This is a genomic window from Vagococcus humatus (assembly GCF_003950325.1).
In the GTDB taxonomy this organism is placed as follows: domain Bacteria; phylum Bacillota; class Bacilli; order Lactobacillales; family Vagococcaceae; genus Vagococcus_C; species Vagococcus_C humatus.
The window spans coordinates 57,672-115,342 of the sequence record NZ_PXZH01000005.1 but is presented as its reverse complement, the minus strand read 5'-3'; the positions used below and the strand labels follow the sequence as shown (position 1 = coordinate 115,342).

General features: G+C 34.5%; 45 protein-coding genes (2 of these 45 cut by a window edge). 37 read left to right on the top strand and 8 right to left on the bottom strand.

Features of this window, described 5'->3' with window-relative positions; translation table 11 throughout:
- The 31 genes from C7P63_RS08715 to C7P63_RS08565 all read left to right on the top strand — a co-directional run.
- Positions 1–327, top strand: the 3' end of a protein-coding gene (locus tag C7P63_RS08715) for a phosphate acyltransferase (RefSeq protein ID WP_125943771.1). 549 nt of this gene lie to the left of the window's left edge; the window shows 327 of its 876 coding nt (coding positions 550–876); the start codon falls outside the window, past its left edge; its stop codon occupies positions 325–327.
- Entirely contained in the window at positions 305–1,372 is a 1,068-nt protein-coding gene (gene buk, locus C7P63_RS08710; RefSeq protein WP_207853022.1) for a butyrate kinase, read from the top strand. Before C7P63_RS08715 ends, buk begins: the two co-directional genes overlap by 23 nt.
- A 12-nt stretch (positions 1,373–1,384) precedes the next feature.
- Positions 1,385–2,797 (top strand): dihydrolipoyl dehydrogenase, encoded by a 1,413-nt coding sequence (gene lpdA, locus C7P63_RS08705; RefSeq protein ID WP_125943769.1) that lies wholly within the window; start codon positions 1,385–1,387, stop codon positions 2,795–2,797.
- Positions 2,798–2,814: 17 nt separating this feature from the next.
- Positions 2,815–3,816 (top strand): thiamine pyrophosphate-dependent dehydrogenase E1 component subunit alpha, encoded by a 1,002-nt coding sequence (locus tag C7P63_RS08700; protein WP_125943768.1) that lies wholly within the window; start codon positions 2,815–2,817, stop codon positions 3,814–3,816.
- Positions 3,817–3,818: 2 nt separating this feature from the next.
- Positions 3,819–4,808, top strand: a complete 990-nt coding sequence (locus tag C7P63_RS08695; RefSeq protein WP_125943767.1) for an alpha-ketoacid dehydrogenase subunit beta — start codon at positions 3,819–3,821, stop codon at positions 4,806–4,808.
- A gap of 22 nt (positions 4,809–4,830) precedes the next feature.
- Positions 4,831–6,102: a dihydrolipoamide acetyltransferase family protein gene (locus tag C7P63_RS08690; protein ID WP_125943766.1), complete on the top strand. Its 1,272-nt coding sequence runs from the start codon at positions 4,831–4,833 to the stop codon at positions 6,100–6,102.
- 63 nt (positions 6,103–6,165) lie between these two features.
- Positions 6,166–7,215 carry a PTS sugar transporter subunit IIC gene (locus tag C7P63_RS08685; RefSeq protein ID WP_125943765.1) on the top strand — a complete coding sequence of 350 codons (1,050 nt, stop codon included), beginning with the start codon at positions 6,166–6,168 and terminating at the stop codon, positions 7,213–7,215.
- A 34-nt stretch (positions 7,216–7,249) separates the two neighbouring features.
- Positions 7,250–8,182, top strand: coding sequence for a ketopantoate reductase family protein (locus tag C7P63_RS08680; protein ID WP_125943764.1), 933 nt, complete (start codon positions 7,250–7,252; stop codon positions 8,180–8,182).
- Positions 8,183–8,350: 168 nt separating this feature from the next.
- Positions 8,351–9,811 (top strand): L-aspartate oxidase, encoded by a 1,461-nt coding sequence (gene nadB, locus C7P63_RS08675; protein ID WP_243640826.1) that lies wholly within the window; start codon positions 8,351–8,353, stop codon positions 9,809–9,811.
- A 5-nt stretch (positions 9,812–9,816) separates the two neighbouring features.
- Positions 9,817–10,671 carry a carboxylating nicotinate-nucleotide diphosphorylase gene (gene nadC, locus C7P63_RS08670; RefSeq protein ID WP_125943763.1) on the top strand — a complete coding sequence of 285 codons (855 nt, stop codon included), beginning with the start codon at positions 9,817–9,819 and terminating at the stop codon, positions 10,669–10,671.
- Positions 10,664–11,758, top strand: a complete 1,095-nt coding sequence (gene nadA, locus C7P63_RS08665; protein ID WP_125943762.1) for a quinolinate synthase NadA — start codon at positions 10,664–10,666, stop codon at positions 11,756–11,758. The genes nadC and nadA overlap by 8 nt, the downstream gene beginning before the upstream one ends.
- A 55-nt stretch (positions 11,759–11,813) precedes the next feature.
- Positions 11,814–12,662, top strand: a complete 849-nt coding sequence (locus tag C7P63_RS08660) for an aldo/keto reductase (protein ID WP_125943761.1) — start codon at positions 11,814–11,816, stop codon at positions 12,660–12,662.
- A gap of 253 nt (positions 12,663–12,915) precedes the next feature.
- Positions 12,916–14,208: a PTS sugar transporter subunit IIC gene (locus C7P63_RS08655; protein WP_125943760.1), complete on the top strand. Its 1,293-nt coding sequence runs from the start codon at positions 12,916–12,918 to the stop codon at positions 14,206–14,208.
- 32 nt (positions 14,209–14,240) lie between these two features.
- A complete protein-coding gene (locus C7P63_RS08650; RefSeq protein WP_125943759.1) occupies positions 14,241–14,990 on the top strand; it encodes a MurR/RpiR family transcriptional regulator in 750 nt (249 codons plus the stop codon).
- On the top strand, positions 14,983–16,146 hold the full coding sequence (locus tag C7P63_RS08645; RefSeq protein ID WP_125943758.1) for a MalY/PatB family protein: 1,164 nt from the start codon (positions 14,983–14,985) through the stop codon (positions 16,144–16,146). The genes C7P63_RS08650 and C7P63_RS08645 overlap by 8 nt, the downstream gene beginning before the upstream one ends.
- Positions 16,147–16,404: 258 nt before the next feature.
- Positions 16,405–17,511, top strand: coding sequence for a baeRF6 domain-containing protein (locus C7P63_RS08640; RefSeq protein WP_125943757.1), 1,107 nt, complete (start codon positions 16,405–16,407; stop codon positions 17,509–17,511).
- Between the two features lie 130 nt (positions 17,512–17,641).
- Positions 17,642–18,610, top strand: coding sequence for a LacI family DNA-binding transcriptional regulator (locus C7P63_RS08635; RefSeq protein ID WP_125943756.1), 969 nt, complete (start codon positions 17,642–17,644; stop codon positions 18,608–18,610).
- 106 nt (positions 18,611–18,716) lie between these two features.
- Positions 18,717–20,396 (top strand): alpha-glucosidase, encoded by a 1,680-nt coding sequence (locus C7P63_RS08630; protein WP_125943755.1) that lies wholly within the window; start codon positions 18,717–18,719, stop codon positions 20,394–20,396.
- Between the two features lie 18 nt (positions 20,397–20,414).
- The gene (locus C7P63_RS08625; RefSeq protein WP_125943754.1) at positions 20,415–22,220 is read left to right on the top strand and encodes a glycoside hydrolase family 13 protein; all 1,806 of its coding nucleotides are present in this window, start codon (positions 20,415–20,417) and stop codon (positions 22,218–22,220) included.
- A 76-nt stretch (positions 22,221–22,296) separates the two neighbouring features.
- Positions 22,297–23,595: an ABC transporter substrate-binding protein gene (locus tag C7P63_RS08620; protein ID WP_125943753.1), complete on the top strand. Its 1,299-nt coding sequence runs from the start codon at positions 22,297–22,299 to the stop codon at positions 23,593–23,595.
- A 68-nt stretch (positions 23,596–23,663) separates the two neighbouring features.
- Entirely contained in the window at positions 23,664–24,524 is an 861-nt protein-coding gene (locus C7P63_RS08615) for a carbohydrate ABC transporter permease (RefSeq protein ID WP_125943752.1), read from the top strand.
- Positions 24,524–25,342, top strand: coding sequence for a carbohydrate ABC transporter permease (locus C7P63_RS08610; protein ID WP_125943751.1), 819 nt, complete (start codon positions 24,524–24,526; stop codon positions 25,340–25,342). Before C7P63_RS08615 ends, C7P63_RS08610 begins: the two co-directional genes overlap by 1 nt.
- 18 nt (positions 25,343–25,360) lie before the next feature.
- Positions 25,361–27,634, top strand: coding sequence for a glycoside hydrolase family 65 protein (locus C7P63_RS08605; RefSeq protein ID WP_125943750.1), 2,274 nt, complete (start codon positions 25,361–25,363; stop codon positions 27,632–27,634).
- A 63-nt stretch (positions 27,635–27,697) separates the two neighbouring features.
- Positions 27,698–29,329 carry a glycoside hydrolase family 13 protein gene (locus C7P63_RS08600; RefSeq protein WP_125943749.1) on the top strand — a complete coding sequence of 544 codons (1,632 nt, stop codon included), beginning with the start codon at positions 27,698–27,700 and terminating at the stop codon, positions 29,327–29,329.
- 178 nt (positions 29,330–29,507) lie between these two features.
- Positions 29,508–31,397, top strand: a complete 1,890-nt coding sequence (locus C7P63_RS08595; RefSeq protein WP_125943748.1) for a beta-N-acetylhexosaminidase — start codon at positions 29,508–29,510, stop codon at positions 31,395–31,397.
- A 500-nt stretch (positions 31,398–31,897) separates the two neighbouring features.
- A complete protein-coding gene (locus tag C7P63_RS08590; protein WP_207853020.1) occupies positions 31,898–32,830 on the top strand; it encodes an ABC transporter permease in 933 nt (310 codons plus the stop codon).
- Between the two features lie 15 nt (positions 32,831–32,845).
- Entirely contained in the window at positions 32,846–33,766 is a 921-nt protein-coding gene (locus tag C7P63_RS08585) for a carbohydrate ABC transporter permease (protein WP_125943747.1), read from the top strand.
- Between the two features lie 50 nt (positions 33,767–33,816).
- Entirely contained in the window at positions 33,817–35,292 is a 1,476-nt protein-coding gene (locus C7P63_RS08580) for an ABC transporter substrate-binding protein (protein ID WP_125943746.1), read from the top strand.
- A gap of 89 nt (positions 35,293–35,381) precedes the next feature.
- Positions 35,382–35,987 carry a DUF624 domain-containing protein gene (locus tag C7P63_RS08575; RefSeq protein ID WP_125943745.1) on the top strand — a complete coding sequence of 202 codons (606 nt, stop codon included), beginning with the start codon at positions 35,382–35,384 and terminating at the stop codon, positions 35,985–35,987.
- 71 nt (positions 35,988–36,058) lie between these two features.
- Positions 36,059–37,471, top strand: a complete 1,413-nt coding sequence (locus C7P63_RS08570) for a response regulator transcription factor (RefSeq protein ID WP_125943744.1) — start codon at positions 36,059–36,061, stop codon at positions 37,469–37,471.
- A gap of 32 nt (positions 37,472–37,503) precedes the next feature.
- Positions 37,504–38,373, top strand: a complete 870-nt coding sequence (locus C7P63_RS08565) for an ROK family protein (protein ID WP_125943743.1) — start codon at positions 37,504–37,506, stop codon at positions 38,371–38,373.
- A gap of 38 nt (positions 38,374–38,411) precedes the next feature.
- On the opposite strand, the gene C7P63_RS08560 is transcribed toward C7P63_RS08565, so the two are convergent.
- Both C7P63_RS08560 and C7P63_RS08555 read right to left on the bottom strand, forming a co-directional pair.
- Positions 38,412–41,120: an alpha-mannosidase gene (locus tag C7P63_RS08560; protein WP_125943742.1), complete on the bottom strand. Its 2,709-nt coding sequence runs from the start codon at positions 41,118–41,120 to the stop codon at positions 38,412–38,414.
- 20 nt (positions 41,121–41,140) lie between these two features.
- Positions 41,141–42,442: a glycoside hydrolase family 125 protein gene (locus tag C7P63_RS08555; RefSeq protein ID WP_125943741.1), complete on the bottom strand. Its 1,302-nt coding sequence runs from the start codon at positions 42,440–42,442 to the stop codon at positions 41,141–41,143.
- Positions 42,443–42,618: 176 nt separating this feature from the next.
- Here C7P63_RS08555 and C7P63_RS08550 point away from each other — a divergent pair, with 176 nt between their 5' ends.
- The 3 genes from C7P63_RS08550 (at position 42,619) to C7P63_RS08540 (ending at position 47,109) form a co-directional block, all read left to right on the top strand.
- Positions 42,619–43,698 carry a GntR family transcriptional regulator gene (locus tag C7P63_RS08550; RefSeq protein WP_125943740.1) on the top strand — a complete coding sequence of 360 codons (1,080 nt, stop codon included), beginning with the start codon at positions 42,619–42,621 and terminating at the stop codon, positions 43,696–43,698.
- 2 nt (positions 43,699–43,700) lie between these two features.
- Entirely contained in the window at positions 43,701–45,341 is a 1,641-nt protein-coding gene (locus C7P63_RS08545; protein ID WP_125943739.1) for a protein O-GlcNAcase, read from the top strand.
- Positions 45,342–45,423: 82 nt separating this feature from the next.
- Complete coding sequence (locus C7P63_RS08540; protein WP_125943738.1) at positions 45,424–47,109, top strand: sensor histidine kinase; 1,686 nt, start codon at positions 45,424–45,426, stop codon at positions 47,107–47,109.
- A gap of 50 nt (positions 47,110–47,159) precedes the next feature.
- Here C7P63_RS08540 and lplA read toward each other — a convergent pair whose 3' ends face one another.
- From lplA to C7P63_RS08510, 6 genes are all read right to left on the bottom strand, one after another.
- Complete coding sequence (lplA, locus tag C7P63_RS08535; protein WP_125943737.1) at positions 47,160–48,149, bottom strand: lipoate--protein ligase; 990 nt, start codon at positions 48,147–48,149, stop codon at positions 47,160–47,162.
- The gene (gene lipA / locus C7P63_RS08530) at positions 48,146–49,000 is read right to left on the bottom strand and encodes a lipoyl synthase (RefSeq protein ID WP_125943736.1); all 855 of its coding nucleotides are present in this window, start codon (positions 48,998–49,000) and stop codon (positions 48,146–48,148) included. Before lipA ends, lplA begins: the two co-directional genes overlap by 4 nt.
- Entirely contained in the window at positions 48,997–49,242 is a 246-nt protein-coding gene (locus C7P63_RS08525; protein WP_125943735.1) for a biotin/lipoyl-containing protein, read from the bottom strand. The genes lipA and C7P63_RS08525 overlap by 4 nt, the downstream gene beginning before the upstream one ends.
- Before the next feature lie 219 nt (positions 49,243–49,461).
- Positions 49,462–51,657, bottom strand: a complete 2,196-nt coding sequence (locus C7P63_RS08520; protein ID WP_125943734.1) for a GH92 family glycosyl hydrolase — start codon at positions 51,655–51,657, stop codon at positions 49,462–49,464.
- Positions 51,658–51,838: 181 nt separating this feature from the next.
- Positions 51,839–52,324, bottom strand: a complete 486-nt coding sequence (locus tag C7P63_RS08515; RefSeq protein ID WP_125943733.1) for a hypothetical protein — start codon at positions 52,322–52,324, stop codon at positions 51,839–51,841.
- A 12-nt stretch (positions 52,325–52,336) separates the two neighbouring features.
- Entirely contained in the window at positions 52,337–54,220 is a 1,884-nt protein-coding gene (locus C7P63_RS08510; RefSeq protein ID WP_125943732.1) for a beta-N-acetylhexosaminidase, read from the bottom strand.
- 169 nt (positions 54,221–54,389) lie between these two features.
- Here C7P63_RS08510 and C7P63_RS08505 point away from each other — a divergent pair, with 169 nt between their 5' ends.
- The 3 genes from C7P63_RS08505 to C7P63_RS08495 form a co-directional block, all read left to right on the top strand.
- Positions 54,390–55,748: an alpha-L-fucosidase gene (locus C7P63_RS08505; protein ID WP_125943731.1), complete on the top strand. Its 1,359-nt coding sequence runs from the start codon at positions 54,390–54,392 to the stop codon at positions 55,746–55,748.
- Positions 55,749–55,854: 106 nt separating this feature from the next.
- Positions 55,855–56,829 carry an ABC transporter permease gene (locus C7P63_RS08500; protein ID WP_125943730.1) on the top strand — a complete coding sequence of 325 codons (975 nt, stop codon included), beginning with the start codon at positions 55,855–55,857 and terminating at the stop codon, positions 56,827–56,829.
- A gap of 14 nt (positions 56,830–56,843) precedes the next feature.
- Positions 56,844–57,671, top strand: the 5' portion of a protein-coding gene (locus C7P63_RS08495) for a carbohydrate ABC transporter permease (RefSeq protein ID WP_125943729.1). It continues 87 nt past the right edge of the window; the window shows 828 of its 915 coding nt (coding positions 1–828); its start codon is at positions 56,844–56,846; its stop codon lies off the right edge, out of view.

Sequence of the window (57,671 nt, the reverse complement as noted above, 5' to 3'; positions counted from 1 at the left end):
CATCCAGAAGAAGTCGGAGAAGGAATTGTTTACGGCCCATTATCTCTAGACTTAGCCTTATCTAAAGCAAGTGTTCATGATAAACGATTTAAAGGACCGATTGCCGGTGATGCAGATATTTTAGTAGTTCCTTCAATTGATGTGGGAAATGTTTTATATAAATCTTTGGCTTTATTTTCTCATGTTCAAATGGGAGGGATTGTTGTTGGAGCAAGAGTGCCTATTGTTTTATCTTCTAGAGGAGATTCTGTGGCAAACAAAGTAAGTTCTATTCAGCTAGCTTTAGAGTATGGAGGTGGTTTTCATGGCGCAAGTCTTAGTGATTAACCCTGGATCAACTACAACGAAACTAGCAGTCTTCAGAAATAATGAGAAAATAGCATCAGAAAATGTGACACATTCAGCAACTATATTAAATGATATCCATACGTTAGTTAGTCAAATTGATTTTCGGTTAAAAATTTTAACAGGTTTTTTAGAAAAAAATGATGTAGATGCTAAAGAATTGGATGCAGTAGCAGCTATTGGAGGACTATTAAAACCAATTGAAGGAGGAGTTTATCAAATCAATGATGCCATGGTTCATGATTTATCATCTGGTAAATATGGTAAGCATGCTTCTAATTTAGGTGGACTAATGGCATATGAATTAGCTAAAAATTATGATATTCCAGCCTTTATTGCAGATCCTTCTGTCACAGATGAATTAACTCAAGTAGCACGTTTTTCTGGAAAAAAGGAAATAGAAAGAAGAAGTACTTTTCATGCATTAAATCAAAAAGCAGTAGCTAGACGGATTTTAAATCAAAAGGGAAGAGTTTATGAACAGTCTAATGTGATTGTAGCTCACATGGGAGGCGGAATTACTGTTGGTGCCCATCATTTAGGTAAAGTGATTGACGTGACTAATGGTTTAGACGGAGAAGGTGCTTTTACACCAGGTCGTTCTGGTAGTTTGCCTTTACTTCCTTTTGCTCATTATATCCAGAGCCATCAATTAACAGAAAATGAAGTGATGGAAGAAATCGTTGGAAAAGCGGGTTTTGTTTCTTATTTAGGCACATCAGATGCCCAGGAAATAGAGAAAAGAATAACAGCTGGGGATGAAGAAGCTAAGTTGTGCTATGATGCAATGATTTATCAAATTGCAAAAGAAATCGGTAGTCAAGCTGTGGTCTTAAAGGGACAGGTAGAGGTTATTATACTTACAGGTGGACTAGCTCACAGTGATTATTTAGTTGAACATATTAAACCATTGATTTCTTTTTTAGGTGACATTGAGGTTTATCCAGGTGAAATTGAAATGGAAGCATTAAATGACTATGCCCAAGCTGCATTAAAAGATTCAGGGATTATCAGGTTGTACGAATAAGGAGGTTTTTAAATGAGTAACAATAACTTTGATCTAGCAGTAATTGGTGGTGGAATTGGTGGATATTCTACAGCGATTTATGCTGCTAAAAAAGGCCTTAAAGTAGCTTTAATTGAACAAAGTGAGCTAGGTGGGACTTGTTTGAATAAAGGCTGTATCCCAACTAAAGCTTTACTTAAAAGTTCAGAAAACTATCAGTTAATAAAGAACGCTAGTGATTGGGGAGTGGAAGGTACGGGAGAGGTTCAACTGAATTATCTGACTGTCCATAATCAAATGGAACAAGTAGTTAATCAGTTAAGAAGTGGGGTCACTTTTTTGATGAAAAAAAATCAAATTAGTGTATTTAACGGCACTGGACGGATTCAAGGTAGTTCTATTTTTTCTCCCAATGGTGGAGCTATTGCAGTAGATATGGGAGATAAAGATGAGATGATTGTGCCTAAAAATATTGTAATTGCTACAGGTTCTAGACCTAAAAATTTACCTAATATAGTCATTGATGAAACCAATATTTTAAGTTCCGATGGGTTATTACAATTGACTGAATTGCCAAAATCCCTTGCCATTATTGGAGGTGGAGTCATAGGGGTAGAAATGGCCTCTTTACTAAATAATTTTGGAGTAGCGGTCACTATTATCGAATATGGTAATCAGTTATTACCCAATGAGCATCCTAAATTAGCCAAATTGTTGAAAAAACAGTTTGAACAACGAGGGATAAACATTTATTTGTCAGCAGAAGTTACAGCTGTTAGTAACAATCAAGTGGAGATAACTAAAGGAGAGACTGGAGAAAAAATAAATCTTCCAGTCGAAAAAGTACTTGTTTCAGTTGGTAGATGTGCCAATGTAGAAGATGTTGGCTTAGAGTCTATGTCGATTAGACATGATCAAAAAGGAATTCAAGTCAATCAATATTATCAAACAAGTCAACCAACTATCTACGCTATTGGAGATGTTATTCCTGGTATTCAATTAGCCCATGTTGCAGTGCGAGAGGGGCAAATTGCAGTAGATCATTTACTAGGTAAAAACCCTAAACTCTTAGATGAAAAATTAATTCCTAAATGTGTGTATACCCAACCTGAACTAGCTAGTATTGGGGTACCTTATGCTCAAATTAAAAAAATGAAAAAGGACACATTGACAGGGACAGGTAGATTTATGGCTAATGGCAAAGCCTTGATTGAAAGGGAAACAGAGGGCTTTGTGGAAATTATAGCGGAAAAAGAAACCGAAGATATTCTTTATATTGGGATGATTGGCCCTCATGTAACAGAGTTAATTGCAGAAGCTTCTCTTGGGATGAATATGGATGGTTCACCAGAAGAATTTATGGACGCAATTCACCCTCATCCTAGTTTGTCTGAAAGTATGGTAGAGGCTGCTGCTGACATTTACAATTTGTCGATTAATCAATAATAAGGAGGATATATAGAATGGAAAAACTAAAAGCAACAGGACTAAGCAAAAAAGAAATTGTTGAAGCTTACCGAATGATTAAGTTAGGACGAGTATTAGATGAACGTTTATGGCAACTGACTCGGATTGGAAAATCATCTTTTATTATTTCAGGACAGGGTTCAGAAGTTGGCCAAGTAGCAATGGCCTTACCTTTCCAACACAAAGAAGATATGTTTTTACCCTATTACCGCGACATGGTGGCTAGCATGATTTGGGGAATGAGTACAAAAGATATTTTACTCGGTTCTCTAGGTAAACAAGAGGATCCTTCTTCTCATGGACGTCAAATGCCTAACCACTATGGTTCAGTTGAACATAATATTGTGTCCTTTGGCTCAACAGTTACCACTCAATACCCTTTAGCAACCGGAGTAGCTTATAGTGCTATTTTAAATGAGAAAGATTATGTGACCTTAGTGACAACAGGAGAAGGATCTGCTGCTGAAGGAGATTTTCATGAAGCATTGAACTTTGCAGGAATAAAAAAATTACCAATTGTTTTTGTAGTAGAAAATAATGAATATGCTATTTCAACTCCTGTTGAAGATGAGTTTTCTGGTAAAAAATTAGCAGACCATGCGTTAGCCTATCACATTAAAGGAGATAGAATAGATGGCCGTGATTTTGCTGCAACTTATTTGGCGTTTAAAGAAGCAGCTGACTATGCTCGTAGTGGTAAGGGACCAGTTTTAATAGAATTGATGGTAGACAGAATGACTGCCCACTCTTCTGATGACGATCAAAGTATTTACCGGTCAGATGATGAGTTAAAAGCATTACGTGATAATGATGTGATTCCTGTTTTTGAAAAACAACTAATTGAAGAAGGCTATTTAACTGAAAAAGAGTTAGATGACATTCTTAAAGAAGTGACAGATGAAGTCAATCAAGCAACAGATGAGGCAGAACAGTCCCCTGATCCAGACGTATCTGAATTATACAAACATGTTTATGCTCACACAGAAGGAGGCCGTTAATCATGAAAGAACTTACTTATTTAGAAGCAATTAATCAAGCAATAGATGAAGAGATGGCTCGGGATAAAGGGGTCGTTGTATTCGGTGAAGACGTTGGGGGAGATAAGGGTGGTGTATTTGGTGCAACGAAAGGCTTAGCTGCTAAATACGGTGATAGGCGTGTATTTAATACACCGATAGCAGAAGCAGAAATTGCTGGACTGGCTACTGGTCTAGGATTAATGGGACACCATGCCATTGCAGAATTTCAATTTGCGGATTACATTTTACCAGCAGTTAACCAAATTTTATCAGAAACTACCAGAATGCGTTATAGAACAGGTGGCGACTGGACAGCGCCAGTAGTTTTTAGAACTCCCTACGGCGCAGGAGTTAGAGGAGGACTTTATCACTCTCAAGCTACTGACAAAATTTTCTTAGGGCAACCTGGTTTAAGAGTGGTAACACCTTCTACCGTTTATGATGCAAAAGGGATGTTAAAATCAGCAATTCGCTCAGAAGATCCTGTCTTATTTTATGAACATAAACGACTTTACCGAATGATTAAAGCAGAAATTCCAGAAGAGGAGTACCTTGTTCCCATTGATAAAGCTCATGTTATTCGTGAAGGAGAAGACTTAACTGTTATTTCCTATGGATTAACTCTTCAGTATGTTTTAAAATCGGTAGCTGACTTAGCTGAAACTGAAGGAATCGATGCAGAAGTAATAGATTTACGTTCACTTTATCCATTAGATAAAGAAACCCTGATTAAATCAGCAAGTAAAACAGGAAAAGTATTACTAGTTACAGAAGATAACTTAGAAAGTAATGTGATGAGTGAAGTCGCTGCAACGATTGCTGAAAGTGCTCTGTTTGATTTAGATGCACCTATTACTCGCTTAGCTGCGCCTAATACGCCTACAGTGGCTTATGCGGCTAATTTAGAAAAAGAATTCTTGGTTAGTGAAGAAAAAGTTCGTCAAGCGATCCTTGATTTAGCACAGTTCTAAGGAGAAAAGGAGGGGATTTGTTATGAGTATTGAAATAATTAAAATGCCTGGCTTAGGTGAAAGTGTAACAGAGGCTTCATTAGAAAAATGGTTAACAGCTCCTAATGAGTCAATTCAAAAATATGATCCAATTGCGGAAGTTATGTCGGATAAAGTGAGTACGGAAATTCCTGCTAGTTTTACAGGAGTTGTAAAAAAATTGCTTATTAATGAAGGGGATATGGTTCCAATTGGGACGCCTATTATGGAAGTAGAAGTAGAAGGTAGCACAGGGAAAGTATCTGTTAATGAGGTAGAAGAAACAAGCCAACAACCAGTTGCTACGCCTGAAGAAAAAACTGGGAAGAAACCTCGCTTGTCTCCTGTTGTGGCAAGAATGATTGAAGAAAACAACTTGGATGTAGAAGCAATTCAAGGTACAGGAAACAATGGTCGTATTACTAAAACAGATGTACGAAAATTTATGAAATCTGGTGCAAAAGAAGGAATAAAACCACCTACTATTTCAGAACAACCACAAACAGAAAGACCTGTGTCATCTGTGGCTAAAGTTGAGGAAGTTGTACCAGCTAAAGAGATAGTAACAGGTGATGACAGGAAAATAATTCAAAAACCATCAGCTACTCGGCGAATGATTGCTGATAGAATGGTTAAAAGTACCACTGAAATTCCACATGCTTGGCTAGTTGTAGAAGCTGACGTGACAGAATTAGTTAAATTAAGAAATCAATTAAAAGCCGATTATGAAAAAGAAAATGGCCACAAACTGACCTATTTCCCATTTTTCTTACAAGCGGTAGCTAGGGCTATTCGTCAATATCCAGTGATGAACAGTAGCTGGCAACAAGATCAAATTATTCAATATAAAGATGTGAATTTATCTATAGCTGTAGCAACAGAGGAGTATTTATATGTACCAGTTATTAAACAAATAGATCAACGCTCTATTGCAGGAATTGCTTCTGAAGTGAATCGGTTAAGCCGAGACATTAAACAAGGTCAAATGAAAATGGAAGATATGCAAGGAGGCACTTTTACAGTCAATAATACTGGAACATTTGGTTCAGTCCAATCAATGGGAGTTATTAATTATCCACAAGCGGCTATTTTACAAGTAGAAAGTATCCGAAAAGAATTGAAAGTTGTGGGAGATAATGAAGTAGCTATTCGAGATGTCGTGAATTTATGTCTATCCATTGATCATAGAATATTAGACGGATTGGTAGCAGGCAATTTCTTGAAAGCGGTAAAAGAACAATTAGAAGCTTATTCTGTACAAACAAGTATTTATTAAAAAAAGTGGTTTGGAAAGGTTAGGATAAAGATATTCTAACCTTTCTAGAAAGGAGGAAATAAAATGGTAGAGGCAGAGCCAGTTACAGATAAATTAACGTTTAAAGTATATTTAAACCGAGTATTGTCTGGGACAGCCACAGGGATTATTGTTGGACTTATTCCAAATGCAATTTTAGGGGCTCTCTTTAAGTCTTTAGGTCAATCCATGCCAGTTTTTATGACATTTTTCAACGTAGTCAATGTGATGCAATTTTTAGTTCCGGCTTTAATTGGTTTGTTAGTAGGACTACAGTTTGATTTTAAACCGATGCAGTTAGCCACTCTTTCGGCTGCTACATTTTTAGGCTCCGGTGCCTATGCAGTAGTTGAGGGAAAAGTTGCTTTAGTTGGAATTGGAGATTTAATTAATGTGATGCTTCTATGTGGCTTTTCAGCTTTTGTAATTAATTGGGTAGGGGATAAGTTAGGTTCATTAACGGTTATTTTCTTACCAATTATTGGGGCGGCATTAGGGTCAGTAGGGGTCTTTACTTTACCTTATATAAGTAAAATTACTGTAGCTATTGGAGCAGTTATCAACAGCTTTACTCAATTGCAACCATTAATTATGTCTATTTTAATTTGTGTTTCTTTTTCTTTATTAATTATTTCACCTATTTCTACCGTTGCTATAGGGATAGCAATAGGTATTGATGGTTTGGGAGCAGGCGCGGCTGCAGTGGGAGTAACAGCTTGTACAGCAGTATTAGTTTGGGGATCATTAAAAGAAAATAAAAGTGGTATTACCATAGCTATTTTACTTGGGGCTATGAAAATGATGATACCAAATTTAGTTAAGTATCCAAAACTTGCTATACCTGTTGTGTTAAATGCCATTGTAAGTGGGGTTGGAGTTTGGCTCTTAAATATTTTAGGGACACCTAGTAGTGCTGGGTTTGGGATTGTTGGATTAGTTGGTCCTATTTCGGCTATTACAGAGGGAGCATCCTTCTTCACAGCTGTTTTAGCTTATTTGATTATTCCTTTTGTAGGAGGCTATATCATTCATACAATTTGTCAAAATGTGCTTCATTTATATGATCAAGAAATATTTGCTTATTTAGGTAGTTAAGTTTTTAACGGAAATAAGAAGGAGGTAGTCATTGATGAAAATTGCAATTGCAGGAGCTGGAGCCATGGGAGGAAGATTTGGCTCGATGCTAGCTAAAAACGGTGAAGATGTGGTGTTAATTGACCAATGGGAAGATAATGTTAAGGCAATTAATCAACATGGATTAAAAATAGAAACAGATACTGGAACAGAAATGTATCCAATGAGAGCATACTTACCTCAAGAAATAGATGAAAAAATGGATTTAATTATTTTCTTTACTAAAACACTCCAACTTGAAAGGATGATTCAAGCTATTAAGCAAGTGATTCAACCTGATACACAGGTTTTGTGTTTGTTAAATGGTCTAGGCAATATTGAAACCATGGAAAAATATTTTGATCGAGAATGTATTTTTATGGGAGTGACGATGTGGACAGCTGGAATGAAAGGGCCAGGTTATATCCATTTAAGTGGAGACGGCAGCATTAAAATTCAAAATATTGGCGCCTCTGGTGAAAAGAAGGCTCAAAATTTATGCGATGTTCTAAGCCAAGCAGGTTTAAAAGCTAGTTACAGTCCAGACATTATGGAGAGTATATGGTGGAAAGCAGCTATTAACGGCTGTTTAAATGCACCTTGTACTATTTTAGATTGTGATATTCAAGCACTTGGTTCTACTCCGCAAATTAATCCTATGTTAACAGCTATTTTAGGAGAATTTCAAGCTGTTGCTAAGAGTCAAGGGATTTCTTTGGATGTTGATCAAATAATGAGTGATTTAGCTAAAACGTTCGATCCTTCTCAAGCGGGTAAACATTTCCCTTCCATGCATCAAGATTTAATTCAACATCACCGATTAACAGAAATTGATTATATGAATGGGTATGTTTCTAGAATAGGCAAAGAAAAGGGTATAGATACACCAGTTAATACTTTTATCACTGAGTTGGTTCATAATAAAGAGTATTTATTAAAGGCTCAGTAAACCTATCAAAGTAGCGGCTATTTAAAGCGCTACTTTTTTTGTGTCCTGATACGCACAAAGAAAATAAAGAAGATTGTTTAAAATGGACTTTTTATTTAAAAAGTTTGTGTTAAAATAGTAACAAACGTATTACTTAACGATACATTTAGACAGATAGGAACGATGATGGTGAAAGAAATTGTTGTAGTGGGTAGTGGTTTAGCCGGATCAATGGTAGCTCATTTCTTACAAGAAACCTGCCATGTGACAGTTATTTGTAAAGGAGGAAAAGCAAACAGCAACTCTATGCTAGCACAAGGCGGGATTGCTGTGGCATTACGAGAAGACGATACTTTTCAGTCTCATTTAAAAAATACTCTGGAAGCTGGCTCATTTTATAATGACCGAAAAAATACAGCTTTATTAGTCAAAACTGGTCCTAAAGTGATAAAAGAGCTAATAAGTCAAGGACTAACCTTTGATCAAGATGAAACAGGGCACTTAGCTTACGGATTAGAAGGCGCCCATGATATTCCAAGAATTTTACATGCTAAAGGAGATCAAACAGGGCAAGTAGTGACTGAATTTAGTCAATCCCGCTTAGATAAAGTAGATTGGATTGAGCATGCCCAAGTGATTGATTTATTAGTCAATGAATTAGGTCAGTGTACAGGAGTTACTTATTTAGATCAAAGAAATCAACTGCAACAAATAAATGGGGATAAGATTATTTTAGCCACAGGGGGAGTTGGAGGGTTATTTCCTTTAAGTAGTAATGATTTAACTGTGACAGGAGTTGGCATTGCGTTAGCTAAACGAAATCAAGTTGAAGTCAAAGATTTAGAATTTGTTCAATTTCATCCCACTTTATTAACTAAAAACGGAAAATGTTACGGATTAGTATCAGAAGCTGTGAGAGGAGCCGGAGCTGTTTTAGTAGATGAAACAGGTCGGTTAATTATGAAGGACAGACATGTTAGACAAGATTTAGCTCCTAGAGATGTTATTAGTCGCATTTTAAGTCAAGAATTAGAGCAAGGTCATGACATCTACTTGGATATTTCCAAAGTAGAGAATTTTGAAAAAAAATTTCCACAAATTACAGCTAATTTATTTAAACAAGGGATTCCTTTCCAAACAACTAACAAAATACCTGTTCGTCCAGGTGCTCATTTTATCATGGGCGGAATTTTAACAGATAGTTATGGACAAACCTCGATGCCTAATCTTTATGCAGTAGGTGAGGTGGCTTGTACAGGAGTACATGGAGCTAACCGATTAGCAAGTAATTCTCTTTTAGAATGTTTAGTTTTTGCTACACGAGTGTCTGAGCATATTTTACAAGCGAGTCAGTCAGTCAGTATTGCTAAAAATGAAAGGCTTGTCAAAAAACAACCTGAAAAATTTCATTTACCAAATAAAGAATTGTTACAAGATCGGGCTTGGCAAGCTATTGGAATTGAGAGAAAGCGAACGGATTTAATAGATTTTTTACACTGGTTAAGTGGTTATCATTACACATATATTCCTACCGATTTAACCAAACAAGAAGCAGAGTTAGCTGATTTATGTTGTGTGGCAGAAGAAATAGCTCGTGCTGCTTTAGCTAGGCCCATTAGTATTGGAGCCCATTTTATTAAAGGAGAATAGAAACTGTGAATACATTGCAAGTTAAAAAAGCGCTGGAAAGTTTTTTGTTAGAAGATATAGGTCAAGGAGATCTGTCCACTGATTTAGTTTTTAGCCAAAATACCCGTGGGACTGGCCAATTTTTAGTAAAAGAAACGGGAATATTAAGCGGCATGGACATTCCCAATTTAGTTTATGAGTTATTAGGCGAAGAGGTAAGTTATACTGCCCTTAAACAAGACGGAGATTATGTGGAAAAAGGCACAGTCATTGCCACAGTATCTGGTTCAGTTAGAGGTATGCTAACAGGAGAGAGAGTTATTCTAAATTTAATGCAGCGCATGAGCGGAATAGCTACCTTAACCAATCAAGCTGTTCGCCAGTTAAATGATTCTTCTATTAGAATCTGTGATACAAGAAAAACCGCTCCAGGCTTGCGTTTATTTGATAAATACGCAGTTACTTGCGGAGGAGGGTACAATCACCGAATTGGTCTTTATGATGGCGTGATGTTAAAAGACAATCATATAGCCTATGCTGGAGGGATCTTACCTGCTGTCAAGCGTGTCCGTAGCCAACTAGGTCATATGGTTAAAATCGAAGTAGAAATTGAAACAAAAGAGGAATTATTGGAAGCTATTCAAGCAGAGTGTGATGTCATTATGTTTGATAACCGAAGTCCTAGAGAAGTAAAAGAATTTCAAAAACTAGTACCTTCTTCTATCTTAACGGAAATATCTGGAGGGATTACTTTAGAGACAATTTCAACTTACCAAGGGACAGGGGCTAATTATTTATCACTTGGGTTTTTAACCCACTCTGTTAAAGCATTAGATATTAGTTTTAATAGTAATGACATAAAGGAGAGCAATCATGAATAATTTATCGGCTAGTTCTGTTCCTGAAAAATATTTACAGATGACTCAAGAAGAATTAGAGCAGCGAACACATCAAGCAAAAGAAATTTTAGGGGATGATTTACTCATTATGAGTCATCATTACCAAAAAGATGAAGTAGTTCAGTTTGCTGATGAGATTGGGGATTCTTTACAATTAGCCCAAGTTGCAGCTAAACATCAAGGGGTTAAATACATTGTTTTTTGTGGCGTTCATTTTATGGCTGAAACAGCTGATATGTTAACAACTGATGAACAAATCGTTATTTTACCTGATTTAGGCGCAGGATGTTTTATGGCAGATATGGCAAATCACAAACAATTGACGGAAGCTTGGGATATTTTGCAAGGTTATTTTAAAGAGGAGCTAATTCCGTTAACTTATATCAATTCTACGGCTGAAGTTAAAGCCTTTGTTGGGCAAAAAAATGGGGTGACTGTGACTTCAGGCAACGCAGATAAAATAGTTAAATGGGCTTTTACTCAGAAAGAACGAATTTTCTTTTTACCAGATCAACATTTAGGCCGAAATACAGCAGTTAATTTAGGGATACCTTTAGAAAACATGGCAGTGTGGAATCCTAAAACACAAAAATTAGAAGCTACAGGGAATCTTTCTGACATTCAAGTTGTGTTATGGGATGGTTATTGTTCGGTTCATCAACAATTTAATGTGCAGCAGATCAAATATTTACGCCAAAAACATCCAGATATTCAAGTAATAGTTCATCCTGAGTGTTGTCAAGAAGTGGTGGCTGCTGCTGATCAAGCTGGATCCACTCATAAAATTTTACAAGTAATAGAACAGGCAGAACCAGGGTCAACTTGGGCGATTGGTACAGATAATAATTTAGTTTACCGAATTATTCAAGATCATCCAGACAAAAACATTTTAGCGTTAAATCCGATTTCTTGTCCTTGTTTGACAATGAACCGAATTCGTCTAGCTAACTTGACTTGGATTTTAGAAGAATTAGTGAATGGACAAATTCATAATCAAATCACAGTAGATCCCAAGATAACAAAAGATGCCTTAAAACCATTAGATAAAATGTTAGAGTTAAGTCGTTAAGGAATTAAAGAAAGTCATGTAGGAAAAATTAACTATAATTTAGGAGGGTCTGAATATGAAACAAGTTGAAAGTGACTATGTGTTAAGCAATGGTAAAACAATTCCAAGTATTGGTTTTGGCACTTGGCAAGCAGAAAATGAAGTGGCTAAAGAAGCAGTTAAAACAGCTATTTTAAGCGGGTATCGACATATTGATACAGCAGCTGCCTATAAAAACGAAGCCGGTGTTGGAGCAGGAATTATAGCTAGTGGAGTGTCTAGAGATGAGTTATTTGTGACCTCTAAGCTATGGAATACAGAACATTCTTACAAACAAGCGCAAGCAGCTATTGATACTTCTTTAAGTGAATTGCAACTAGACTATTTGGATTTATATTTAATTCATTGGCCTAATCCAATTGGGTATAGAGATCACTGGCAAGAAGCCAATTTAGAAAGTTGGCGAGCAATGGAGGAGGCTGTTTTAGCCGGAAAAATTAAGTCTATTGGTGTATCTAATTTTTATCCACATCATTTAGATGCTCTTTTACCTCATGTTAAAATTCGTCCGGTGGTCAATCAAATCTTTTTAAACCCAAGTGACCGACAACAAGCTGTTGTATACTACAATCAGCAACATAACCTTATAACCGAAGCGTATAGTCCCCTTGGCACAGGGAAAATGTTTACGATAAAGGAACTTCAGGAATTAGCAACTAAATATCAACGAAGTGTTGCTCAAGTTGTTTTACGTTGGTCGTTACAAAAAGGGTATTTACCGTTACCAAAATCAGTGACAACTAGTCGTATCAAAGAAAATTTAGAGGTATTTGATTTTGAATTATCAGCAGCAGATATGCTGATAATTGACGGGTTGCAAGGAGTAGCTGGAGTAGCTAAAGATCCAGATATTAGAGATTTTTAAAAAGTTATAGAAGTTATTCATATATAAAGAGAAGTCATCCTAAGAAAGCAAAATTTCAATATTCGCTTTCTTAGGATGTTTATTTTGTTAAGAAAGTGATTGTTATAAGTATTTATTATAAAGAGAAGAGTGGAATATTTTACAAATTAGATAGAGATTTATGGAAAAAATTCCAGATTTAGTAATTTACATGATTTTCTGTCATGCTAATATAGAGACATAAATAAAACGATTTCAATTTAGGAGGAGAAAAATGGATAAATTTTCACAAGTTATTGAGGAGAAAGTGGTTCCGAAAGTTTCCAAAATAACAAATCACACATATTTTCAAGCATTAAGAAATGGTTTTTTTGCAATTATGCCTTTAACAATTATCGGTTCAATCTTTATGTTAATCACAGATTTTCCAGTTCCAGGTTATGCAGAATTTATGACAAAACTTTTTGGTGAAAATTGGGCTAGTTATATCTCACCAGCTTATAGAGCGACCTTTAACATGATGGGATTTATGTTTGTGGGGACGATGGCGTATAAGTTAGCAGAACAATATAAATTGGATAAACTATCAAGCATGGTACTAACATTAGTAGCTTATGTAGTAGTCATGCCTAAAAGTGTAGTAACAGAATCTGGAGAGGTTGTTGAACGGGTTCTTTCTTTTACATGGTTAGGAACCCAAGGAGTTATTACAGCAATTTTTGTGGCAATCATTAGTGTAGAATTAATTCGTTTTTGTGTAGAAAAAAATTTAACTATCAAAATGCCTGAAAGTGTACCAGAAATGGTTAGTAAATCTTTTAGTGCTTTGATCCCAGGGGTAGTAGTTGTCACAGTGATGTTAATCATTAATGGACTATCTTCTCATTTTTCTGGTTCACTGCCTGAATTAATGTATTCAGTGATACAAATACCATTACAAGGGCTAACTGGATCTGTCTGGGCTATTGTGATTGTTTCAGGCTTGAATGGCTTGTTCTGGTGGTTTGGTATACATCCTACTGTTATTAATTCTATTGTTAATCCGTTGTTATACGCAAATGCGGCCTACAACCAAGAGTTATTTGATGCTGGAAAATTGAGTATGGAAACAGGAAAAATTGGGACTATTCAAATGATTGATCAATTTGCAACAATAGGTGGAGCAGGTTGTACAATAGGATTAGTTATATCTATGTTATTAGTAGCTAAGTCTTCTCGTATGAAAACTATGTCGAAATTAGTTACAGTTCCAGCTTTATTTAATATTAATGAGCCATTAGTTTTTGGGTTACCTATTATTTTTAATCCAATGATGCTTATTCCTGTTACTTTAGCACCACTTGTATCTACTACTATTTCATACTTATCTATGAAAATTGGATTTATGGATCTTTTTACTAATATTCAAGCACCGTGGGCTACTCCTTTTGTTTTTTCAGGATTTTTAGTGGCTGGGTGGCAAGGTGTAGCTACTCAGTTAGTTGCAGCAGCTGCAAGTACACTTGTCTATTATCCGTTTGTTAAGGCTTTAGAAAAACAATATATGGCAGAAGAAATAATTGAGTAGTAGAAACATACTTTACTGAAAGGAATGGTAATATGAATTTTAGTAAAATGATTTCAGAAAATGCAAAGTATTTAACTAGAAGTGAACAAGAAGCATTACAAAAATTATTTACTTATCGGGATGAGTTAAATTATCATCACTTTACTATTACTCAAATAGCAGAACAATTGAATATTAGTAGTACGACGCTTCATAGAATGGTCAAAAAATTAGGTTTTAGTAGTTTTACTATTTTTAAAGAGAGTTATTTCTCTAAAGATTATTTTGATGATAATTACGAAATAACAAATTCTGAATATATTAATGGAATTTATTATACTTATCATCAAATTGAAAGTACTATTAATGATGAGTTGATAGATAAAATTAATCAAGCTAGTAGAGTTATTTTCTATAGTATGGGAATGAATGCATATATAGCTAAAATGTTTCAAATTAAGTTTGCTTTAGCAGGGTTTCATGTTGAGCAATATGATGATTCACGTTATATGAGAGTATCTAGTAGGTATTTACAAGGAGATGAATTTATTATTGTTCTCTCTAGGTCTGGAAATCCACCTGAATTAGTGGAAGCTATGTTAGATGTAAATGCAAAACAAGTATTTTCACTGTTAATTACCGAAAATACAGCTTCGCCTTTGTCTTCTTTAGCTACTAAAACTATTTTGATTCCTAAAAGTCAAGATTCTGATATTAATATTGATACAAGAATTAATTATCATGTAGCTTTAGATTGTCTAGCAAATCATATTTTTTCTAGAGAAAGGACAAACAATGAGTAAGTTGAAACAATTAAATCGAAAAAATAATGGATCAATGAAGTGGGATTTAGAATATATACAACCCCGTTTTGGAACTAAGCAAACCAAAGTTTACCCATTATTTATAGCAGATATGGATTATCAATGGGAACCAACTTTGTTAGACAAGTATATAGAATACTGTAATTCGCCTGATTTTGGCTATTTTCATGTTCAAAAAAATTTTTATGATGCTGTTGTTAATTGGTATGAAGATATCCATCAGTTAAAGTTAGAGAAAGAATGGATTGTACCAAGTGTTGGAACAGTAACAAGCATGCATTTTTTGACAAATATATTTAGTAAAAATCAAGGAGTTCTTTATTTTAGTCCTGTCTATGGGCCATTTTCTAATTGTGCAAAATTAGGAAATCCTGTGAGTTGTTTTATGAATTTAGGAGAAAATTTACGTTATTGGATAGATTGGGACAAACTGGAACAGTCAATTGTTTTAGACAATATAACAACTATTTTGTTTTGTAACCCACATAATCCTAGTGGCCAAGCGTGGAGTCGTAAAGAGTTAGAAAAGTTAATGTGTTTAGTCAGAAAATATGATTTATATCTTTTTTCAGATGAGATACATGGGGATTTATATGTTGGACAAAATAGATTTATTTCAATGATAGACTTAGCGAATGAAGAAGATAAGGTAGCAGTTTGCACATCAGCAAACAAGACGTTTAATTTATCCGGTTTAACAACTTCATACATATTGACTAAACATATAAGAATCCAAGAGCAAGTCAAAGATTTTTTTAGTCAATTGCATATAGAAGTGAATCGTATGGGGATTGAGATGACCACTTTATGTTATCAATCTGGTCGGAATTGGTTAGAAATCTTAAATGAGCAAATAAAAGAAAATATAAGCTTACTTCAATCTATTTTAGGTGAGTTACCCATGTGTCAAGTTATATTACCGGATTACGGATATTTGGTTTGGGTTAAACTTTCAGAAGAAATTAATTCAGAACTATTTGTTGATGATTTGGCAAAAAAAACTGGTGTTCTTTTAGAAAAAGGTAGTCGGTTTAAAAATAATTATGATCAATTTATAAGGATAAACGTAGCGACAGATCCTCAATTATTAGAGGAAGCTTTATCAATTACTGCTAATTTTTTAAATAATTATTGATATATTCATCTCTTTTAACTTTTTTAGAAGGAAGTTAAAAGAGATGAATTTTTTATGCGAGTTATAATTCTTGATTTTTTATAAATATAAACAGGTTATTTTTTGAAACCGTTTTATATTTATGGTACATTTAGTATAAGGAAGATTATTTAATAAGAGTGATTTGATTTATCTTTCAAACAACTTATTTATATCGTTATTTGTTTTTTTAAGGATTATTAAATAATTTTTAAATTAAAAGAAAGTAGAGGGATACTTATGAAGTTTACAATGGATCAACGTAATATTTTAACGCCGCTACAAGAAATGGTTAGTGATCAACCAATTGTTTCGATTGCACTAAATGTTCAGACAGATTTAAAAGGCATTGAAAAAAGTCGATTGGTTTTTAAAAATTTTATTAAAGAAGCTGAGAAGAAAACTCGTGAAAACTATCCAGCAGCAAGTTGGGATTCGATTGAAACTCAATTAGATCGGTTGTATCAAGATAATCGTTTTTGGCAACAAAATTACCGCGGAGTGATTGTGATTGCCAATCAAGAAGAACTGTATACTTATCATTTCCCTTTTGAGTTACAAAAACGTGTAGTAGTTGACCGCTTACCGTATATTTTACCAATGGTGGAGCATGAGCAGTTATTCTCTCACTACCATGTTTTATGTTTAAATCAACAATCTATTCGCTTTTTTGATGTTAACCACCAAGAAATTGAAGAGGAAATTTTACCAGAAGATGCGCCTAGAACGTTACAAGAGGCATTAGGTAATCAGTTAACAGGTGGAGAATTAAACTTCTCATCTCGTGGCTCTGGAGCAGGTTCTGTTATTTTCCACGGAAGTACCTCTAAAAATGAAGAAATGGATAAAGATTTAAAAAATTATTTCCAATTAGTTGACCGCTATATCACTGAATATTATTCAAAAGAGTATACTAGACCACTTGTTTTATTTAGTTTAACAGAAAATCGAGGTCATTTTATTAAGTTGTCACGAAATCCTTACTTAGAAAAAGACTTATACATTAATGCTTCAGCTTCTGAATTAGAGACTAAAAAAATTGTGGAGAAAATTCATGAATTTTACCCTGTTTGGCGTGAGATGATGGTAAAAGAATTGAAAAAAGACTATGATAAAATGTATTCAGAAGAAAAATCAACTCATTTTTATGATGATATTCAATTTGCTTCTCAAGAAGGAAGAATTAAGCAGTTATGGTTCTCTTTAGATGAAGTTTATCAAGAAGCCCACATTACTGACTATAATAGAATGGCTTACCAATCTATTAAAAATGGTGGAGATGTATATATTTTACCTGACAATGTTATGCCTGAAAAAGCTAAATTTGTTGGGCTATTAAGATATTAAACTTATGCCAATAGATAGTTAAGACTAGCAATTAAGTTGCTGGTCTTTTTTGTGGAATTTTTGTAACTTATCTATTCTTCAAAAGTAAGCTATAATAAATATATTAACTTTATAGTAAAGGAAGAAGGCAATGGTTACTTTATCTGATGTGGCTAAGAAAGCAAATGTATCAAAAATGACAGTGTCAAGAGTGATCAATCATCCAGAACAGGTGACAGATGAGTTGAAAGAATTAGTCTTTAAAGCTATGAAAGAATTAAATTACAAACCTAATGTAGCTGCAAAAGCATTAGCTAATAATCGAACTCAAGTAGTCAAGTTATTTATTTTAGAGGAAATGGACACAACAGAACCTTATTACATGAATTTGTTAATGGGGATTTCAAAAGAATTAGACAAGCATCAATATTCTTTACAACTTGTGACAGAAAATAGTTTCGATATGGGGATTAGCGACGGCTACATTATAACAGGGATGAGAGATCAAGATTATGAATGGATTGGTCGTATTGAAAAACCAGTCGTTTTGTTTGGTGAAAACCGTTATGGCTATGATCATGTCGATACAAATAATGTTAAAGGAACTAGTTTATCAACAGAACATATGATAAAACAAGGTTATGAGCACATTCATTTTATTGGTATTGATGTGAATGAACCTTTTGAATATGCAAGAGAAGTAGGGTATATCAATACCATGCAAAAACATGGCCGAGTGCCGATTATTCATCGGTTTGAAAATAGATCACGTTATGCTAGTCAATTTATAGCAGAAAATTTCCAAGATTTTCCTAAAAAGACAGGATTTGTTTGCAGTACTGACCGATTAGGGATTGGCGTGGAAAGAGGTTTACTTAGGAAAAAAGCCAATATTCCTGACGACTATGGAGTAATTGGTTTTGACGGTGTTTTTTTAGATCAAATTGCCTTTCCACGTTTAAGTACAGTCAAACAACCAGTTATCGAAATGGGAGAAGCTTGTGCTAAAATGTTACTTAATAAAATAGAACAAAAAGGGGCTCCTCAAGGTATTAGACTATTTGATCCAGAGCTAATTATTCGAGGTAGTACAGATAAAGAAAGTGAGGCATTGATTTAATGCCTCACTTTCTTTATGTTATCGGTAACAGAGTAATTGAGATTGAAACCGCTTGTAACATTTTGTAAGCTTACATTGAATAGATAAAATAGTTGGAGGGCGACAGATGAGTAAATGGCAAAATAAGGTAATTTATCAAATATATCCTAAAAGTTTCCAAGATAGTAATCAAGATGGTGTCGGTGACATTCCTGGAATTATTCGTCGCTTAGATTATTTAAAAAACTTGGGAGTAGATATTATCTGGCTAAATCCTATTTTTCTTTCGCCGCAAGTAGATAATGGCTACGACATTTCAGATTATTATCAAATAGATCCTATTTTTGGCAGTATGGAAGATGTGGAACACTTAATCAAGGAAGTCCATCAACGAGGGATGAAACTTATTTTTGATTTGGTGTTAAATCATACCTCAGATCAACATCCTTGGTTTCAAGAAGCACTAAAAGGTAGAGATAATCCTTATCGAGATTTTTATTTATGGGAAACAAGTCATAAGGATAGGGAAGAAATACTACCTAATAATTGGGGCTCTTTTTTTGGTGGTTCTGTTTGGGAAAAAGAACCTAAGACTGGAGATTATTATTTTCATTTATTTGCAAAAGAGATGCCAGATTTAAATTGGGAAAATCCTAAAGTAAGACAAGCCATGTTAGAGTTAAGTTGTTTTTGGCTAAAAAAAGGCATAGATGGTTTTCGGCTAGATGCTTTTATACATATGGGAAAAGCAGATTTTTCTAAACAAATTCCCGGACTTTTAACTGGAGAGGTTGCGGTAAAGGAAGAATTCTATGCTCATCGTCCAGAGGTGTTTGTTTATTTAGAAGAATTAATAACAAAATGGAAAAAGATTAAGCCAGATGTGTTTATTTTAGGAGAAGCAGCTTCTGCCACAGCTGACTTAGGTAAAACCTATATGGATCCTAATCGGCCAAGTTGTGACTCCATTGTCAGTTTTAGATACTTTAAAGAAAAGCCCCAAAAAATTAAAGAGGAGTTACCAGAAGAACTTACACCTAAAAAATTAGATGTGTCAGCGTTTAAACAAGAGATGGAACAGTGGCAACAGTTAGGACCAGATATTTATCCCACTCTTTATTGGAATAATCATGATATGGAACGATTGGTTTCTAGGTTTGGTCAAGTAGAGGAGTATAGACAAGAGTCTAGCACTTGTTTAGCCACGTTAATGTATTTACAAAAAGGTATCCCTGTTATTTATTACGGGGAAGAAATTGGCATGAAAAACTTAATGTTAACCCAGATTACAGACACAAAAGATCAACAAGTCAGACAGCTCTTTGACCAGTTAGTAGCTCATGGTTATTCAAAAGAAACAGCGTTAAGATTAGTCAGTCATAAAAGTAGAGAAGCTAGCCGAGGAAGTATGCAGTGGGACTCTTCAAAGTATGCTGGATTTTCAGAGGTAGCTCCTTGGTTAGGAGTTAATCAGGAAACTATTTATAATGTGGTAGATCAGCAAGAAAGTGCTAGTATTTTAGCCTACTATCAGCGTCTTCTTCAATTAAAGAAGACAGCACTGTTTAGCCAAGGAAGATATCATTTAATCCCTACGTCAGATGATTGGTATATTTATAGACGAGAGTTAGAAAATAAACAAGCAGTTGTTATTTGTAATCTTACAGAACAGCAGCAGTTACTACCAGAGAGTATTCAACACAAGTTAGGTAATATGTCTTTAGAATTGACTAATTATCCAAAAGAGATGATAGCTTCTAAGTATTTAGTGCCACCATACGGAGCTATGATTTATTTAAAAGAATGAGTTAAAGGAGAGAGATAATTGGAAAAAGCAGGGATTTATCATCGACCAGAGAGTGAGTTTGCTTATTTATATGAAAAAGATTTGATGCATCTGCGTCTTAGAACAAAAGCGGCTGATGTAGCCTCTGTTCAACTAATTCACGGAGATCCTTATTTATTTGAGGTAGATCATTGGTATAATCAGCAGACGCCAATGAAACCAGTAGCTCACACAAGTTTATATGATTATTGGGAAATCGAAGTAACAGCTCCTCACCGACGTTTAGCCTATGCTTTTTATCTGAAAGGAGTCGACGGAGAGGAAGTCTTTTACGGAGATCAAGGTATTTTTCTAACACCTAATGAAACAAGAAAAGACTCAGCCACTTATTTTAGAATGCCTTATTTTCAAGAAGAAGATAGAGTCAAAACACCAGATTGGGTCAAGAAAACAGTTTGGTATCAAATCTTTCCAGAGCGATTTGCTAATGGGGATAAAGAAAATGATCCTGTTAATACTTTACCTTGGGGCAGTAAACAGCATCCAGAAGTAGCAGATTTTTACGGTGGAGATTTAAAAGGAATCATTGATCATTTAGATTATCTAGAGCATCTTGGAGTGAATGGGTTATACCTGTGTCCAGTGTTTGAAGCAAAATCTAATCACAAGTACGATACTACCGATTATTATCAAATCGATTCAGCTTTTGGAGATAAAAAACTATTTAAACAATTAATAGATGAAGCTCATCAAAGAGGTATGAGAGTGATGTTGGATGCAGTTTTTAACCATATTGGTTACGACTCACCTCAGTGGCAAGATGTGTTAGCTTTTGGGAAAGAGTCTAAGTATTACGACTGGTTTTATATTCATCAATGGCCAGTTGAAACCGACAAGGTAAATAATTATGAAGGCTCAACAACCATTGCTTATGATACTTTTTCATTTGTTCCTAATATGCCTAAATTAAATACTGGTAACCCTGAAGTAGCTAAGTATCTCTTAGACATTGGGACTTATTGGATTCAGGAGTTTGATATTGATGGTTGGCGTTTAGATGTAGCTAATGAAGTCGATCATCAATTTTGGAAAAAGTTTTATCAAGCGACCACTGAATTAAAACCAGATATTTATTTATTAGGAGAAATTTGGCATTCTTCTCAAAATTGGTTAAATGGGGACGAGTTTCATGCTGTCATGAATTATGCCTATACTAAAGCGATTCAGGATTGTTTCATCTATCAAAAAATATCTGTTGAAAAAATGATAGATAGTATCTACGAGCAGTTAATGCTTTATAGAAAACAAACCAATGAAGTGATGTTTAATTTATTGGACAGTCATGACACCCCTAGATTGTTAACTATTTGTAATGAAGATAAAGATTTAGCTAAACAAGTCTTAACTTTTATGTTTATGCAACCAGGAGCTCCTTGTATTTATTACGGAACTGAAATAGGTTTAACAGGACACGGGGATCCAGATTGTAGAAAATGCATGATATGGGAAGAGAAAGCGCAAGATTTAGAGCTATTCTCGTTTATGCAACAGTTAATTGACTTGAGAAAAACTTACGCTGACTTATTAAGTCAAGGGAGCATTCAGTTACAAGCTTCAAAGGATAATCCCCAATTAGTGATATTAGAGAGAGTGTGGCAAGAAAAACGCTTGGTTGCTTATTTTAATATAAGTAGTCACGAATACTTTTTACCTAATTCTGAAGAATTAACTCAACAGTTATGGGAGTTTAAAACATTAATAGAAGCAACTGGACTAACAATTCAACCAAAAGGCTTTGTTATATGGTTAGACGAAGGAAAAACTGTTAGCGGTAACAATGGTTAAGCGCTTGCAATGTTACAGTGAACATCGGATAATGAACATAACGAATTAAATAAAACCAATTTAGGGGGACAAAACAATGAAAACGAGTTTTAAAAAGATTGGCTTAGGTTTGTTTGTCGCAGGTTTAACATTATCTCTAGCAGCTTGTGGTAACAGTGGTACAGATAAACAAGCAGATGGTAAAAAAACAACGACTGTGGATATTTTTCAATTTAAAGTAGAATTTAATGATCAATTTAAGCAAGTCGCAAAAGATTATGAAGAAGAGCATCCAGGTGTTAAAATCAACATTTCAACAGTAGGTGGCGGGGATGACTACGGTGCTGCCCTTAAAACAAAATTTGCTTCTGGAGAAGAGCCAGCTATTTTTAATATTGGTGGTCCAGAAGATTTAAAAACTTGGAAGAAATACTTGGCAGATGTGAGTGATACTAAAGCAGCTGAAAATGCTTTAGAAGGTACTTTAAATGGAGTTAAAAAAGATGATAAAGTCCTAGGACTTCCTTATAACATGGAAGGTTATGGTTTACTTTATAATAAAAAAGTCTTTAAAGAAGCAGGGATTAAAGTTGAAGACATTAAAACACAGGAAGATCTAAGAGCCGCTGCTGAAACTCTAGATAAAAAGAAAAAAGAGTTAGGTTTAGAAGCTGTTTTTGCTCTACCTGCTAAAGAAACTTGGGTAACAGGGTTACATTCTTCTAACTTGTTTATTGCACCTGAATTTGATAATGATGTAAACAAAACTTACGAAGCGAAAGAAGTTAGCTTTAAATACGGTAAAGAATTTAAAGAATATATCGATGTTCAACAAGAATATTCAGTTCAACCAACGACTAGTTTAGACTACTCTAAACAAATGGAAGAATTATTCTCTAATGGAAAAGTAGCTATGACTCAACAAGGTAACTGGGTATATGGCACAATTGAAGAAATTGATGAAGAGTTTGCTGAAGAAAATGTAGGTATTTTACCAGTTCCTGTTAATGGTGTTTCAGAAAACAAAATTCCAGTTGGCGTGCCAAACTACTGGGCAGTCAATAAAAACAAAGATGAAAAAGTTCAAAAAGAAGCACGTAAATTTATGGACTGGTTATATACATCTGATGAAGGTAAAGAAGCAGTTTTAGAAGAATTTAAATTTATTCCAGCTTACTCTGGTTATGACACAGATAAGATTGCTGATCCATTATCTAAACAAGTGTACGAATACTCTAAAGACGGCAATGCAACAGGTTGGGTGTTTATGGGTTACCCAACTGATTGGGGTATGAATGTTTTAGGAGCAGGTATTCAAAAATATGTGAGCGACAATGCTTCATGGGATGAAGTAGTGAAAGAAGCACAAGAACAATGGAAAACGTCAAGACAATAAGTTAATGGGGGAAGGATAGAGGGACATCTACGTTTCTCTGTCCTTTTTTCAAAAGGAGGAAGATTAGTATGACAAACAAAAAGAGCTGGTTATATGTGTTTTCCGCTCCAGTCTTAATTGCTCTATTTTGTGTAGTAATATTGCCTTTATTATTTGGTGTTTATTATTCATTTACAGACTGGGATGGAGTAACAGTTAATGGATTTGTAGGGTTTCAAAACTACTTAAATGTATTTAAAGATCCAGGTTTTAGACAAGCTTTATGGTTTACCACAAAATTTTCAGTCGTGTCTATTATTTTAATTAATGTGATTGGTTTAGGTTTAGCTTTATTAGTGACACAAAAATTTAAAGGAACTAGTTTATTACGGACTATTTTTTTCATGCCGAACTTAATTGGTGGACTTATTTTAGGATTTATTTGGCAATTCGTTTTTATTAAAGCTTTTGCAAGTTTCGGTAATTTAGTAGGGATTGAGTCTTTACAAACCTGGTTATCCACAACGCAAACTGGCTTTTGGGCATTAGTCATTGTTATGTGTTGGCAAATGTCAGGATACATTATGGTTATTTATATTTCTTACTTACAAAGTGTAGATGTGTCTTTATTAGAAGCAGCTAGTTTAGACGGAGCTAATGATTGGCAACAATTTTGGAAGATTAAATTTCCAATGATTATGCCAGGATTTACAGTCAGTCTATTTATGACTTTGTCTAACTGTTTTAAATTATATGATCAAAACTTGTCCTTGACTGGTGGAGGTCCTTATAACTCGACTCAAATGGTTGCTATGAATATTTTTAACACAGCTTTTTCACAAAATAAAATGGGTTATGCTCAAGCTAAAGCTGTTATCTTCTTTATAATTGTCGCAGTGATTTCCTTAACCCAAGTTTATATGACGAAGAAGAAGGAGGTTGAAGTTTAATGGAGAGCAAACGGAAAAAAACAGTGATTAGTTTTTTAGGATATGTATTAGCTATTATTTGGTTATTTCCATTTTACTTAATGATTAGTAATTCACTTAAAACGAAAAAAGAAATTTTTAATAATACTTTGGGATTGCCTAAAGATTTGACTTTTGACAACTATCCCCAAGCTTTTGCTGATTTAGACTTTACTAAGACACTGCTTAATTCATTAATTATTACTGTGATTAGTGTCATTCTGATTGTGGCTTTATCTTCTTTAGCAGCCTATGCTTTACAACGAGTGAAAAGTAAATTTAGCAATGTTGTGTTTATGATGTTCGTTGCAGCAATGTTGATTCCTTTCCAAGCTGTTATGATTCCTTTAGTGACTATTTTTGGTAAAATTGATCAACTAAATATGGCAGGGCTAATCTTTATGTATGTAGGATTTGGCTCAAGTATGTCTATTTTCTTATACCACGGAGCAATGAAAGCTATTCCTCGTGCATTAGATGAAGCAGCGATTATCGACGGAGCTTCTCGGTTTGAAATTTTTAGATATGTGATTTTTCCAATGTTAAAACCGACTACAGTGACTGTTGCTTTACTAAATACTATGTGGATTTGGAATGACTATCTATTACCTTCTTTAGTTATCAATAAAGAAGGTACACAAACGATTCCTCTTAAAATGTTCTTTTTCTTTGGAGAGTATACGAAACAGTGGCACTTAGCTTTAGCAGGTTTAGTGATTGCGATTATTCCTGTCATTATTTTCTACTTCATTATGCAAAAACAAATCATTGCCGGTGTTGCAGATGGGGCAGTGAAATAGTTAACGGAGGTTTACACTATGTTTAAACGATTATTTGAAATTGATCCTTGGAAAATAAAAACGTCTAAATTTGATCCACAAAATAAACGACTTCAAGAAAGTATTACCTCACTTGGCAATGGCTATATGGGTATGCGTGGTAATTTTGAAGAAACTTATTCTGGAGATACTCATCAAGGGACTTATTTTGCTGGAGTATGGTATCCAGATAAAACCAGAGTGGGTTGGTGGAAAAATGGTTATCCAGATTATTTTGGTAAGGTTATTAACGGAATTAACTTTATCGGCGTAATCCTTAAAGTAGACGGAGTTGTTATTGATTTAGCCAAAGTTCCTTATGAAGATTTCTATTTAGAATTAGATATGAGAAATGGCTTATTAAAACGGGAGTATCGAGCTATTTTAAATGACAAAGAAGTTCTAGTGTCTTTCCAGCGGTTTATTAGTTTAGATCAAGCTGAATTAGCTATGATAAAAGTCGGATTGACTATGGTTAAAGGATCAGCTGATGTAGAATTAATTCCTTATTTAGATGGTAATGTAAAAAATGAAGATAGTAACTATGAAGAAGTTTTCTGGTTGAAGGATGAACAAGAAGCGTCAGAGAATAGTTATGTTATGATGACTACCAAACCTAATGACTTTGGGATTGAGCAATTTACAGTGACTGCTATGATGGCCAATCATTTTTCTAAAGAAACAGAGAGCACATTTTCTTCAACAGAAAAATATGTAGCTGAAACTTTCCAATGTGGTTTAGCAGAAGAAGAATCTGTTTTTCTTGAAAAAGCAGTGGTTGTGGTAACTAGTCGAGATGTTTCAAAAGAACATCAAGTGCTTCAAGCTAAAGAATTGTTAGCTAAAGCTTTGGCTAACTCTTTTGAAGAATTATTAGCTAAGCAAACCTCTGCTTGGGCAGCTCGTTGGCAACAAGCAGACATTGAAATAGTAGGAGATGACGAAGCCCAACAAGGTATTCGCTTTAATCTATTCCAATTATTCTCGACTTATTACGGCGAAGATGAAAGACTAAATGTTGGTCCTAAAGGGTTTACTGGTGAAAAATATGGCGGGGCGACTTATTGGGACACAGAAGCCTATATTATTCCAATGTATTTATCTGTGGCAGGTAAAGACATCACTAAACAACTGTTAAAATATCGTCATCAACAATTACCTGGAGCTTTCCATAATGCTAAACAACAAGGATTAAAGGGAGCTCTTTATCCAATGGTGACCTTTAATGGTATCGAGTGTCACAATGAATGGGAAATAACCTTTGAAGAAATTCACCGCAATGCAGCAGTTGCTCACGGAATTTATAACTATACTACTTATACTGGTGATGACACATATTTGTTAACTGAGGGTATAGATGTTTTAGTGGCTATCTCAAGATTTTGGGCAGACCGAGTTCATTTTTCTAAACGGGAAAATAAGTATATGTTACATGGAGTAACTGGTCCAAATGAGTACGAAAATAACGTGAATAACAACTGGTATACTAATACAATGGCTGCTTGGGTTTTACGTTATACTTTAAGCCAATTAGATAAAGTGACTGTTGAAAAGTCTGAAGAATTGGCAGTAAGTCATACTGAAAAAGCTTTATGGCAAGATATTGTGGATAAGATGTATTATCCAGAAGACTCTGACTTAGGTATTTTTGTTCAACATGATACTTATTTAGATAAAGATTTAAGACCAGTTAGTGAATTATCACCTGATGAATTACCTTTAAATCAGCATTGGTCTTGGGACCGAGTATTACGTTCTCCTTTCATTAAACAGGCAGATGTTTTACAGGGACTTTATTTTCTCAATCATGAATTTACAGAGGAAGAAAAACGCCGTAACTTTGAATTTTATGAGCCTATGACTGTTCATGAATCATCTTTATCTCCATGTATTCACAGTATTTTAGCAGCAGAACTTGGCATGGAAGAAAAAGCAGTTGAAATGTATCAACGAACTGCTCGTTTGGATTTAGATAACTATAATAATGACACTGAGGATGGCTTACACATTACGTCAATGAGTGGAAGTTGGTTATCCATTGTCCATGGTTTTGCAGGTATGCGAACCTTGACAGGAGAGTTAAGCTTTAGTCCATTTTTACCAAAAAATTGGGAAACTTATCAATTTAAACTAACTTATAGAGACCGCTTAATTTCTGTTAAAGTAACATCAGACAGTGTAGACTTTACCTTGATATCTGGTGAGGCTTTAGACTTAGTGGTGTATGGAGAAAGTTATACATTGAAAGAAGCACTACATGTACCTATAAAATAAATGAACAAAGCCAATCTTAAAATAGATTGGCTTTGTTTTTAAGAGTAAATAAGGAGAGAAAGTATGAAAAAAAATTGGTGGCAAGAAGCGGTTATTTATCAAATATATCCAAGAAGTTTTAACGATAGTAACGGTGATGGGATTGGAGATTTACAAGGAATTATAGAGAAATTAGACTATTTAGAAAAATTAGGCGTCGATGCTATTTGGTTAAGCCCAGTTTATCAATCTCCTAATGATGATAATGGTTATGATATTAGTGATTACGAAACTATTATGACCGAATTTGGTACCATGGAAGATATGGAATGTTTAATTCGTGAAGGGAAAAAAAGAGGCATCTACATCATTATGGATTTAGTCGTGAACCATACGTCTGATGAACATGCTTGGTTTATTGAAGCTAAACAATCAACAGATAATCCTTACCGTGATTATTATATTTGGCGAGATCCAGTAGAAGGTAAAGTGCCTAATGATTTACGCTCTAATTTTAGTGGCTCTGCTTGGGAATATTCTGAAGAAACCGGTCAATACTACCTTCATTTGTTTAGTAAAAAACAACCAGACTTAAATTGGGAGAATCACGAGTTACGCCAAAAAATTTATACTATGATGAATTTTTGGATAGATAAAGGAATTGGTGGTTTCCGAATGGATGTGATTGATCTAATTGGTAAAGTACCAGATGAAGAAATCATTAGTAATGGGCCTATGCTTCATCCTTATCTAAAAGAGATGAACCAAGCGACTTTTGGCGGTAAGAATTTATTAACAGTAGGCGAAACTTGGGGAGTTACACCAGAAATTGCTAAGCTCTATTCAAATCCTAATGGAGAAGAGCTATCTATGGTGTTTCAGTTTGAACACATTATGTTAGATCAACAACCAGGAAAAGAAAAATGGGATTTAAAACCTTTAAATTTACTAGAGCTAAAAAAAGTGTTATCAAAATGGCAAACAGAATTAAAAGGTGAAGGTTGGAATAGTTTGTTTTGGAATAATCATGATCTACCAAGAATTATTTCACGTTGGGGAAATGATGAAAGCTATCGCGTTGAAAGTGGTAAAATGTTTGCTATTTTACTGCATTTAATGCAAGGAACGCCGTATATTTATCAAGGAGAAGAAATTGGTATGATTAATACACCTGTAAAGGATATTTCTGAACTGGCAGACATTGAAAGTTTAAATATGTACCATGAACGTCTGCAACAAGGCTATGATAAATCAACGATTATGGCTTCTTTAAATGTTAAGGGACGTGATAATGCTAGAAGACCAATTCCTTGGAACAATACCACACATGGAGGATTTACAACAGGAACACCTTGGCTTTCTTTAAATTCAAATTATAAAGAAATTAACGTAGCAGATACGTTAAAAGATCCTAACTCACTATTTTATACTTATCAAAGATTGATTCAGTTGAGAAAAAATAATCCTATCGTAGTTAAAGGAAGTTATCAGCTATTGTTAGAAGATGATCCTGATATTTTTAGCTATCTGAGAGAGCTAGATGGTATTCGTTGGTTAGTAGTGGCTAATTTTTCTGATCAACAGGTAAGTACCTCTTTTCCAAAAGAAATGCAGCCTCATCGGTTAATTATTAATAATTATAATCAGACTTTTTATGAGGATTTAGAGAGAATAACTTTACGACCTTATGAAACGTTTGTAGTGGAATTAAAGTAGTCTAATCTTAACCTGGCAATCATGGATACTTGATGATTGCTAGGTTATTTGAGTGGTTAAGTATAAGAAATTATCTACTAGGACAGAAGTTATTTGGTTTAGAGTGATTGACAAGTTATTTATCTTTCGTTAAGATGGTTAGTCATAAAGACGATTAATAAAAAAGAAGGATAAAATTATGTGGACACTACAAACAACAGATCAAAGTTTACACCAACCGTTTCAAAAAATGAAAACGTTTTTTGAGAGGCAGACAGCTTTATTTCCTTGTCAGATTGTGGCAAAAGAAAGTGATTCTTTTCGAATAGAGATGGATCAACAACAGCAGCAAGCTATTATTTATTATCCTACTCGGGTCACTTTTTTTAGAGGACTAAGCTTGTTGAAACAACTGTATCCGCAACAGATTCATGACTATGAAGAAACTGCACATTTTAAAGAATTAAATTTTTTATTGGAAGCTTCTAGAAATGCTGTGATGAAAGTCGACATGGTAGAAAATTATGTGATATTACTGGCTGCTATGGGTTACACTGGTTTGTACTTATATACGGAAGATACTTATGAGATAAAAGAGGATCCTTATTTTGGTTACATGCGTGGCCGGTATCAAGAGGAAGAATTAAAACATATCGATCAAGTGGCTCAATCTTTTGGAATTGAAGTGGTACCCTGTATTCAAACTCTTGCTCATTTGACTCAAGCCCTAAAATGGGAACATCTAGCCCCTATAAAAGAAGATGCTAATACGTTACTTGTTGAAGAACCACAGACGTATGAATACATTGACCAGATGATTAGTCAAATGGCTAGCTTGTTTACTAGCCGAAAAGTCCACATTGGGATGGATGAGTCTTACGGAGTAGGAGTGGGCAACTATCTTCAAAAGCATAGGTATCAAAGTCGTTATCCTTTAATCAAAGCTCATTTAGATAAGGTGTTAGAAATAGTGGATAAGTACCAACTTCATCCTATTATCTGGAGTGATTTTATTTACCGAGTACTAGATGAAAAGAGCCAACCAGAATTATATTCACTGAATGCAGAGCTATCAAAAGAGAAGGCTAAAGAAATGCCTAAGTCTCTGACCTATGTTTTTTGGGATTACGGTGAACGTCAAGTAGAAAACTACCAAACCAGAATTGCCAATCATCAGTTGTTTGCTAAGGATTTAATGGTTGCAGGAGGTATTCATATTTACGGCAACCTTACACCTAACCATGGTAAATCTTTGATGACTTTAAAAGCTAATTTAGAAAGTTGTAAACAATCAGGTGTACAAAAAGTGATGGCGACGACTTGGGGAGATAATGGTCAAGAAGACAACCATTGGAATAGTTTACCTATCATGCAGTGGTATGCAGAGTACATGTATCAAACAGAGGTAGAAGAAAATTGGGTAGAACAACGTTTAGATACTTGTTTACAACCAAGTGCTTATAAAGAAATGATATCTATTCGCTATTTGGATGAAGTTCCAGGTGTTGAAGAAGGCAATCATTATATGGCTAATCCAAGTAAATATTTACTGTGGCAAGATCCTTTATTAGGACTGTTTGATTATCATGTGGCAAGTTATGAAAAATTAGGCTATCAGCTAGATAGATATTATCAAGAAAAAGAAACAGAATTAAGAAGTGGTTTGCTTAATTTAACAGGAATGACTGAATTAAATCAGCAATTCTATGCCCAGTTAAGCTGCGTGTTAAGTCGTAAAAGTACACTAGGGGTTAGAATGCAAACTTGTTATAAAAAAGGAGACAGTCTTATTTCTTTTATATCAGAATTAGAAGAATTGGAACAAGAGGTGGAAAAGTTAGCAGACTTACACCAAACCATTTGGTACACTCTTTACAAACCTTTTGGCTGGGAAGTATTAGCTAATCGATACGGAGGACTTATTCGGCGCTTAAAAGAAACTAACAAAATTATTCAGTGGTATAGCGACAATCAGTTAGCCAGTATTCCTGAATTAGAAGAAGAGCGGCTTCCTTATATGTTAGGGACCACACCTTTATCCATTAATGTGCCAGATTATCGTCAAATTGCTTTTACAGGATATAACTAATTAGAATAGGGATTAAGATGTGAGTATCTTTACTGGTTTCACAAATTATTAAACAAAAAGAATAGGTTTGTTCTGATAGAACTTTATAAATAAGTGCTTTTTTACAGGAGTATAACTATAACTTCTGAAAGAAAGCACTTATTTTTTGTGAAATAGTAAAGACTCGTGTAGACAAAGCATAGATATATCATGAAATTCCTATATTTCATCAATATATTTTACTGAATTTTATATGATATGATGTAGGTGCGTTAAGGATAGTTGTTGTGAACTGGTTCAAATGAAAAGGCTTTTACTGTTTAACCATGATATATCAATACATCGTGACGGTGTTTTAATAGTTAAACAAAAAGCTCCTTCATTTAATCGGTTTGACTGATAGTGTTAAAGATAAAAGAGTTTAAAGGAAATGAAAGCCTTTTATTTTGAGTTAACAAACACTTATATCCCTCATCAGAGATAACTAACACTCTGAATAGATAAAGAAAGGAACTTGCCGAATGAAAAAAAATAGAACAAAAACATTAAAGCAAAATTTGCCTTTACTATTAATGGCACTACCAGGTGCAGCTTGGTTGATTATCTTCTTCTACATTCCAGTTTTTGGAAATGTGGTAGCATTTAAAGATTTTCATTTAAGCCCTAATGGTTTCCTAGATAGTTTGAGAACAAGTCCTTGGGTGGGGTGGAATAACTTTAAGTTTTTATTCTCTTCATCTGATGCATTTATTATTACTAGAAACACCGTGTTATATAATGTAACATTTATTATTTTGAATTTATTGTTAGCGGTAACAATTGCTGTTGTTTTAAGTGAATTAAGATCTAAAAGAATGATTAAAATTTATCAAACTTCTATGTTACTCCCTTACTTTTTATCTTGGATTATTATTAGCTATTTCTTATATGCCTTTTTAAGTCCAGAACAAGGATTGTTTAATGCCATTATTACTAAAGGCGGGGGAGAAGCTATTGACTGGTATACTACTTCTAAATATTGGCCATACATTTTAATCTTTATGGGAGTTTGGAAGGGAATTGGTTACAATAGTATCATTTATTTTGCTTCTATCATGGGAATCGATCCAACTTATTATGAAGCTGCTGAAGTAGACGGAGCCAACAAATGGCAACAAATTCGTCACGTAACCATTCCACAATTAGTTCCTCTTATTACGATTTTAACTATTTTAGCTGTTGGAAATATTTTTAAAGCTGATTTTGGGTTATTCTTCCAACTACCTAAAAACTCAGGAGCTCTTTATAATGTGACAGCTGTTTTAGATACTTATGTGTATAACGGTTTAACAAGCACAGGAGATTTAGGAATGGCAGCCGCGGCTGGACTTTACCAATCTGTTGTAGGATGTATCTTATTAGTTGGGACTAACTTAATTGTGCGCCGTTTTGATAAAGGTTCCGCATTATTCTAAGAAAGGTGTTTGAAAATGAGAAAAAAGAAAAAAGTAGAATCCGTCAACGTTAAAGGTTTTGGCAAAAAAAGCAATATCTTTTTCAATATTTTAATCGCACTTGTGGCATTTTCTTGCGTCTTTCCATTTTTATTTGTTATTGTCATTTCATTAACTAGTGAGCAATCTCTGGTTCATAATGGTTATCAATTAATTCCACAAGAATGGAGTTTAGATGGATATCGTTATTTATACACGATGAAAGATAAATTACTACAAGCTTTGTTTATCACTGTTTTTGTTACGATATTTGGCACGTTAGTCAATGTTACTTTTACTTCAACTTACGCTTATGCCATTTCTCGTCCAACATTTAAATATCGTCGTTTCTTTACGTTGTTTGCCTTAGTAACTATGTTATTCAGTGCTGGAATGGTACCAAGCTATATCGTTATGACTAACATGCTTCATTTAAAAGACACCATTTGGGCATTGATTTTACCTATGGCACTTAGCCCATTTAATATTATTGTGATGCGAACATTCTTTAGACGTTCTGTACCAGATGCTATTATTGAGTCAGCAAAAATTGACGGTGCAGGAGAACTACGGACGTTTATCCAAATCGTATTACCTTTAGCAGTACCAGGTATTGCTACAATCAGTCTCTTTGCTGCATTAGCTTATTGGAATGATTGGTTTAATGCACTTCTTTACATTCAAAGTGATAATTTAGTTCCACTTCAATACTTGTTGATGAAAATCCAAAACAATATTGATTATATGACTAAAAACGCTGCAATGAGTGCTGCTTTAAGTGGAGTAGGAGGAAGTATTCCAAAAGAAGCAACTCGTATGGCTATGGTAGTTATTTCCACTTTACCAATTGCAGCAAGTTATCCGTTTTTCCAACGCTATTTTGTTAGTGGTTTAACAATTGGCGGGGTTAAAGAGTAAATTTGTTCTGAGTAATCAGAGCTAATATAAAAATTAAGGGGGATTTATCAATGAATTGGTCGTTTAAAAAAACGGTATTAACAGGGGCAACAGTCGCTTTATGTGCAGGCACATTAGCTGGTTGTGGGTCACTACAAGGGGACAAACAAAAAGCGAAAGGTAAAGACGGCGAAGAAACTATTTTGATGTACAAAGTTGGAGATAAACCGAAAAGCTACGACAAAACAATGGACTACATCAATGAAAAAATGAAAGATGAATTAGGTGTTAAGCTAAATATTCAATATATTGGTTGGGGAGATTTCGATAAAAAAATGCAAGTCATTACTTCTTCAGGTGAAGACTATGATATTGCTTTTGCCAATAGTTTTGCTTCTAACGCTCAAAAAGGTGCCTACGCTGATTTAACTGAATTAGCACCTAAATATGCAAAAGAAACCTATGAAAATTTAGATCCAGCCTACATTAAAGGAAATACAATTAATGGAAAATTATATGCAATGGGTGTGAATGCTAACGTGTTTGCTCAAACCATGTTTACATTCCCTAAAGCATTAATTGACAAATATAATTTTGATTTATCAACTGTGAAAACATTGGCAGATTTAGAACCAATGCTTGAAACAATTAAAGAAAAAGAACCACAATTAACTACTATCGCAGCTGGCCAAGGTCTACGTATTGGTCGTAACATTGACTATGTTTTTGACAATAACTTCCCAGTAGCAGTAGATATTAATGGCGATAAAACTAAAATTATCAACCCATTTGAATCTTCAGATACATTAAAAGAAGACTTAGCAACTATGCATAAATTCTATGAAAAAGGTTTCGTACCAAAAGATGCTGCAACTAGCAATACTGAGTATAACTTAAAAGACAATACTTGGTTCATGCGTCTTGAAACTCAAGGACCTTTCGATTACGGTGATAGCTTATTAACACAAGCAGCTCAACGTGAATTAATCTCTGTTCCAATGACTAAACCACTAAAAAGTAATGCACAAGCACGGGTAGCTAACTATGTAGTATCTAGCACATCTAAGAAAAAAGAAAAAGCTCTTGAAGTTATTAACTTGATTAACACTGATCCAGATATTTTAACTACAATGGTTTATGGTCTTGAAGGAGATACATGGAAAAAACTAGATAATGACAGAATGGAAGTTACAGATAAATACGATGCACAAAATGTTATTTCTGGTGCGTGGATGACAGGGGACAATAGCAAACTGTACATCAACAAAAACATTACGGATGAACAAATCAAAGAACGTGATGCTTCTATTAAAGAAGCAGAAGAGTCACCATTACTTGGCTTTAACTTAGACACAAGTAACATTAAAACAGAAATCACTAACATTTCTAACGTATCTAACCAATACTTAGCAGGACTTCACACAGGAACTCTTGATCCAGAAAAAGCAGTTCCAGAGTTTAATGAAAAACTTAAAAAAGCAGGTATTGATAAAGTAATCAAAGAAGTACAAACACAATATGATGCATTTTTAAAAGAAAAGAAATAAGAGATGAGTGAGGGAGTAACGTCTGGGTATCTAATATATTCAGACGTTTTTCCTACTTATCTAGCTATTAGATAGAAGGGGGATTAATCATGGTAGAAAAAACAATTAAAGGTGGTATGGATAAGTTTTATTATTTGATGAAACTAAGTGCTTATTTCTGGGTGATTACATTATGTGGTGGCATTGTTTTGGGAATAGGGCCAGCTATTTTAGCGATTGCTAATAAATATCAAGAAGTAGAGTGGGATTTTCAAGAAATTCGCTTTAAAGAAGCTTGGACTGATTTTAAGCAATTTGCTAAAGTTGGAAATATGTACTTTTTAGGTTATCTATCCATATTAGCTTTACTTGTTTTTAGTTTAATTACTACGGTGCAGTGGTCAGGGCTACCTTTTTTAATCTTGGCTTTTATTATTTTAGGCTTATTATTCATGTTAGTTTATACTTTTTTTATCTTTCCCGTTATTTACAATTATTATGATATCTCTCTAAAGAACGGTTTAAAATTAGCCTTTGTTTTATTTTTCTATCAATGGAAATCTGTGGGAGCTTTCTTAATTTTTATGATTTTTATGGGAATTATTAACTATAAAGTGCCAGCTTTTCTTTTATTTATTACCAGCGGTGCTGTAGCTGTTTTTATGAGTCATTTTGGTAATAAGTTATTGAGTGAAATTGAATTAGCTGCAAACTAATATTTTTTCATTCAAAAAATCTATGGTACACTGGAAAAAATGAGTGAATCACAGAATAAGGATGAGCAAACATGTTAAGAGTAATGTTGGTTGACGATGAATATATGATTTTAGAAGGACTAAAAAAAATTATTAAATGGCAACAATTAGGTCTAGAAGTTGTGCAAACTTTTTTTACAGCAGAAGAAGCTCTAGCTTATTTAAAAGATCATACGGTAGATATTATTTTATCTGATATTTTATTTGCAGGTGGTATGACTGGATTAGATTTTTTAGAAACAGTCAAAAAAGACTATCCTTATATTGCCTTTATTTTACTAAGTGGTCATAGAGAATTCGATTATGCTAAACGTGCTGTAGCAGCTGGGGCAAGTGATTATTTAGTTAAACCAGTAGATAAAAAAGAGCTAGAAAAAACATTAATAAGAACCAAAGAAGAACATGTTCAACTACTAGAAAAAGAGCAACAGAGAAAATCTGATTTATTTTATACATGGCTTTCTGGCACAATGTCTGATGAAGATCTATTTACTTATTTATTTAGAAAAGAAAAGGCTAAATGGTTACCAGTCATTTGGCGTACAACAGGGACTGTAGTTTTACCAGTTTCAGCAGATTATGTAGCAATCCCTACTAAAAATCAAACGATTTTCTTAATGTGTCGGGCAACAGAATGGGCTAAAGTACGTCAATTATTACGTAGTTATGAGAAGAAACCGCAAGCGATTGTGGGAGAGGTGTTTGAAGATGGTAAGGGCTTAAAGACTTCATTTGATGCTTTAGAATTAGCTTTAGACACCTATTTATTTTATCGTAAGGAAGACGTGCAACCATTAAGTTCTTTCGAACAAGATACGCCGACAACGAAGATTGAAACCTTAGTGGAACAAATGACAAAAGTTAAAAGTAGTCAAGAGTTACACGAGGCATTAACGACAGCTTATGAGTTATATGTGACTTATTTAGTTCATCCAGAGTTAGTGAAACATTATACCCTTCGTTTAGAATTAGCGTTAGAGGAAAAAAATGCTAAAGAAGGCGGCCATGTTTCAGAAAAAAGATATTGGCAAATTCATCAATTAAATAAAATTGAAGACGTAGCCACTTATTTTCAAATATTGGAGAAAAATTATCAGTTTATTTTATCCGTTCAGTCTTATAGTCTTTTGACACAACAAACATTAAAATTGTTAAATGAACGGTATCAAGAAAATTTGTTGTTAAAAGATATTGCGGAAACTCTTCATGTGAACCCTATGTATTTAGGTCAAGTATTGAAAAAAGAAACGGGACACACGTTTTCAGAACTAATTAACGGAGTTCGAATAGAAAAATCTAAAGTATTACTATGTGAAACGGATCAAAGTATTCAAGAGGTAGCTTTAGCAGTTGGCTATGAACCACCTTATTATTACCGAGTTTTTAAGCGCTTTACAGAAATGTCACCAAAGGAATTTCGGGAAGCGTATTTAAATCATAAATAAAACAAAATTAAAGGTAGAAGGAGTCATTTATTATGTTAGTTGGCGCAATTGAAGCAGGAGGCACTAAGTTTGTTTGTGCTGTGAGCGATGAACAGTTAGAGATAAAAGAACGGGTGAGTATTCCTACCACTACTCCAGAAGAAACGATGAAAGCAGTATTTGCATTTTTTGATCAATATGAGCTATCTGCCATTGGGATTGGTTCATTTGGTCCGATTGATGTTAATCCGCAGTCTGAAACATATGGCTATATCACTTCAACACCCAAGGTAGCTTGGCAAAATTATCCTTTCTTATTAAAGGTGAAAGAACGTTACAATATACCTGTAGGTTGGACAACAGACGTTAATGCGGCAGCTTACGGAGAAATAAAAAAAGGAGCAGCACGTGGTAAAAGTAGCTGTATTTATATCACTGTGGGAACAGGAATTGGCGGGGGAGTCGTGATTGATAATCATGTAATCCATGGCTATGGTCATCCAGAACTTGGTCATATTTTAGTTCGCCGACATCCAGAAGATGAATATGCAGGTACTTGTCCATTTCACGGAGACTGTTTGGAAGGATTAGCAGCTGGTCCAGCGATTGAAAAACGGTTTGGTCTAAAAGGACAGGAATTAGATGAAAGTCATACGGCTTGGGATATTGAAGCTTATTATTTAGCTCAAGCTATGATGAACTATACCTTAGTTTTATCACCTGAGATGATTGTTTTAGGTGGTGGAGTGATGAAACAAGCACAACTATTCCCACTTATTTATAAGCACTATGAGCAACTGATGAACGGATATGTAGCCACTCCTAAGTTAGAGTCTTATATCGTTCCTTGTGGCTTAAAAGACAATGCAGGAATTACAGGATGTTTACTGTTAGCTTTAGATGAATGGCATAAAACCAACTAAAAAAATTCCCCTATCTAGTAATAGATAGGGGAGTTTTTTTAGTTGGAAGTAGTCCAACGAAGTGTTTGAATTTTAGCACCAGGAAGGGTAGTTTGTACAGGAATTTCTTTAAATTCTTCTAACATATTTGCTTCATGGGCTGTATAAGAAGGGATGCTTAAAGTTACTTGTGTTTCTTTTTGTTGAGATAAGTTAAAGCCACGAGTGACAATATCTTGGCCATTTTCGGCATGTTTTAAAGCAGTTAAAGCATATCCATCGCCATCAACTTTTAAAAATTGATGATTAGCTGCTAAGGAGCCTATATGGCAATCAGTTTGAACCAAGGTAGTTGGTATTTGGAATTGTTGTGCTCGGATAAATGATTGGGACATATCTTCTGATTCATCACCGTGTAATTCCACTGCATAGCGTACAGTTTGTTCTCCTAAACATTGAGCTTCTGGTGTTGGGAAATAACCCCAATCTCCTAATTCTCCAACACTACGTAATAAAGTTAAAGCGATAGTGTTATTTTCAGGTAAAACTTCGTACTCATTTAATCCATAATTAGCCACCGTCATGCCATGAGTTTTCTCATGAATGTTTACAAATGAATGTTGATGTTGTGGATTAGTTGGGTTTTGCCAAGTTTTTTCATTCACTTGATTAGGACGTTCAACTATTTCAAAAATACTTTCAACATAATGAACCTCAGTTTTTAATTCCGTTGGAAATAGAACACGTAATCTGTGATCTTTCATTTGGTTATTAAAGTGAGTCGTAAACATGACTTGTGGATTATCTTTTTCAACCCGTAAAATAGTTGTCAAAGTTAACGGAGCTAATGTTTGACTTCTTTTAGCTTGTCTTTGTCTCATTTCATACACAGCTTGTTGTTCTTTTTCTAATAGATCCTCAGCAGAAACTGGAATCATCATTTCTTGGGTTATTTTAACTTCTCCAACTAAAGAAGTATTGGTGATTACTTCAATTTGGGTATTGAACTGATGAGCATAAATAGCTTGATCTTCGTAAGGTTGTTTGAAAATATATTCATTTCCAATATCACCAACATTTTCAAAAATCAGTCCTTGTGGATACGTTTTTTGTCGTTGTTTATCTGTTAAGGTTATTAGACCATTTTCAGCTACCTCTACTTTTACTAGCTGATTTTCTAGTTGAACAGCGTTAGTATCTGTAATAATGACTGATTGTGTGACGGATTGTTTATTACCTTCTTTTAAAGCAAAAGTGGTCCAAGACATTCCTGGCATAGTTACTGGAACACGAACATTAATGTAAAGAGCCATATAAGGAATTCTAAAACGGTCTTTAGGTAGATCGTAATCAAATTGAATATCATGACCAGTAATTTCAGCTAAAACTTCTTCTCCTTGCTCGTTGATTACTACGAAATCAGCAAGAGATTCTGCTTCTTTTTCTAATTGATGGAATAATTGAGGAGGATGTCCTTCAGAGAAAGTCAGACGTTTCCATTCAATTTTTGTTTCCACCACACGAGTTAGTGTATGTCCAGATGTATTAAATAAGACAAAAGGCACACTATCTTTAGGAAAATTGTCTGTGTGAATTGCTTCAACTAATTGTTGGCTAGCTTCTTCGGCCACGAATTTACCAACTTCTTCAGCTTTTTCAAAGCGAGTCATCATTTCACGGTGAACTGAGTCAACACTACATCCGCAAATACTATCATGAGGATGGTTTTGCATCAATGTTTTCCAAGCGTAGCGTAAGGTGTCATGAGGATAGCTGTTAGTCACTTCGTAAGCCATAGTAGCTAAAGGTTCCGCTATGTTTTCTAGTTGACGCTGAACATCTGTATTTTTTTGTTTTAAATAAATACGAGCAGAAGCTGTGTTAGCCAATGTATACCAACCATCTGTTTCTTGACTAGTTAGCTCTCCGTTAACCGTACTTAAATTTTCAGGTAAATCAGCCATAACTGCTGTTAAATAGTCATCAAAATTACTATGGATAAATTCATAATCAGGATATAACTCATTAGCTAATTGAATGGCTGCAGTCACATCTTTTTGGACTGGTTGGTGATCGACTCCATTCATCATTAGTAAGTGTTTAGTAGAAGCATAACGTTCTGCCTCTGCTAATTTTTTATCCCAAAACTTGATAGCTTCTTCTTTAGTAGCTGGGATTTCATTTCCGTTACTGTACCAATTGGCAAACAATAAGCCAAAAATTTTAGAGTTATCGGGACCTTCCCACCACATTTCAGAAAATTGAGAGGTATATTTTTCATCATGAATGACAGCATTGTCAAAGCCAGTAGGTTTAACACCACGTCCAAAGGCGGCTGCTTTAATCCCTGCTTCTTGCATCATTTGAGGGGTTTGTCCCATATTGCCAAAGGTATCTGGAAAGTAGCCAAGCATGACAGGATCTCCCCATTTTTTACTTTCTTCCATCCCAATTAAGGTATTTCTTGCGTTAGCTTCACTACTGATTAAAAAATCATCTTGTAAGATATAAAAAGGGCCAATTTTTAATTTGCCAGCTGTAATAGCTTGTTGAACTTCTTCTTTTCTTTCAGGTCGAACTTCTAAATAATCATCTATAGCAATAGTTTGTCCATCTAGATGAAAACTATTAAAATCAGGATCTTCTTTAAATAAATCTAATAAATCATCCATCAATTGAATCAGTCTCATATGATGTTGTTCATATTGCATATACCATTCACGGTCCCAATGGCTATGAGAAATAATGTATACTTTTTTTTTGGTCATGTTAGTGATTCCTTTCAAAATTAGTTAGGGTAGTGAGCATCAATTCGAATGTCAAAATAATCCATCACAAGTTCACAAAACATCATATTTGCCCAAGAGAACCATTCTCTTGTAAAGTTATCTGGATTATTAACATCGAAACCTTCATGCATCAAGTTAGTTCCACCATCATTGGCTACTAATAAATCTAAAATTCTTTCTTTTTCTTTTTTATCTGGACTTGTTAGACCTTCAATCGATAAAGCAATCGGCCAAATATAGTTTTCAGGCGTATGAGAACTACCAATTCCTTTAGCATGAGTTCCTTCATAGTAATAAGGATTTTCTTGGCTAAGTAATGTTTGTCTTGTGGCTAAGTAAGTAGGATCTGTTTTATCGCAATAGCCTAGATAAGGTGCAGCCATTAAGCTAGGAACATTAGAGTCATCCATAATAGAGTAGTTACCAAAACCGTCTACTTCATAGGCATAAATTTCTTTGCCAGCCTGATTGTTAACTTTGGCATATTGTTTAATACCTTGATCAATATCTTCTTTTAAAGTGCCAGCTTTTTTGGCAATGTCTTCGTTATTAAAAATAGTTTGGTAAAGTTCCTCTAAATAACCTAACACTACAACGGCAAACATGTTAGAAGGAACTAAATAACCGTATTGGCAAGCATCATCACTTGGTCTAAAGCCAGACCAGGTCATGCCAGTTTCTTTGACAGGCGTTCCTTTACCGTCATGAGTTAAAGTATCTTCTTTTCGCCAAGTATCTCGTTCAAAAAGATATGGAGAATTTTCGTGTTGTTGTTCCACTTTCCAAAGATGTAAAATCTTTTTCACTCCTTCGTGGAAATCTTCATTGAAATGGCTTGTTTCGCCAGTTTGTTTATAAAGTAAATAAGCTAATTGAATAGGGTAACATAAGGAATCTACCTCATATTTTCTTTCCCAAATCCAAGGGTTCATCTCAGTTTTATCAGTTTGATGACCAGCTCCATTAGCTTCCTCGTTAAAGGCATTTGCATAAGGATCAATATTGATATACATAAATTGACGCTTAACAAGACCGGCAATTAATTGACGGATATCTTCATCTTCTTTAGCAATAATTAAATAAGGACGAAACTGAGCAGTGGAGTCTCTTAACCACATAGCAGGAATATCCCCAGTTAGTAGAAAAGTACTGCCATCTTCATAGCGTCTTACAGTAGTTAATAATGTATTAGCAAATCCTGCATTAAAATTTTTAGCCCAATGAGGATGACTTTCCTCACATTTTTGAGTCATATGATCCATAAATGTTTGTACTGATTTTGGAATTTCTTGATAAGCCATAGTCTAGTTCTCCTTTTTAATGATATATCAATTGTTTACAAAATACATTATATGGTATATCATGTTAAATGTCTAGCGCTTTCAAAAAAAGATTTTTTAGTGGAAATTTATGGTATTATATCAAAGAAGATAAAAGAAACTATTAGTAGAGAAAGCAATTAATAGGAGAGAATGATATGACAAAACAGCCTTTATATCAAAAGATATATCAAGACTTAAAATTAAAAATAATGAATCAAACTTATCAAGAGGGAGATCAGTTACCTACGGAGTTAGAGTTGGCGGACATGTATCAGGTGAGCCGTATTACTTCTAAACGTGCTCTAGTAGAGTTAGAAAATGACGGGTTTATTTACCGGTTAAGAGGCAAAGGAAGTTTTGTGTCCACACAGGAAGAGAAGCCAGTATTTTTAGAGGATAAGACAGATGTATTATTCATGTTGCCCTTTGCAGAAGACCCAGGTTTTGGTAACTATGCCCAAGGAATTATGAATTATCTAGAACAAACCAATTACCGGCTACATATTCAACCTCATCAATCTTTTAGTTTAGAAGAGAGACAAAAGTTGTTAGCTGAATATGCTGGTTTGATTTACTACCCAAGAGGAACTCAAGAAAGTTTAGATTTTTTATATCAGTGTTATTTAGAGAAAATGCCAGTGGTACTATTAGATAAAACGGTTGAGAATATTCCGTTTCCTTCTGTATTGGCAGATAATGAATTAGGTGGCTTTTTAGCTACTGAACATTTACTAGGGGAACAGTGTGAGGAAGTTTGGTTTATAAGTACAGAACCTTTAGCAGAAATTTCTTCTGTAAGAGATCGTTATTTTGGCTATTTAAAAGCTCTTCACCAACAAGGAAAAGAAGGTCGTCACTTTGCTAAAGAAAGTGGTGAAAATCTTCCCAACTTTTTTGATGACATTATCAAGGAGATTGGTGGAAAGAAAGAAAAAATTGGGTTAGTCGTGGAAAATGATGTTATCGCCATTCGCTTAATGACTGCTTTGAAAAAATTAGAGATCCAAATACCTGAGCAGGTTGCCTTAGTTGGCTTTGATAATATTCAAGCGGCAAGTTTAGTCGATCCTAAATTAACCACCTTATCACAAGATTTTTATCAAATGGGAAAAACTGCAGCTAAACTATTGATGGAGCACTTACATCAGCCAGTTAGCTCTCAACGACCAAAAGTGATTCCTGTTGATTTAATTATAAGAGGCAGTTCAAAAGAAAGGGACAAAGGAGTAGATTAACTATGACAACAGATTTATCTCAACTTTTTTCAGACTATTCAGAGGTTTACACTAGAGGAGAGTATCTTACTTTTCCTAATAAGATTATCGCTATTCAGTTTAGAGGAAAATTTTACCGATTTGAACAAGCTAATCAAGTGATTGAAAAAGAGAGTCCAAGTTTTATTAAATGGGTGACAGGGGAAGAAAGCCAGCCAGCAGATATTGTTTTTTCTCATGAATTTGACCGCAATTTAAAACCAGATGGCTTTAGTTTAGAAGTAACTGATAAAGCTATTACGGTGAAAACTAAAAACATGCGCGGCTTTCGTTATGCCAAAGAAGCATTTTTCAAGTTATGGCAAGTGAGTGAAACAGGGATAAATTGTCCACTGATATCTATTTACCATACGCCTTCTTTCCAACTAAGAGGAGTAATTGAAGGATTTTATGGTATTCCTTGGACTCATGAAGATCGTTTAGATTGTCTACATTTTTTAGGAGAACATCGGTTAAATACGTATATGTATGCGCCTAAAGATGATGAATACCAACGTAAATTATGGCGCAAACCTTATCCAGAACAAGAGTTAGACAAGTTTAAAGAACTGTTAGTTGTAGCTGAGGAAGAACAAGTTGATTTTTGGTACATGATTAGTCCAGGAAATGATATAGCTTATACGCAACCTGAAGAGATGAAAGTGTTAACAGATAAATTAGATCAACTGATTAATTTAGGCATTCGGCACTTTGGTTTATTATTAGACGACATTGACTATATTCTAAAAGGAGAAGCGAAGAAAAGATTTTCTTCATCAGCTAGTGCTCATGCTTTTATTATTTCTCAAGTTGATCAGTATTTAAGCCAAGTACTACATGATTATCAACTAGTGGCTTGTCCAACAGAATATGATAATTCCCATGATTCCCTTTATTTAGAACAATTAAACGAAGAACTTCCTAGTCATATTCCATTATTTTGGACAGGACCAAGTACACTAGCATCACATATTAGAACCAAAGATATTGAGTTAATGGCTAGTATTTATCAACGTCCTATGATTATCTGGGATAATGTTCCTGTTAATGACTATCAAAAAGATTATGAGTTACTTTTTATGAGCCCATATGAAAATCGGTCACCTTATTTAAATCAAGCATCATTTAATGTGCAAGGGATTGTTTCAAACCCAATGGCTCAGTGGGAAATATCTAAGTTAACTGTGGATAATATGAGTCGTTATTTATGGGATACCCAGGCCTATAAAGTGGTTCATGCTTGGCAAGAAACCTTAGAACATTACACGGGTTCCACTGAATTAGCGGAGGCACTTAAAATATTTGCTTGGCACAATCAAAATAAATATACACAGGAGCCAATTCCTTTTGACATTAAAGAAGGCATTCGCTTGAAGGATACTGAAAAGTTAACAGCTTATTTAGAGCAGTTGCTAAAAGCAAGTAGACAGTTAAAAGAAATCGACCAGCCTGCTTTTCAGGAAAAAATAGCGCCTTGGTTAGCAAGATGTGAAAAAGACTGGCAGTTTTGGCAAACCATCTTAACAGAAGACTGCCAAAAGATTGCCAAAGAAAAAGAGCAATTACTGACTTATCCACATAGAATTGGAACTAATATTCCTATGAATTATTTAGAGAAACACTAAGGTAGTAAAACCCGAATATCTCAAGGTATTCGGGTTTTATGCTAAACTAAAAGAAAAGAAGTAGTGGGAAAGGAGGAAAAAGATGTTTAAACGAAAAAATAAACAGACCATGTTAAATTTAATGCGGCTTTACTCATCTATTATGATAGGGATTATTAGTGTGTTTGCGTTAATCGTCAGTGGGGTAAACATTTATAATAGTTATAACGAGGCAAATAATGTGATTGAGCGAGCTTCTTATCAAACGACTCAGTTTTTAAATGAAAAAGATCAAATTTTACTACGAGTAGCTAAAGACTTAACGGATTCTCCTAAAAAAATTCAGAACCTATCTAAATATTTTCAACTAAATCAAGCAGATTATCTTGCTTACTCTTTACATGGCTATCAAGCAGAAACCCAAGATAATTTTTTCTATTTACCTAATTTTTCCACCGAGTTTTTTTTCGTTTATCCAGATATTGCTGGTTTAGGGATTTCCTTTACTGAGGAAAAACAGGCTTTTTATAGTACTCAAAAATTAAAAGAAGGACAAAAAAGAGATAAATTGACGCAAAAAGATCAATATATCCAACTAGCTAGACCTTTAATTAATCCAGATAATCTAGAAACGGTAGGGATTGTGTCTTTAGATATTGAGAAAACCGCATTAATCAAAGAGTTAGCTAATATTTGTGAGCGGTATCCAGCAGTAGAAGTTTTTGCGATTAAAAATACTAATGATGTGGCTTTTCAGTATTCCCCCACCCCCCAACCTTTTGTTGACCGGATTAGTAAGTTGAGTGAACTTGTGGATAAACAGGATAGGTACTATCAATATAGTACTGCCTCGGGAATAGATGTCGTAGCTAAAATTTCTACTGTGGCAGTGATTAAACAAGAACTTAGTCGGTTGTGGCTTATTCTATTTATTAGTTTAGTGTTAGATGTCATTTTAATTGTGACCCTTAGATTAACCTTTAAAGATTATGTTGCCGAAGTCACTCATATTAATAATGAATTACATCAAGTGGCTAAGGATGATAAAATTCAGCGGATTTCAGTAGACAATCAAGAAGGAGAATTAGCAGAGATAGCGGCAAATATCAACCATATGATTGACCGGATTAATCAATATATTCAAGATATTTATCAATTAGAGATTGAACAAAAAGATGCACATATGAAAGCTCTGCAAGCTCAGATTAATCCTCATTTTCTATATAATACATTAGAGTATATTCGCATGTATGCAGTCAATATTGAAGCAGAGGAACTAGCAGATGTGGTCTATGCTTTTGCTAGTTTATTACGGAATAATATTTCCCAAGAAAAAACGACCACATTGGAACAAGAATTACTTTTCTGTGAAAAATATGTATATTTATATCAAATGCGCTATCCTCACAGAATTGCCTATTCTTTTTCATTAGATGAAGAATTAAGGGAGTTAGAATTACCTAAATTTACGTTACAACCTTTAGTAGAAAATTATTTTGTTCACGGGATTGATTATAGCCGGGTGGATAATGCGTTGCGAGTTGTTGCAGTAAAAGAAGGATCCTTTGCTAAAATTATGATTGAAGATAACGGTCGGGGAATGTCTTCTTTAGAGAAAGAAAAATTATTAACCAAATTAGAAGAGCCGGCTATTTTACATAAATCTATTGGGGTACAAAATGTAAATGAACGCTTGAAAGGCTATTTTGGTGAAACTTACCGCTTTACATTAACCACAAGTTCTAGTGGTGGAGTGTTAATTACTTTATATTTACCTATTCTTACCTAAAAATAGAACTGCCTCTCTTATGATGTTATCAAATAAGAGAGGCAGTTTTTTTAAGTGGAAGAAGTTGGAAAAAGCAACTGTAAAATGTCTTCTGTAGTAATTTGATAAATAGCTGTGTCAGAAGTAAGTAACTTAGATTTAACTGCTTCGTAGGTAAAGGGACAATTTTCTAAACTTTCTTCCAGTTGTTCTATATGACCAGTTGTAAAAAAGTCTCCAGTAAACTGGATGTGTTGGATTAGTCCAGCCTTTATATCAGCTGCAATAGTTAAGTGACCACCTTTAAGTTTGGTAGATTGAGTTAAGGAAACTGGTGGGTTTTTCCCTATTAGCCAATCAGGGTTTTCAAATAATTGATGCTGAATTAGCTGGATATGGGTGACTTCTTCAGGTTTTAATGTATAAGATTGAATAGGGTGGCTAGCCATTAGATAGTGTAAAAATAACTCTTTAAATTCCTTTGCTGAGTAAGATTCAGTTAAGTAATCTGTTAGGTTGGCTACTCTCGATTTTACTGATTGAATGCCTGCCTGAGCCATAGTGTATTTAGGGGCTTTAAGGTAGCGAGTCATACTATCTAGGTCGGTTTGAAACAATAAACTTCCATGATGTAACGTATAACCATGCCGACTAGCCTGAGCATTTCCAGAGATTTTTTTGTTGTGTAGTAATAAATCATTTCGAGTATCACAGGTAACAGCTAGGTGAAAGCTGTTTAACACGTTAATAATTGGTTTAAGATAGTCAGAAAAATCAATTTCTTGGCTGTTTTTAGGAATAATAAAACTAAATTGAAACCCTCCAAGATCCGTATAAATACAGCCACCACCAGTTGTTCGTCTAACTAGTTGGATTTGATCTTTCTGAAGGAGAGGCAAGTCCACTTCTTGATAAATGTTTTGATATCTACCAAGCATAACGGTTGGTTCAGTTTGCCAAAATAAAAAAACAGGTTCTGTTAGTGTTTGAGTTTGGCATAGATATTCCTCTACGGCTAAGTTAAAAGTTGGGGAAGTTGACTGGGTTTCTATATAAATCATATTGAATGCCCACCTAATGTTAAAGCTTCCTTAGCTCGGTAAGAACTTCTAACTGTCGGTGAACTGGCAACAAATTTAAATCCTTTTGCCATGCCTAACCGGTAGTAGTCTTTAAAAGTGTCAGCTGGTACATACTCTTTTAAAGGATAGTGCCGACTAGATGGTTGTAAATATTGACCGATTGTAAAAAAATCTACCCCTACAGCTAAAGCATCAGTCATAGCTTGTTCTACTTCTTCTTTTGTTTCACCTAAACCAAGCATAATACCTGTTTTAGTATAGATGTTTGGAGCTTGGGTATGAATGTAATGAAGCACCGAAAGTGAGCGTTCATAGGTTGCTCGGTGTCTGACTTGTTTAGATAAACGAGCCACTGTTTCAATATTATGATTAATAATGTCAGGTTTTGCTTGAATAATCTGATCTAGACTATCAGGATTTCCTAAAAAGTCTGGAATTAACACTTCAATTTTAGTGTCAGGACTTTGTTCTTTTAATGCGGCAATCGTTTTGGCAAATTGACTAGCGCCACCATCTGCCAAGTCATCTCTAGCCACACTAGTAATAACAACGTGGCCTAGTTCGAGTTGTTGACTAGCTTTAGCCAAGTGAATAGGTTCTAAAGGGTCGACTGCCTCCATATGACCAAACGTTACGTCACAAAAACGACAATTTCTTGAGCAATGTTTACCGAGGATCATAAAGGTAGCTGTTCCGTTAGTATAGCATTCACCTAAATTAGGGCAAGAAGCTTCGCTACAGACCGTATTTAAAGCTAGTTGAGACATAATTTGATTCATTTGTGTTACTTTTTGTTGGTTAAAGCGAATTCGTGGTTTTATTTGAGTCATAAGCTAGCCTCCTCTATTTGAGCGACTAAATCATTTAAGTATAAAACAGTTCCTTCTGGTTGATAATGTTTAGTGACAATACCAGAATAAGGACATTCAATTTCATGTACAGCTTTGTCTGTTTCAACTTCGTATAACACTTCATCTTTTTCAATGAAATCCCCTACATTTTTTAACCAAGAAACAAGCATTCCTTTTTCCGTTTTAGCTGTTAATTTTGGAAACGTCACATCATAAAGCATCGTTAGTCTTCTCCCTTCAAAATCAAATCTAAATTTATCTTAACGGATGGCTATTTAAAGAAAAAGAGTAGAAGGAAAAAGTCTGTGAAAAAAACTGTTTTTTGCTTTAAATTGGTTATTAAAAAACAATAGTGTATTTTAAAACTTTGACAAATACTGATGAATATAAAAATGAACAGCTTAAATTCGATAGTCGAATTTAAGCTGTTGGCTTATGAATTAAAAAATAGTTTCTGAAGTTAATGAATAGGGTAAATCCTCTGATGAAATCGTCTTACACGGAGGAACTAAGCCTAAATTAAACGTAAGATTTCCACCGGCCATTAAGAGATGATGAGGAATAGCTAAACCTGTATAAGGTTGGTCATTAATTTGTAAAGAAGTAACATAGTGATACTGAGGAGCATTGTGATTAGTTTGAATGTGTAAACTTTTACCAGAAGATAGCTGAATGGTTACTTCATCAAATAAGGGAATGCCTAAAGTATATTCTCCGCTACCTGGTGTAACAGGATAAAAGCCTAGACTATTAAATAAGTACCAAGCACTCATACTGCCATTATCTTCATCACCTGGATAACCAGCAAAACCTAAATGAAAGGCCCGAGACATTAACTCTTTCAACAGATGTTGGCTAGTCCAAGGTTGTTTAACATAATGAAATAAATAAGGTAGATGGAAACTTGGTTGATTAGAAATAGCAACTTGTCCAAAGTCAATGGCAGCCATTTCGCTCATTTCATGAATTTCAAATCCGTAACCACTGACATCAAAAAGAGGTTCTGTGTTACACAGTTCTGTTATATGACTTAAAAAGTTTTGAGCGCCACCATGACTGTTAATTAAACCGTTCATGTCATGAAAAACAGCGTAACTATTTTGATAGCTACTACCTTCTGCATAATGTCTGCCCCAACTAATAGGATTAAAAGGTTCAATCCATTGCCCTTGTCTATCTTTAGGCCGCATAAGACCAGTTGTTGGATCAACTAATTGTCGGTAATTTAAGGATTGCTGCCAGTAACTATTAGCTATCTCTGTTTTTCCTAGTATTTGGGCAACTTGAGCAATACAAAAGTCACTATAAGCATAGTCTTGGGTATGGTTAACACTTTCATGATAATCACTTGGAACATAACCATATGTTAGATAATCTAGGGTTCCTTGTCGTCCATATCGGTCATTTTCACTTTGGGTAGTAGCACTTTTTAACATAGCTTCTAAAAACTCTGGCATTAAATCTAGCCGAATATCTTTCATGGCAGCATCTGCAATGACTGCATCAATCAGTGTGCCAGGCATTAATCCTCTTTCGTCTGGAGATAACCATTTTGGTAAGTAACCAGCATGACGATAAGCATTTAAAAAGCCTTCTAACATTTCTCCGTATTCTTCTTGTGCAATAAGAGAGTAGAGAGGATAAACTGTTTTATAAGTATCCCAAAAGCCATTGTTAGTATAATAGAAACCTGATGTTATTTTCCGAGATAAAGTGTCATAGTGAATTGGTTTTTCTTGTTGATCTAGTTCATACCATTTTTGAGGAAATAAAAAACAGCGATACATCATCTGATAAAATAGTTGAACTTTTTGGGCGTCTTTGTCTGTCACTGTGATTTTACTAAGATAATGTTCCCAAGCTTCTTTTGCTTGATTTAAAGTGTCTTTAAAAGATAAGGGTAATTCTCGTGATAAATTTAAGTGAACTTGTTGTTCTGAGATAAAAGAAGTAGCCATAATTATGGATAAGGTAGGCTCACCTAAATCAAAAGATAGATGTAGAGTAGGGTCCTGTCCTTGCCAAATGTTACCCTTAATAGGTTCTAAGTTATTGTGTAAGTCTTGCCAGTGATGAACCGGTTGTGAAAAATGATAGGCTACATACATCTTTAATTCAGGATCTTCACAACCGGAAGCATTACTGATATAACCAGTTAAGGTTTTCTCGTTTTCTGATAATTGCCACTTACTAGGACCGTCAGCTTTTATAACCAAACCTGCGTCTTTAAGAGTAGGATATTGAATAAGTAAATGAGCTCCATAAGTAGAGGGAGTTAGTTCACTTGTAATTTGATATCTTAAAGATTTAATTTTTAAATGGTGAGGAGAAAAAATAGCCTCTTCAGGTCGGTAAGAGCTTTGTAGATGGAAAAGTTCATTAGAATTTGGCGTTCCTATGATTGGTAGCATTAACAGTGAAGAAAAATCTCCCATCCAAGGACTAGGTTGGTGAGTTAAACGAAACCCCTGAAAAGTTCGGTCTTCTGGATGAAACCACCAACTACCGTGAGTATTGGTTGTTTGAGGAGCAAAAAAGTTCATGCCAAAAGGAACACCTGTATAAGGCAAACAGTTACCATTTGAATAGCTATGCTGATTAGCAGTTCCGTGTCGTGTATCGATTAAGTTAATCATCTATTACCTCCTAAAGATATATCTTATTCTTTTTATTTTATTAATGATATATCATTAAGATAGCACAAGAAACCGTTTTTATAAAGTAGAGATTGACTAAACAAAAGAAAACATAGTCTGATAAAAATACCTAGTCTGTTTCAAAAAAACAAGTAGTAACCTATTATCAGGTTACTACTTGTTAAGGATTGATAAATTCTGTTTGAGTCATAATTGTTTCTTCAATTTTCCATTTGTTATTCTCTTTAACAAAGGTGTGATTAGCATGGGTTATGTGATCTTTATATTGAGAGGTTCCTCGGTTAAGGGTTTGTTGTTTTGTTTTTACTAACATATGATCTGTTTCTTGTTTTACTACTTGGAAAGACAAAAGCCGATGTTCTAGTGTATATGTTTTAAAAAACACGGTCATTTCTTTAGCAGTAGAAGTTTGAGCGGATGTGACTAAAGTGTCAACATATCGGTTAACATCTTTTTGACTAGCAGCATCTAAATTTTCGACTAAAAGCTGTAAAGTTTTTTGCGCTTCTTTTTTATCGGTTATGTTACCTGTTGGACTCACTTGTTTGTTGCTAGCTTCTGCAATATCTGTAGCCTCTTTTAGATAACCAGCTCCCATAAACAAAAGCAACAGAAGTGCTAACAGTAAACTGATTTTTCTTCTCATTATTAATTCCTCCTAGACATCTGATAATTTACTTGGGCTGATAATACCTTGATACAAGTTTCTACCAATTATTCCTTCATCTGGCATAACATATGGCCCGTCAAATGGTAATAACGTTTCCTCTAATTCCTCTAGAACTAACTGAGGGTGACTCACCCAGGCGGTTAACCGGAGATAGGCGGAATCTAAGCGAGCTAAAATTCCTCCGTAACGAATATCTAAAATTTCCCAACCGAATACTTTATTTTGTCCTAACCAAAGCTCTCGGTGAAGAGAATGTAATTCTTGGGTGTCTTCTTGTAACTGTTTGATGAGTACTAATAGTTCCTCCATCTCTTGAGTGTTTTTATGTTGATAAGCTTGTCTAATTTGTAAGCCTAAATCTATTTTTTGACTAAGAAATAAAGCCAACTGTTGATAAAACTGAAACAATAATTCTGTTTTTTTCGTGGTAGGTGTTTGTTTCAATTGTTGATACAAGTCTTGATAGTGTTTTTTCAAAGGATGACGATTTAAATTAATATCATATAGACCTAATAATGGATCTTGGTAAAGAGCTAATTTACTGGCATGAGAAGCATGTGAGTTGATTGAATCTGTTCCAGGAGTTCGGTCAAATAAATCCAGTAACAAGTAACTGTGGATATCTTCTTGCTGCATTTGCTTCAATTGTTTTCCTAAATGGGCTAAGGATACTTCTGGATAGAACTGATGTTCAGCAAATAACTGTAATCCTAGTAAACAAGTATCAAATGGAGTTTCGCCACCATCATCTTGCCAAAGAGTGGCATAAACAGTTTGGATGCCTGTTTCTTTACAAGCAGCTAAAGCTTTTTGAGTAGCATCGATTGTTTTTCCGTAGTTAGGAGCAATACCATTCCAAAGCCAAATTCCTCCAGCAAAAATCACTGGTTTTTTCAGACTTCGGTGGATATTAATCAACTGATGATAGGCTTGTTGATCATGATGATAGTAATCCCAATAAACTAAGGAAACATCTGGCATATTTTCAATTGTTTCTTTGGGAATATCTGCCTTTAGATCATAATAATCACCTGTTTTTGAGCCTAAACGGAAAAACATATCACTCCACATTTGAACGTCTAACTGCAAGGTGTCTGTTATTTGTTTCACCTTGTGTAAGTGGCGGTTCATAATGTCAAACCGATTTTCCACGCCATTTTTTTTCAAAAAATTCCCTAAACCTAATTGATGCGCTTCATCCATGCCGATATGAATTTTCTGACTTCTAAAAGGTTGACTGGCTGCGGTAATAGCTGCTGATAAAAACTGATAGGTAGCTGGTTCATCGACTAATAAAATGTCTTCAGTATCTTTTATATCCTGAGCAAAATTCCATTTTAATGGATTTTTTAAGTGGCCTAGTACTTGAATAGCAGGAATTAACTCAATTCCTAAGTGATAGGCAAAATCATCTAGGGAAGAAAGTTCTTCCTGAGTATATCTACCTCTCATATAACCAAAGTAAGGATATTCTGGAATGGTATAGGTGTCTTCCATATACAGCATGCAAGTATTTAAGCCTAGAGTGGCACAAGTGAGTAAAATTTCTTTAAACTTAGCTAGATGTAACACTGCATTTCTAGAAAGGTCAATCATTGGGCCAATTTCTTGAAATTGAGGATGCTCTATTAAGTGAAAAGGTTCAGAATTATCATGAGTCAGTATCATGGTAAACGCTCTAAAAAAATGAGCTGTTTCTTCATAATAAAGGGTATAAGCTTGGTCGTTTTGTATCACTTCTAAAGGACCTGGTCTATGATGAACGTAAACAGGTGTACCACTAGAATGGATCGTAAAGGAAAATTTATTTTGTAGATAGTTTAAGCCAGTCATTAAAAAATTTGTATCGCCTATTAAGTTAAGGGCTTTCATTTAAAGGACCTCCCGATTTGTTGTATCTCTACTTTAAAACAAAGGAAGGGAGTACATCAAGAGGAAAATAAAACTCACATAGCTAAACAAGAATGACATAGAGAAAAAGATTCACATATTGTATCTTAGAGAAGTTTTGATTAGATTTAAGAAAAATAAAGGAGGCATTATGATGGAAATTAGAGGAGATATTGAAATAGCTAAAGGAAATCAACAAGCATTGTCTAACCAGTATCAAGAGTCAAAGATGCTAGCTAAAAGATTAGAATGGTTTCAAGATTTAAAATTAGGAGTTATTATGCACTGGGGTTTGTACGCTGAGGCAGGAATTGTTGAGTCTTGGCAGTTATCAGAAAAAGATGAGTGGGCTAGAGAACCGGTAGCTTTTAGAGAAGATATTAAAGTGTTGCAACGGGACTACTGGGAATTAATTACCGAGTTTAATCCTACGCAATTTAATCCTGAACAATGGGCAAAAGATTGCCGAGAAGCAGGATTTAAGTATTTGATTTTAACGACGAAACATCATGATGGGTTTAATTTATTTGATACACAGTTTAGTGATTATAAGATTACCTCTCCGCGTTCTCCTTTTTCGACTCATCCTAAACGTAATCTTGTTAAGGAAGTTTTTGACGCATTTAGACAAGAAGGTTTAGCAGTAGGCGTTTATTATTCTAAAGCAGATTGGCATCATCCTTGTTATTGGTTGCCTGATGAAACAAAAAAAGGCAGACATGCTAGTTATGATACACAAGCTAATCCTGAGATTTGGCTAGAGTATGTTAACTTTGTTCATAATCAATTAGAAGAATTAATGACGGATTACGGAAAGATTGATTTATTGTGGTTAGATGCAGGTTGGTGTGGTCAAGGTCAAGAAGATTTACAGATGGATGTATTAATAGAAAAGTTAAGAGAAAAGCAACCAGAGTTAATCGTTGTAGATAGAATGATGGGAGGTAGACATGAAAATTATGTCACTCCAGAAAGAAAAATACCTACTAAAGATCAACTACCTAGTAAGGCATGGGAAAGTAATATTCCGCTTGGTAATGACTGGGGATATGTTCCTACTGATACTTTTAAACAGCCAAAAGAAGTGTTAGAAACTGTGATTGATGTAGTGTCTAAAGGGGGAAACTTGATTTTAGGTGTAGGACCTAAACCAGATGGTACTTTAACAAAAGAAGAAAAAGAGATTATGAGATATTTAGGCCAGTGGCTTTTAATCAATCAAGAGGCTATTTATAAAACTCGACCAGTATTTCCAATCCAAGAAAAAATAGACTGGAAACTTACTCAAAATGATTCTTTTATTTATTTAATTTATACCGGTGAACCAAAGAACTATTCTGAAGTTTTAGATTTAAAAGATTTAGCCGTTACTCAGTCTATTTCAAAAGTGTATACCTTATCTGAAACAAAATTATTAAGTGAGGAACTAGATCAATCTTCAAAGGCAATTTCTATACCTAAAGAATTTTTCCAAGACGTATATCCTGTTTTGGTATTAGAAAAAGCTTGATATATCAATGTTTATCAAAGAAAACAAATTTTACACATTGTTTACCATTTGAAAAAAAGTTAAATTGTAAATGCTTACAACGGTGATTTGAAAGGAGGAATTAAACATGACTGTATTAAAAAGTCAACCAGTCATACACAACGAAATCAATTTAAAGGCCAGAACAAGTAACAATCAAAAAGGATGGATCAAAAAAGTTCAGGCCAGTCGGCAACTATATTGGTTTGTTTTACCAGCTTTTCTAATCTTTTTAATTTTTTCTTATATTCCTATGTACGGAATTGTGATTGCATTTAAAGATTATGTCCCTGCTTTAGGTATTTGGGGTAGTCCATGGGTAGGATTTAAACATTTTCAACGTTTTTTTGATTCTTATTACTTTGCGGACCTATTAAAAAATACATTAGGAATTAGTGTTTACTCACTAATTGTAGGATTTCCTCTACCTATTATTTTAGCGTTAGCTTTAAATGAGATTAAAGATGGTCCTTTTAAGAAATTTACACAGACTGTCACTTATGCACCTAATTTTATCTCAGTTGTAGTTATGGTAGGGATGGTTATTTCTTTCTTATCTCCATCAACAGGTATGATTAATCATTTATTAGAATTTATGGGCTTTGATAGAATTGCTTTTATGACCGATCCTAAGTGGTTTAAAACTGTTTATGTTTTGTCAGGTGTTTGGCAAGGAACTGGCTGGAGTTCTGTGATTTATCTAGCGGCTCTCTCTGGAGTAGATACCCAGCTACATGAAGCAGCAGTTGTAGACGGGGCTTCTAGATTACAAAGAATTTGGCATATTAATTTACCAACCATTCGTCCAACTATGGTGATTTTATTAATTATGAGTGTTGGTTCAATTATGTCAGTAGGTTATGAGAAAATTTTGTTAATGCAAAACCCTTTAAACTTAGAAGCGTCTAACGTTATTTCGACGTTTGTTTATCAACAAGGTTTATTGGACGCACAGTACAGTTATGCGACAGCAGTTGGGTTATTCAACTCAGTGATCAATGCTATTTTATTAATTAGTGTCAATAAAATTGCGTCTAAAATAGGCGAGTCTAGCTTGTTTTAAGAAAGGAGAAAGGTATGAATAATCGATTAATTAAAGATACACCACTTGATAAATTATTTATGAAATTTAATTATGTGTTTTTACTGTTAGCCTTAGTTATTGTTTTATATCCGCTGATATATATAGTAAGTGCATCAATTAGTGATCCTAATGCGGTTAATTCTGGACAAATGTTTTTATTTCCAAAAGGATTAACGTTTGAAGGTTACAAAACTATTTTAAATAATGACAGTATTTGGCGAGGATATTTAAACACTATTTTTTATACGGTATTAGGAACAAGTATTAATTTAGCAGTGACATTACCTTGTGCTTATGCTTTATCTCGGTCTGATTTTTATGGCCATAAATTTATTACATCTTTTATGTTAGTAACCATGTTTATAGGTGGAGGGTTGATTCCTAGCTATTTATTAATCAAAAATCTTCATATGTTAAACACAGTTTGGGCTCTTGTACTACCAGGAGCAGCTTCTATTTATAACATTGTTGTGACTCGAACATTTTTTCAATCTACCATTCCAAGAGAGATGGAAGAAGCCGCGATTATTGATGGATGTAATGATTTTATGTTGTTCTTTAAAATTATCCTACCACTTTCAACTCCAATTATAGCTGTTATGGCTTTGTTTTATGGTGTTGGTCATTGGAATAGTTTCTTCAGTGCTTTAATTTACTTGTCAGATAAAACAATGTATCCGCTTCAAATGGTATTAAGAGAAATATTAGTGCTACAAGACATGTCATCTAACTCCATTAATGGCAATATGACTCAGGACATGGCAGCAATGTTATTTAGTAAACAGCAGCTAGTTCAGGTCATCAAGTATGGTGTCATGATT

What these genes read in the sequence shown, in the direction of transcription:
- C7P63_RS08550 (WP_125943740.1), top strand. Translation starts at nt 42,619, where the DNA reads ATGACAAAACAGCCTTTATATCAAAAGATATATCAAGACTTAAAATTA.
- C7P63_RS08570 (WP_125943744.1), top strand. Translation starts at nt 36,059, where the DNA reads ATGTTAAGAGTAATGTTGGTTGACGATGAATATATGATTTTAGAAGGA.
- C7P63_RS08700 (WP_125943768.1), top strand. Translation starts at nt 2,815, where the DNA reads ATGGAAAAACTAAAAGCAACAGGACTAAGCAAAAAAGAAATTGTTGAA.
- C7P63_RS08515 (WP_125943733.1), bottom strand. Translation starts at nt 52,324, where the DNA reads ATGAGAAGAAAAATCAGTTTACTGTTAGCACTTCTGTTGCTTTTGTTT.
- nadA (WP_125943762.1), top strand. Translation starts at nt 10,664, where the DNA reads ATGAATAATTTATCGGCTAGTTCTGTTCCTGAAAAATATTTACAGATG.
- C7P63_RS08600 (WP_125943749.1), top strand. Translation starts at nt 27,698, where the DNA reads ATGAAAAAAAATTGGTGGCAAGAAGCGGTTATTTATCAAATATATCCA.
- lipA (WP_125943736.1), bottom strand. Translation starts at nt 49,000, where the DNA reads ATGACTCAAATAAAACCACGAATTCGCTTTAACCAACAAAAAGTAACA.
- C7P63_RS08615 (WP_125943752.1), top strand. Translation starts at nt 23,664, where the DNA reads ATGACAAACAAAAAGAGCTGGTTATATGTGTTTTCCGCTCCAGTCTTA.
- C7P63_RS08685 (WP_125943765.1), top strand. Translation starts at nt 6,166, where the DNA reads ATGGTAGAGGCAGAGCCAGTTACAGATAAATTAACGTTTAAAGTATAT.
- C7P63_RS08510 (WP_125943732.1), bottom strand. Translation starts at nt 54,220, where the DNA reads ATGAAAGCCCTTAACTTAATAGGCGATACAAATTTTTTAATGACTGGC.
- lpdA (WP_125943769.1), top strand. Translation starts at nt 1,385, where the DNA reads ATGAGTAACAATAACTTTGATCTAGCAGTAATTGGTGGTGGAATTGGT.
- C7P63_RS08545 (WP_125943739.1), top strand. Translation starts at nt 43,701, where the DNA reads ATGACAACAGATTTATCTCAACTTTTTTCAGACTATTCAGAGGTTTAC.
- C7P63_RS08565 (WP_125943743.1), top strand. Translation starts at nt 37,504, where the DNA reads ATGTTAGTTGGCGCAATTGAAGCAGGAGGCACTAAGTTTGTTTGTGCT.
- C7P63_RS08610 (WP_125943751.1), top strand. Translation starts at nt 24,524, where the DNA reads ATGGAGAGCAAACGGAAAAAAACAGTGATTAGTTTTTTAGGATATGTA.
- C7P63_RS08630 (WP_125943755.1), top strand. Translation starts at nt 18,717, where the DNA reads ATGAGTAAATGGCAAAATAAGGTAATTTATCAAATATATCCTAAAAGT.
- C7P63_RS08680 (WP_125943764.1), top strand. Translation starts at nt 7,250, where the DNA reads ATGAAAATTGCAATTGCAGGAGCTGGAGCCATGGGAGGAAGATTTGGC.
- C7P63_RS08660 (WP_125943761.1), top strand. Translation starts at nt 11,814, where the DNA reads ATGAAACAAGTTGAAAGTGACTATGTGTTAAGCAATGGTAAAACAATT.
- C7P63_RS08580 (WP_125943746.1), top strand. Translation starts at nt 33,817, where the DNA reads ATGAATTGGTCGTTTAAAAAAACGGTATTAACAGGGGCAACAGTCGCT.
- C7P63_RS08690 (WP_125943766.1), top strand. Translation starts at nt 4,831, where the DNA reads ATGAGTATTGAAATAATTAAAATGCCTGGCTTAGGTGAAAGTGTAACA.
- C7P63_RS08640 (WP_125943757.1), top strand. Translation starts at nt 16,405, where the DNA reads ATGAAGTTTACAATGGATCAACGTAATATTTTAACGCCGCTACAAGAA.
- C7P63_RS08605 (WP_125943750.1), top strand. Translation starts at nt 25,361, where the DNA reads ATGTTTAAACGATTATTTGAAATTGATCCTTGGAAAATAAAAACGTCT.
- C7P63_RS08620 (WP_125943753.1), top strand. Translation starts at nt 22,297, where the DNA reads ATGAAAACGAGTTTTAAAAAGATTGGCTTAGGTTTGTTTGTCGCAGGT.
- C7P63_RS08560 (WP_125943742.1), bottom strand. Translation starts at nt 41,120, where the DNA reads ATGACCAAAAAAAAAGTATACATTATTTCTCATAGCCATTGGGACCGT.
- C7P63_RS08650 (WP_125943759.1), top strand. Translation starts at nt 14,241, where the DNA reads ATGAATTTTAGTAAAATGATTTCAGAAAATGCAAAGTATTTAACTAGA.
- C7P63_RS08590 (WP_207853020.1), top strand. Translation starts at nt 31,898, where the DNA reads ATGAAAAAAAATAGAACAAAAACATTAAAGCAAAATTTGCCTTTACTA.
- C7P63_RS08520 (WP_125943734.1), bottom strand. Translation starts at nt 51,657, where the DNA reads ATGATTAACTTAATCGATACACGACACGGAACTGCTAATCAGCATAGC.
- C7P63_RS08585 (WP_125943747.1), top strand. Translation starts at nt 32,846, where the DNA reads ATGAGAAAAAAGAAAAAAGTAGAATCCGTCAACGTTAAAGGTTTTGGC.
- C7P63_RS08505 (WP_125943731.1), top strand. Translation starts at nt 54,390, where the DNA reads ATGATGGAAATTAGAGGAGATATTGAAATAGCTAAAGGAAATCAACAA.
- C7P63_RS08500 (WP_125943730.1), top strand. Translation starts at nt 55,855, where the DNA reads ATGACTGTATTAAAAAGTCAACCAGTCATACACAACGAAATCAATTTA.
- C7P63_RS08555 (WP_125943741.1), bottom strand. Translation starts at nt 42,442, where the DNA reads ATGGCTTATCAAGAAATTCCAAAATCAGTACAAACATTTATGGATCAT.
- C7P63_RS08645 (WP_125943758.1), top strand. Translation starts at nt 14,983, where the DNA reads ATGAGTAAGTTGAAACAATTAAATCGAAAAAATAATGGATCAATGAAG.
- C7P63_RS08540 (WP_125943738.1), top strand. Translation starts at nt 45,424, where the DNA reads ATGTTTAAACGAAAAAATAAACAGACCATGTTAAATTTAATGCGGCTT.
- lplA (WP_125943737.1), bottom strand. Translation starts at nt 48,149, where the DNA reads ATGATTTATATAGAAACCCAGTCAACTTCCCCAACTTTTAACTTAGCC.
- buk (WP_207853022.1), top strand. Translation starts at nt 305, where the DNA reads ATGGCGCAAGTCTTAGTGATTAACCCTGGATCAACTACAACGAAACTA.
- C7P63_RS08635 (WP_125943756.1), top strand. Translation starts at nt 17,642, where the DNA reads ATGGTTACTTTATCTGATGTGGCTAAGAAAGCAAATGTATCAAAAATG.
- C7P63_RS08575 (WP_125943745.1), top strand. Translation starts at nt 35,382, where the DNA reads ATGGTAGAAAAAACAATTAAAGGTGGTATGGATAAGTTTTATTATTTG.
- C7P63_RS08695 (WP_125943767.1), top strand. Translation starts at nt 3,819, where the DNA reads ATGAAAGAACTTACTTATTTAGAAGCAATTAATCAAGCAATAGATGAA.
- C7P63_RS08655 (WP_125943760.1), top strand. Translation starts at nt 12,916, where the DNA reads ATGGATAAATTTTCACAAGTTATTGAGGAGAAAGTGGTTCCGAAAGTT.
- C7P63_RS08525 (WP_125943735.1), bottom strand. Translation starts at nt 49,242, where the DNA reads ATGCTTTATGATGTGACGTTTCCAAAATTAACAGCTAAAACGGAAAAA.
- C7P63_RS08595 (WP_125943748.1), top strand. Translation starts at nt 29,508, where the DNA reads ATGTGGACACTACAAACAACAGATCAAAGTTTACACCAACCGTTTCAA.